Source organism: Mucilaginibacter calamicampi (assembly GCF_042676765.1).
GTDB classification, from domain to species: Bacteria; Bacteroidota; Bacteroidia; order Sphingobacteriales; family Sphingobacteriaceae; genus Mucilaginibacter; species Mucilaginibacter calamicampi.
Genome location: NZ_JBHTHU010000002.1, coordinates 171123 through 228793, shown reverse-complemented (window position 1 = coordinate 228793; position 57671 = coordinate 171123). Strand labels below are relative to the sequence as shown.

The following is a 57671-nucleotide window of genomic DNA, read 5'->3' as shown; positions in this document are numbered from 1 at the left end:
CAGCAATGGAACGCTTTGCCGCACGACTATAAATACGGATTGATGAAGGGAATAACAGCTTTTGAAATTGTTGTTGATGACCTGCAAGCCAAGAAGAAATTAAGCCAAAACCGAAGCGACAAGGAACGCCGCAGTATTATTGAAGAATTAGGAAAAAGTAACGATACTACCGCAAAAGACATTGCAGATAGGATGCAGTCCTAATTATTCTTCTTTTTCTACCGATGCATTGATCACCCTGTTCAAGGTCAATCCCTGTACAATTACGGAGAATATTACGATAAAATAAGCGCCGGCCAGTATGGTGTTTTTGTAAGGGCCGTGGGGCAAAGTTAATGCCAGCGCTATAGATATACCGCCTCTAAGGCCGGCCCAGGTTAAAATATTGATGTTTTTATAGCTGACGTCCAACGTGCGTTTTAAAAACGTTAACGGCAGCATTATGCTTAGCCACCGCGAAGCTAATATTACAATTATGCCCACGCCCCCGGCTAGCCAGTACTTATCTAAAAACGGCAGATTGAGCATCTGCAGGCCAATCATCACAAATAAAATGGTATTCAGCATTTCGTCTATCAGCTCCCAGAATTTTTCGAGAGATTGATGAGAACGGTCTGTACTATCAATGTTTATGGATCGCGTCCCTGCAAACAAACCTGCTGACACCGCTGCCAGCGGGATGGAAAACTCCAGATACGATGCGCTTACAGATATACTCATCACCAACGCTAAAGACACCAATACGATGGTTTGGAAATCGTCAATTGATTTCATCAGCCTGAATGCGATAAAGCCCATAGCCAAACCAAGAAAGATACCACCGAAAACTGATTTAATAAAATGGAAGGCAGCCTCGCCCAGATCGATCTCGTCGGCACCTGTGCGGGTTACCTGTAGTAAGGTTACAAATAATACCAAACCTATACCATCATTAAATAAAGACTCCCCGGTAATAATGGTCTCCAACTTTGCCGGTAATTTTGAGTTTCTCACTATGGCGCTTACCGCAACCGGATCAGTAGGAGATATGAGCGCGCCAAACAGGAAGCAATAAATGAGTGGAATATCAAAATGAAACAAACGTGTTATACCAAAGAATAATAACCCGAAAATTGCGCAGGAAAATATAACGCCTATAGTGCTTAAAAGGAATACCGGCCGCATCTCGCGTTTCAGGCGTTTGGCGTTAAGGGTGAATGATCCTGAAAACAGCAGGAAAGCCAGCATAATATATAATACCGTTTCAGAGAAATCAATATCGCGCGCCAGGTTAGTAAGCGATCTTGCCGTATCCGGATAAAATTTATTGAATACTATGGTGAGAATAGAGCCTATAATAGCAATACTGACCACGCCGATAGTGCCGGGTAATTTTATAAACCTGGCGTTGATATACGAATAGAAGGCGCTTACAATAACCAGAAAGGTAATTAATAAAAATATCTCCATAGATGAGCCTAATAATTAGTATTCATGGTCAACAGTACGCGTTTGGGTATTAAAGGGACGTAGTATTAGACGATTATCGCTGTTTTTGGTCATGTAATTAATCACCCATTCCATAAATACTGAAGCTTTGTTAGAGAATCCTGCCAGTGACATGATATGCACAAAGCCCCACAATATCCATGCAATAAAACCGGTAAGATGCAAGTTACCAATATCGGCCAATGCTTTGTTACGCCCAACCGTGGCTAAAGTGCCTTTATCATTGTATTTGAAAGCTTCGGTAGGCTCGCCTTTAATCAGGTGCTGCAGGTTTTTAGCCAGCCATATTCCCTGTTGTATAGCCACAGGTGCCACGCCCGGGTGGCCGTTCGGCAACTCATCCGTAACAACGGCGGATACATCGCCTATGGCAAAAATATTCTGATAGCCCACCACACGGTTTATCTCGTCGGTTTGTATGCGCGTGCCACGCGCTATTGTGGCTCCAGATAAACCCTCGGGTACTTCGCCTTTTACACCGGCCGCCCAAAAAACGTTATGGGTTTTTATAACCTGTCCGTTGTTAATGGTCAATTCTAAGCCATCATAACTTTGTACCCGCACACCGTTATATACCGTTACCTTATCGTTAATTAAATACTCCTTAGCTTTGGTTGATGCTTTTTCAGACATGGCAGCCAGCAATCGCTCTTTACTCTCAATAAGATAAACGCTCATGTGCTGCTCTTTTAAATACCTGTAATCTTTACTCAATATCAAACGCCGCATCTCTGCCAAAGCTCCTGATAGTTCTACGCCTGTAGGCCCGCCGCCAACAACCACAAAGGTCATTAGCGCTTCCCGATCAACAGGGTCAGTGCTAATTAAAGCTTTCTCTAAATTTTGTAATACCAATACGCGAATGTTCAATGCCTCGGGCACGTTTTTCATTGGCATGGCAAAACGCGCTATCTGGTCGTTACCCAAAAAATTAGTGTTTGATCCGGTAGCTATCACCAGGTAATCATAATGTATATCGCCTATGCTGGTAGTAACGGTATTGCTTTCGGGGTTTATCTGTTTAACGTTAGCCAGGTTAAAGTTAAAATTGTTTTGATAGGTAAAGATCCTGCGGATGGGGAAGGCGATAGAATCAGCAGGTAACGCCCCAACCGCAACCTGGTATAAAAGGGGCTGAAAAGTATGATAGTTGTGTTTATCCAGCATCAGTATCTCAACCGGGGCGTCTTTTAATTTTTTAGCTAACTGTATACCGGCAAAGCCTGCTCCAATAATAACTACACGTGGTTTTTGGTTGTTGTGCTGATCAATGTATGTCATTTGCAATAAACTTACCTATTTGCCTGTAATAAAGGCTGCTTGTATTTAAATAAAAATGCGCAATGGTTATATTGCGAACAAATTGAAGAACATGAAAAACCTGATACTGTTTTTATTGGCAATTATATTGAGCGGCGCGGTACATGCGCAGGTTAAAACTGTAGACAGCCAGACCGATGGTAAATACGTTAACGTTAACGGTGCTAAGTTATGGGTGGTTACAGTAGGCCAGGGCGACCCGGTGATCTTTATTTCGGGCGGCCCGGGTGGGGCGCATCCGGGTTTAAGGAGTTTTGATCCGTTGGCCGAAAAACGCCATCAGCTGATATACTTTGACGGCTTTGGCAGAGGTAAATCTGATACCGCCAAAAACGTAACGGAATACACCATTGCCCGTGATGTGGAGGATATTGAAGGCCTGCGTAAGGCTTTAAACTTAAATAAAATATCAGTGCTGGGGCATTCATACGGTGGGGTAGTGGCGCAGGGGTATGCTATAAAGTATCCACAGAATGTTAGTCATTTAATTTTGGCTGATACCTTTCACAGCTTTATTATGTGGCAGGAGAACGACGATAATTCCAACCACGAGATAAGAGTAGGCTACCCCGAAGTATGGGATGAATTGATGAAGATAAGGGAGAAGGGTGCCGTATCAAGTGATAAGCAGCACCAGGATATTTATGGTAGGGTGCCTTACGGATTTATGTACGCTTATAATCCTGATAAATTTGCTGCCCGCGGAGGCAAGCCTTATCCTAACTCGTTCAACAGTAAATTGTATTACCAGATGGTGGGTAAAGATGGTGACTTTATCGTTGGTAATGATATTGGTACGTTTGATTTTCGCAAGCAATTAAAAGACCTGAAAATGCCGATACTGATTGTAACCGGCAGGTATGATCGTGTTGCCGTACCATGGATGGCTGTTAAGTATAAAGAGTACGCTCCGCAGGCGCAATTTGTAATGTTTGAAAAATCAGGACATAACCCGCAGGTGGAGGAGCCCGAGAAGGAGTTTCAGATCATTAACGATTTTTTAGCGAAGTAGTAATTTGTAGTATAAAAGAAAAGGCCTGCATAACATGCAGGCCTTTTCTGTATAATATTTATTCGTGAACTATCTTTTGTCCAGCTCAACATAATCCAGGTTTACAGCACCGGTATAGATCTGGCGCGGGCGACCGATAGGTTCTTTATTCTCTTTCATCTCTTTCCATTGCGCAATCCATCCCGGTAGGCGGCCTAACGCGAACAATACAGTAAACATATCTGTTGGGAAACCTAAGGCACGATAAATAATACCTGAGTAAAAGTCTACGTTTGGATATAATTTACGCTCAACAAAGTAAGGGTCTTTCAATGCTACTTCTTCTAAACGTTTAGCAATCTCCAACACCTCGTCATTAATACCTAACTTTTCTAATATGTCGTCGCAGGCTTTTTTAATGATCTTGGCGCGTGGGTCAAAGTTTTTGTAAACACGGTGACCAAAACCCATTAAACGGAACGGGTCATTTTTATCTTTTGCTTTGGCAATCCATTTATCGGTGTCGCCGCCGTCTTCTTTAATCTGTTCCAGCATTTCAATAACGGCCTGGTTAGCGCCGCCGTGCAATGGGCCCCACAACGCAGATATACCTGCTGATACTGAAGCGTAGATATTTGATTCAGAAGAACCTACTATACGCACCGTAGAGGTAGAGCAGTTTTGCTCGTGGTCTGCATGCAGAATAAGCAGGGTGTTCATCGCACTTACTACTACCGGATGTATCTCCACTTCCTCAGTACGCTGACCAAAGGTCATGTTGAGGAAATTGGTAACATAATCATATTTGTTTTGCGGGTAAATTACCGGGTGACCCAATGTTTTTTTGTAGATCCATGATACCAAAGTGGCCATTTTAGCCAGCATTTTAATAATGCTCTGATTTTGCTCTGCCGGTGTTTGGTTAGGTTTAAGCGACTCAGGATAGAAAGCCGACAATGCCCCCACCAACGACGACAACTGCCCCATAGGATGAGATTTTGACGGAAAGCCATCAAAAAACTTCTTCATGTCCTCATGCAATAGGGTATGGTGGGTCAATTCATTTTGAAAGGCCTTTAATTGATCAACAGTTGGCAGGTTGCCATATATTAATAAATAAGCAACTTCAATAAATGATGCTTTCTCGGCCAACTGCTCAATTGGATAACCTCTGTATTTAAGTATACCAAGCTCTCCATCTAAAAAGGTAATAGCACTTTTGGTTGCACCGGTATTTTTGTAACCTATATCAAGGGTTACGTATCCGCTAAGATCTCTTAATTTAGAAATATCGATCGCCTTCTCACCTTCCGAACCCTCTATAATCGGGAGGTCATATGTTTTATCACCAAGTTGTAATTGTGCTTTGCCAGACATAGAAAAGAATGTTTAATAAGCAGCAAATATATAAAATGAAAGCGTAAAAAAGACACTGACGCTTCTGTCAATTGTAAAAAAGCTGTCCCGAAAACGTTATTTTTTGTACTTGATTACCACCATGATATGTGATGGTTAATTTGATATTAATTACTACATTAATTGCATAATTTAGCGCAAACGTTATCGCCTTTTAAATGAGTTTTAGCCTCTACCTTTTATTTGCATTTCTGGGCACCGTAAGCCTTAGCGCAGTTGTTATAATACTGATGCGTTTATGGGTTAAAAAGGCGGATAAAAAACTGGCCAATCAGCTAAAAACCAGCGAAAATCTAAACGCCCTGCTTAACTCGCTTAACGATGTAATATTTGAGTTTAACGAAGATAAAGTTTGCGTAAACGTATGGTTCAATGAGCAGGTTGAGCGGGTTGTTGATCCGCGGGTTTGTTTAAACAAAAAGCTGGAAGAGATAATTGGCTATGAAAAAGCGCTTAAGTTTAATAACGCGCTTGATTATGTTATAGAACACAGACGACCCACTTCGCTGCAATATATCTCTGATCATGGCACCGGCGCGTGGTTAATGGCTAAGGCTACACCTGTATTTGATGAGTCTGGTAATTACCTAAAACGCATATCGGCATCAGTAACAGACATATCCGAGCAAAAAAAATATGAGGACGCGTTAAAAGAGAAAGAACTGCTTTTACTGGAAGCACAGCACGTAGCTAAAATAGGCAACTGGCTTTATGATAGTAAGGGCGAAATTGTTTATTTATCAGACAGTTTTTTAAATATTCTTGGCGTTGAAACGGCCCCGGGCGGCTTGCAAACATTTGAGTTTTATATGAGCCTGGTTCATCCGGACGATCAGGAAGAATGCAGGAACTTTTTAATCACCATCGCCACATCAAATCTTAAGCAGTATGAGCACCGCTTAATAACCCCTGCCGGCGAACTTAAATACATCAAGATAGTTATTGGGGATAAATTACTTAATGATGAGGGGGTTTTACAAAGAATATTCGGTATTATACAGGATATAACCGATATAAAACTGTCTGAAAAAATTATTAAGCGCAGCCGCGCAGAATTAATAGAAGCACAGACCATAGCTAAAATAGGTAACTGGAGCTGGCGGCCGTCATCAAACAAATTAACTTACTCAGACGAGTTGCTGAATATTTTTGAAGTTGATCCAAATCAGCTTATTCAAATGGCACCGTTTAAGCTGTTATTGAAAAACACGCACGAGAATGACAGAACCATTATTCGCGAATTATGTAAAAAAGGAACAGTTGTTTCAGGGCATACCTGTGTTTTTAGAATTACCACGCCGCAAAAGAAGCTAAAGTACATAAGCGTTATTATAGGAAAAATATTACGTAATGAAAAAGGCGAGCTGCATAAAGTAATAGGAACCCTGCAGGATGTAACCGAACAAAAGCAGGCCGAACTTGACTACGAGCGTACAGAAAATAAATACAAACGCGTTTTAGAAAAGGTTAAGCTGGCAGCTATTACCATAGACCGCCTGGGCAATGTTATTTTTTGCAATCAATACCTGGCTAATTTATTGGGGTATGAGCAAAGCGAGATGCTGGAGATAAATTGGTTTGAACATTTTATTCCGGCTGATATACGGCAGCACGTAAGCGGCATGATTGCCGGTGATGCCTTACCTAATAAGTATACCAACGCAATAATATGCCGCGATGGCAGCGAGCGATTGATAACCTGGCAAAACACCATGACCCGGGACGAGAATGGCGATATTGACGAAATTACCGGCATTGGCGAGGATATTACTGAACAGCAACGGGCTACGCAGGAGCTTATATCAGCTAAGGAAATCGCTGAGCGTTCTTCCAGGTTCAAGTCTGAGTTTCTGTCTACCATGAGCCATGAGATACGCACGCCGATGAATGCTGTGATAGGCACCACCAATTTGTTGTTAAACGATAGCCCCAAGCCCGAGCAGTTGGAATACCTTAACATCCTTAAATTTTCTGGCGAGAACCTGCTGGCTATTATTAATGATATTTTAGATTATAATAAGATCGAGGCCGGAAAGCTTGAGCTTAACCAGATAAAATTTGACCTGCCCCAGCTGGCGCAAAAAACCAGGCAAGCTTTCAGCGCGCGGGCCGCCGAGAAAAATTTGCATCTGGACCTGCTGGTGGATGACGGTATCCCGCCAGTTTTGTTGGGCGACCAGGTGCGGTTGAGCCAGATACTAAATAACCTGATAAGTAATGCTATAAAGTTTACTGAAAAAGGAAAGATAACCTTACGCCTACAGGTGCTTAGAGCCAGTGAAAAAGAGATAACAGTGAAATTTATTGTTACGGATACAGGCATTGGAATATCCCCGGAAAACCAATCTTTAATATTTGATCCCTTTGTTCAGGACCCGGTGGTTAATCAGCCGGCCAACACCGGTACGGGCCTGGGGCTTGCCATAACCAAGCGATTAATTAATTTGCATAAAAGCGATATTTCTGTAATTAGCGAAGAGGGGAAAGGATCGCAGTTTGTTTTTGTAATTACGTTTGTTTTGCCAGAAGCCTCGCATCCGCAGCCGGAAAAAACGGTTGAAACTAATAATATTCTGAGTATGGATGGAATGGAGGTGCTTATTGTTGATGATAATAAAATGAACCTCCTTATCGCCTCAAAGTTTTTAAAAAGGTGGCAGGTGAATGTTGATGAAGCCATTAATGGCGAACAGGCGGTTCAAATTGTAGCAAAAAAACGCTATGACCTTATCATAATGGATTTACAAATGCCTGTAATGAACGGTTTTGAAGCTACCCAAAAAATAAGAGAGTTTAACACCGAGGTACCCATAATAGCGCTTACAGCCGATGCTATGCCCGAAACTTATGATAAAGCCATTGCCTGCGGTATGAATGATTATTTAACAAAACCATTCGTTCCTGATGCGTTTTTTAGTATGGTATCGTCGTTTTACAAGAAGATCTGATATTAATCGTCGCTTTTGTAAAGATCACCCGCTTTTTCTGCAGAAAGCTTTATACCCTTTATCATAGCCGAGCTGAAGCCGTTGTGTTCCATTTCGTTAAGGCCGGCAATGGTACAACCTTTAGGCGATGTTACCTTGTCTATTTCCTGTTCAGGGTGTGATGCTAATTGCAGCAGCAGGTTAGCGGCACCCTTAGCAGTTTGAGCCGCCATTTTTAGCGCGTCGTGGGCATGGAAGCCAATTTCTGTACCACCTTGTGAAGCCGCGCGTACCGAGCGTAAAAAGAATGCTATGCCGCAGGCGCATAAGGCCGTGGCCGATGTCATCAGTTCCTCATTTATCTGTATGCTTACGCCCACCGTATCAAATAATGATTTAACCAGGTTAACATTTTTAACGCTGCCGTTATCAGTAGCAATGCAGGTCATGGAGTCGCCAATGGCAATTGCGGTATTCGGCATCGCCCTAACTACCTGAACGTTCATTTCAAGATAAGAGCGGATATCCTCACAACTTACGCCGGATATAACAGATACCAATAGTTGTTTCTCTGATTTTATGGCCGGCTTTATCTCGTCAAGCAGTTTGTTCAGCTGCTGCGGCAATACAGCCAAAATAACAATATCAGCACGTTTGGCGGCCTTAAGGTTATTTGAGGTTACCTGGTAGCCTAAAGCTGTGTACTCATCCAGCAGATCTAAATTTCTGCGGGTAAGTGTTATTTGCTGCGGCTCCCATTGACCCGACTTTACCAGGCCCTTTGCTAATGATAAACCAATATTTCCGCTGCCTAAAATGGCAACATGTTGTTGCGAACTCATGTGTTTCTACTTAATCGTGTACCAAATGGTTTTTTCTGTGTAATATTCCCCAGATCGTCTGAGCGGCCTATTACTACCGCTTTAACGCCACAGGCTATCGCTGTAAACGCGTTGTCAAGTTTAGGTAGCATTCCACTGTGAATGATCTGCTGTATTTTTAATTCTTCGTAACGTACCGGGTCTATATCCCTTATAACTGATTCCTCATCATCTATATCCATCAGCACGCCTTTCTTTTCAAAGCAATATATCAGCGTGGTATCAAACACGCCAGACATGGCCACCGCCAGTGCCGATGCTATAGTATCAGCATTGGTATTAAGCAACTGCCCATCCCCATCATGCGTCAAAGCGCAAAAAACGGGCGTGAAGCCTGCAGTTAAAAGGTTGCTTAGCCCTTCGGTATTTACAGACCCATCATAAATATCGCCTACAAAGCCATAATCTATAGTTTTCACCGGGCGCTTTTTGGCAGTAATTAAATTGCCATCGGCCCCCGTAAGTCCTAAGGCATTGGTGCCAAAACGCTGCAGCTGGGCAACTATATTTTTGTTTACCAACCCGCCGTACACCATGGTTACCACCCGCAGTGTTTCAACATCAGTTATCCTGCGCCCATCAACCATCCGCGATTCTATCCCAAGGCTGTCGCCTACCTGTGTGGCTATCTTTCCGCCCCCGTGCACCAATATCTTATATCCTGCTAAATCCTTAAAATCTTTCAGAAAATGGTAAAGATTTTCTGAGTTATCAATAACATTACCCCCAATTTTAATGATATACAGGCTATTCATAGACATTAATTACCTAATAATAGTCAAAATTAATTAAAAACCGTGCAATTACCTGCTAAAAAGATGTTTTTTACCTCAAAACAATGTAAAAGTTATAAAAACGTATAAAAACGTTATATAACTGAAAAAATAGTTTGATAACTGAAAAATTAGTTTTAAGTTTGATTTATGGAAGAGTTAACCAAAACCGAAGAGCGCGTAATGCAGATAATATGGAAGCTGAAACGCTGCTTTGTTAAAGACGTTATAGATGCCCTGCCTGATGACCCTAAACCGCCTTATAACACCATATCGTCTGTAGTGCGGCTGCTGGAGAAGAAAGGCTATCTGGATTATAAGGCCTATGGTAAAACCTATGAGTATTTTCCGGCTATAACCAAGGCGGAGTATCGTAAGCAATTTTTTAAGAAAATGATATCCGGTTATTTTGATGATTCGGTAGGGAGCCTGGTATCATTTATGGTGAAAGAGGAACAGTTGAGCAAAGAGGATATGGATAAAATAAGAGATATCATCAATAAAAACAAATAGGGTATGAACGCCATAGTTTATCTTCTTCAGGTGAGTGCGTGTGTGGGTATATTTTACCTGTTTTATTACCTGCTGCTTAGCAGATACACCTTTTTTACTATTAACAGATGGTATTTAGTTATCACGCTGGCTATATGTTTTATTATTCCGTTGCTTACCATAACGGTTCATCAGCAGGAAAGCTATCCGCAGGTTATACAGCAGGTGGTATACATCAACAAAATGCAGGTGCCGCAGGATGTGGTCATAACTAACGATGCACGTCAAAATGTTGAGATCAACTGGGCGGCGCTGGTAAGTTTGATCTACACCGTATCGGTAGGAGCATTATTGCTAAGGCTGTTGTTGGTGGTGGTAAAGTTTTTAACGCGGGTTAGCAATAAAAAGAAAATGAAAATTGCCGGTGTGCATATAGTAAAAGGAGATAAGCATTTAAGCAATGGCTCGTTTTTTAATTACATTTTTTTGAATGATAACGAGCTGAGCAGCGATGAACTGGAGCAAATTATAGCGCACGAAATGCTGCATGTTAAACTATACCACTCTGCCGACAGGATATTAGTAAAAATTGCCCAGGTGTTTTTATGGTTTAACCCATTTGTTTACCTATATGCCAGTGCCATTGAAGAGAACCATGAGTTTGAGGTGGACCGCGCGATAAGCAACTCAACCGACAGAACCCAATACGCCGAGCTGCTGTTTCATTTATCAGTAGCAAGGCAGGGTACGCTTTACCATAATTTTAGTATGGTACCCTTAAAGAAACGTATTACAATGTTATTTACTAAACCAACCAATCGCATGAGAAAAGTTATCTACCTGCTTGTTATACCCGTGGTATTAATAAGCTGCCTGGCCTTTGCCAAACTGGAAAACGAAGAGCCGGATGTTAAAAAAACAAATGTGTCTGATGTTGCGGATACCACGAAAGTAAAGTACCGGCAAAAAACAAAACGTACAGCAGCGCAGGTAAAAGCAGACGATGAAGGCAAGGCAAAGATGTTGGCGTACATGCAATCGCCGGAAGGTAAAGAAAAAATGGAATTGTCTAAATCGCTGGGTTCAAAAGTGATAGCTGTAACTGTTTTGGATGATTATACCAATAAGCAAGGCAGGTTTACAGGCAAAATAGTTAAAGAAAAAACCAGTGGCAATGAGTTTTTGCTGCTTAGCTGGTACGGACAGGGAAAACAGCTTAATAACCAATTAAGCAAGGGCGATGAACTTAGTATAAAAGTTTTTGGTGCAGGCGCAGGCCCGGATCTGCCGGTTACAATAACGCCCGCTTATGTTGTTAAAAACGGTAAGGAAATATTCCGGCTGGTTGAGGCGGATAAAATACCCGTTTCCCCGTTTTTATATGAAGCCAACAAAGTACGCTTTGCCGATGGACAAATAACTAACATTACCAAATATGCAAACGGGAAATGGAAAACGGCTGTTTTTGAAAGAGTAAATGGTTACAAATTTAATTTAAGCTTTAAGCCTGGCGCACCCGATCTGAATAGTATAAAAGATGGCGACCATGTAAGGTTGCGTTTTATACACGAGGCTAAAACCGGTGCAAAAACCTATAAGGTAAACGACTGGGTTGCGTTATCTGCTGATATAAGCGATTACGGAATAAAAAACCCCGACTGGTTCTATAAGTTTTATGAGCCTGTTAAAATTGATGCAGGTAAAGTGGGTGTTATTAACGGCATTAAAAAACCTGACGCCAAAGCAGCCGCAGAAATGGCAAAGGCGGCTAAAGATACCGTTGGTAATGGCAAGAAGACTTTTAACGAAATGGTTGCCAATTTATCGGGGTTTGAAACAAGAGCTGATGGCTCCCGGTGGTTTAATGGCAAAAAAGTGAATAAAATAATGCTTAATGGTAAGGAATTCATACCCGATGCCACGCAAACCCCTAAGCCTGTAACAGACGTAAACGGTGATCTTAAAAAAACGATGAAAATTATAGTTGACGGTAAAGAATTCATTCCCGATGCCACGCAAACACCTAAGCCTATACCAGACGTAAACGGTGAGCTTAAAAAAAAGGTAAAAATTATGGTTGACGGTAAAGAATTCATTCCCGATGCTGATAAACCTGCAGATAAAAAATCCGGAAATATTGATGTTACTATAAAAAAAGACTTGATAAACAGTGTTCCTGCTCCGAAGTCAGCCAACAAAAATCTAAATGATTCACTTGTAGCAGCCCGGTTTTCAGGGAAGGTGGTAACTGTTAAAGAAATTATGGGTACCACCTATCTTATAATAGTAAAAAACGGCGAATATTTTGCTGCCTACTCAAATCTTAAAAATGTGAACGTGTCTAACGGGCAGGAAATTAAAGACGGGCAGGTATTAGGTGTTGCTGCGGCATTTAATCCGGATGAGAATAAAGTTGCTGCACACTTTGAGTTATACAGGAACCAGAATATTATAAAAAACAAGGAAGAACAGGAAGTGATCATCCGCGATTTAGGACAGCAACGATTGAATATGCGCCTTAAATCGGGCGCGGTTTATGCTTTTAAACCTTAACGCCAGTACCTTACCAATTCTAATAAGTCGTTGTGATATTAACGGCTTAATCTACTTTTGAACGCTACCTAAACTTTATCATGAAACAATTTATTTCAATTTTGATATTGACAATATCTTCACTATGTGTTAATGCGCAAAAACTACCCAGCAAACAGGAGGTAAGTTTAAATGCGCCTTCTAATGTTAAAATTGATGGCAAATTAATCGACTCTGGAACTGACACTGTACGCCTCAGCGCTATTGATGGCATTGAACGCTTAGGCCAAAATCCCTTGGTGTTAATTGATGGCGTTCAGTATGATAAAGAAATACTGTATAAAATCAGCACCAAATGTATACGAGGCAATATGTTAGTGTATGCTAACAATGGCGATACAGAATATGGTGAAAAAGGAAAAGACGGCATTGTTGAAATAAAAACGCACAACAAGCAAATAACCTATCTTACAGCTAACGAAAAGCAATATTTGTTAAAAAAAGAAGAGGTAAAAGGGCTGTTCTTTTCGCGTTTTACTTACACTGACAATGACGGGAGGTTGCGTGATGAGGCAAGAATAAGACGCGCAAACGGAGGTGGATCTTCCGGAGACCTGGCACCCGGTGGCAAAATAGCCTTTGTTATTAAAGACAAGGTTTATAATGAGGCGGAATTTAAACGATTATTTCCGGTTGACAATGCCGAATACGGAACAGGCATACGTATCGGAAGCAGCGCCGGCAGAGCCAAAGAGCGCGGCCTTAACCTGGAAGGTTATGATTTGGTTTTTGACTTTAATAGTCAGGCTGAATTTTAGTCCCCAAAAAGCTAATTACAAAGTTTTAAGCATCGCTAACCCAAAATAGCACATGAAACAATTTACACTAACCTTTTTTGCAGTAGTTGCCGCTATAACCGTACAGGCGCAAAAATTACCCAATAAACAGGAGATAAGTTTAAAAGCGCCGGTCAACATTAAAATAGATGGTAAGGCAACAGAGTGGGGCAGTTTTAAAGCTTACAACAGCGCTACCGGTTTATTATATTCAATAGCCAACGATAGCCAAAACCTTTACCTGGTTACACAAACCAAAATTTCGGGAATAAGAGATAAGGTATGGTCTGGGGGAATAAGTCTGATTTTTACTAAGACCTCCGGTACAGAGAAAAATGCTGTAAGTAGTTTAACCTATTCGGCAATGCCCAAAGACAGGCAGGCCATTATTACAAATTTAATGAAAGACACATCGGCGGACGTAAAAGAGATAAATAGCGCTATTGCCGGTTCGCTTAAAACCATCGCCATAAAGAATTTTGATGGTTTTAATGAGGATGTTATTTCAATTTACAATGATTATGGAATAACCGCGGCAGGTTATATGACAGATAAAAATACATACGGCTGCGAAATAGCTATCCCATTGAAGTACCTTAAATCTGCTGTAAGTTCTAAGTCAGTTATCAAATACACCTTACAGGCTAACGGAATGTCATTCGGTACTGTCACAGTAAATATGAATGGAAAAGAAGTAGATGGAAATAGCGTCTCGTTTCAATTGAAGGAATTAATAAATAATTCCAATCCAACCACTGACCCCGGTGTTATACCATTAAAGGAGCTAATTAACGACACCAACGTATCAGGTGAGTATACTTTAGCTAAGTAATGGTTTTTGCTGTTGCAGGTGCAACAGTTTTTGAAGTAGATTTTGGCGTTTTTTAATTATCTAATAATCAGTAATTTATTTAAACTTTGAAGCTAATTTTACTGACGAATAAGTGTGTTGCAAAGTGTTGCATGTTTAAACGTGTAATAGTTATAAAAAACTGATAATCAACTACATGAAAAAAATACTGTTGCAAGTGTTGCAAACTGTTGCCTATATCTCTGCAACAGTTACCGTTTAAATTAATCGCTGTTATCGCTGGTAAACTGGTAAGTCTCGGTATTATTTACCGGGAGCACTATACCGCTGCCATGGCCTTGCTGCCACCAAAAGTTCATACGCAGTTTATTGCCGCTTCCGGTCTCGTTCATAGTTTCAGCGTCATAAAGCCTGCCGTTCACCATAACATATTTAATATTATCACTGTTACGGATATCGTCCAGCGGGTTTTGGTTGAGGATAACCAGGTCGGCCAGTTTGCCTTTCTCTAATGATCCTATCTCTTTATCCATACCCAAATAAGCCGCGCCGTTTATGGTGGCGCTACGCAGCACCTGCATGGGCGACATACCGCCTTGAGCCAGCATCCACAACTCCCAATGCGCGCCAAGCCCCTGCAATTGCCCATGTGAGCCTAAGTTAATTTTAGTGCCGCCATCGCTTATCTGTTTTACGTATTTAGATACCTCAATATGCCCGTAATCGCCATACTCAGCAGTACCGCGCCTCCGCGAACGCGCATCGACAATAGAAGGGGGGACATTGTTAAGCAGCCTGTCGTTCTTCCAAACTTCAGTACGGTCATACCAATAGTTCTCTCCAAACTGGGTGCCGTAGGCCACAATCAGCGTAGGGGTGTAACCGGTTTTGCTGGCGTTCCAAAGGCTTTTAACATCCTTGTAAACAGGCCAAACAGGTATGTTGTGTTCAATACCCGTATGCCCATCCAATATCATGTTCATGTTGGTAAAATAGGTTGAGCCGCCTTCGGGCACTACTTCCAGCTGCAGCAAGCGGGCGGCCTCAATTACCTGTTGCCGCTGCTCGCGGCGGGGCTGGTTATAGCTCTTTACTGAAAAAGCGCCCACCGCCTTTAACCTGCGCAGGTGAGATAGGGCATCATCTAAGCTGTTTATCACCGCTTTAAAATCGCCATCGGCACCGTACAATATTGTGCCGGTTGTGTAAACCCTCGGGCCCACCATAGCACCCGCTTTTAACATTTCAGACTGGCTCAGCGCCATTTCGGTACTGCTTGATGGGTCATGGGCGGTAGTTACACCGTAAGCCAGGTTAGAATAGTAGTTCCAGTCTTGCTGCGGACTTACACCATCAGGGCTGGGGTTTAAATGCGCGTGTACATCAACCATGCCTGGGATGATGGTTTTACCCGCCACGTCGTATACCTTCGCGTCAGCAGGTACCTCTATATCAGCAGATTTGCCTATGGCGGTTATTTTATTCTGATCTACCACGATAGTACCTTTCTCTATTACTTCATCACCCTTCATGGAAACAATACGCGCGTTGGTGAACGCTATCTTACCTTGAGGCAGGTCGGTTTTAAGTTTTAAGCCTATATCAACACCAATAGTATCAATAGGAGGGGTTTTGTCAGCACCCCCTTCGGCAAAGGGGAAGGCATTGCGGATATCGCGTGTAAAATACTTTGGCCCAAGGGTCCACATCAGCTTTTGACTGTCCTTACTCCAATGGATATAGGTGCCTGCATCGCGCGTAAGTTTATTGAGTGGCAAAGCCTTGTTATTGGCAGAGAGTTCCTGCGGGCTGCCGGTATTAACCATTGGCGTTAAATAGCAGTTAAACAACTCTGTAAAAGCCATCCACTTACCGTCAGGGCTTGGCGCGAATTGGGTGGCGTATTTTGATGTGTACAGCGTTTGTATGTGAGCCCCGGTAATGTCCATGACCTTAAAAACCTTGTTGTCGTTCTCGCTGGTCTGGTAGTAGATCTTGCTGTCATCAGCAGAGAACTGAACGTTGATCCCCACTTTGCTGATTAGCTGCGGTTGCCCGCCCGTGGCAGGAATGATGTAAACACCAGGATTAGTGCCAAAGGCATAACCCAATACATTATTGCCCTCGCCTTTGCGATAGATAATTTTATCGCCTTTATTAGAAAAGCGGGGTGTGTAGTAAAAACCTTTTTCGGTAGTGATGCGGGTAACCTGTTTGGTGGCAAGATCTATGCTGTTTATAGCTCCCTTAAGTTCATCGCTCCATGCTACATACACAAGCGATTTACCATCAGGGCTAAAAGCGGGGTCATATTGAAAATACTTTAATGTATCAATCCTAACAGGGTCTCCCTTAGGTAATTCTTTTATATAAAGGTAGCCGGCGGCGTTAAATGCCACAAATTTACCATCTGGCGAGGTGGTAAGCTCTCTTATCATTTTGGGGGTGAATTCTTCCTGGTAAACCTTTTGCTGAAAATGCAGCGCGTCTGTAATGGTCTGTGCTGATGTTACCTCAAAAGGTATTTGCGTAGTGGTAGCAGCCTCTATATCTAGATTCCTTATTTTCCCTTTTGCATAAAATATGATGTGTTTTCCGTCGGGCGTCCAGTTAAAATTGGGGTAAGTTCCAAATATCGCCCATGTTTCCTGCTGGTCGTGCGACAGGTCATCGTATACCGGCCACTCCTCTGCAGTTTCCAGGTTACGCAGGTACAACACCGATTTCAACCTGGAGCGCTTTACAAAAGCCATCAGTTTCCCGTCAGGTGATAGCTGTGGCCGGCATGCGCCGCCTGCACCACCGGTTACGGTTTCAATTTCTCCGGTTTTTCTGTCCAGGCGCTTTATAGCATAAATACCCGCGTAAGGATCCTTGTTATATTGAAAAGTAGGACCGGGGGTTACATCCTCGCTCCAATAAATGTAGTTACCATCGGGCGAAGCAATGGGTTCGCCAGCGTCTTGTTGGTCGTTTTTACGTTTGGTAAGCTGAACGCCTTCACCGCCCGTTTTGTGATAAAGCCACATTTCGCCGGCACCTAACGAGCGCGTACCTGTAAAATGTTTACGTGCTACCAGATACTGCCCGTCTGGTGTCCACGATGCATTATTTAATAGCCTGAAGGTTTCTTTTGTAATCGCATGCCTGCTGCCGCCATCGGCATTCATTATCCAGATATTATCGCCGCCGTCCCTGTCGCTGGTAAAGGAGATCAATTTTCCATCCGGGCTAAAACGCGGCTGCACCTCCCATGACTTGCCGCCGGAAAGGAGGGTTGCCTTGCCGCCGTTTACAGGCATAGTGTAAATATCGCCCAGCAAGTCAAAAACAATAGTCTTACCATCTGGACTAACATCCACATTCATCCAGGTACCCTCATCGGTAGCTATAGTAACTTTTTTTGACGTACCCGGTGGGTTTTCTACGTTCCATTTGGTTTGAGCCAAAGCGGGTAACGAAATAGCAAACAGAAGAGAACATATGTATAGTAGCTTCATCATTTCATCTTTATAACGGCTAAGTTAAAACTATTGATACATTTTAATAGTTTTGAAAGCGCCACAAATAACATGACCATCCACGAAATCCTAAAAAACTATTGGAACCACGATACTTTCCGGCCGATGCAGGAAGATATTATTCAGTCGGTTTTATTGGGTTATGATACCTTGGCGCTGTTACCTACCGGCGGCGGCAAATCTGTTTGTTTCCAGGTGCCTGCCATGGCCAAAGAGGGGATATGCATAGTGGTTTCTCCGCTAATAGCGCTGATGAAGGATCAGGTAGAGAATCTGAAAGCTAAAGGGATCGAGGCCATTGCCATCGTATCCGGAATGGGCAAGCGCGAGGTTGATATAGCGTTAGACAATTGTATATATGGTGGTGTAAAGTTTTTGTATCTGTCGCCTGAGCGTTTGCTTTCTGAACTGGTGCGGGAACGCATTAAATACATGAACGTTAATCTGTTTGCGGTTGACGAGGCGCATTGTATATCACAATGGGGGTATGATTTCAGGCCGCCCTATTTGCATATTGCCGATCTGCGCGAACTGCACCCGCAAGTACCGGTTTTGGCTTTAACGGCTACAGCAACGCTGGATGTAAGGGAAGATATTCAACAAAAACTTAATTTTAAGAATCCCGCTGTATTCACCAAAAGTTTTGAGCGTAAAAACATTGCCTATGTAGTACGGCACGAAGAGGACAAATTACGCAAGCTGCTTGAAGTTGTAAATAATGTAAAAGGCAGCGGAATTGTATATGTTCAAACCCGCAGGGAATGTGCCGAATTGGCCAGATTTCTGACCGATAACCGCGTTAAAGCTGATATATACCATGCCGGCCTTACACCGGATGAACGGGCTAAAAAACAGGAAAGCTGGAAAAATAATCAAACCCGTGTTGTTGTAGCTACCAACGCTTTTGGCATGGGCATAGATAAGCCCGATGTTAGATTTGTTATACATAAAGATGTACCCCAAAGTTTAGAAGCCTATTACCAGGAAGCAGGCAGGGCAGGGCGCGATGAGTTTAAGGCCTACGCCGTTTTGCTATATAACGAGGCTGACAGGTTTAAAATGCTGAAGAAGTTTGAGTTGAGTTTTCCGTCAGTTGATGAAATTAAGAAAGTATACAATCATTTAGGCAGTTACTACCACATAGCTTTTAACGCGGGTGCCGGAGTAAGCTTTGATTTGGATCTGGGCGATTTTTGCTCACGTTTTAAGCTGGATGTTATAAAAACGCTTAACGCTTTAAAATTTTTAGAGAAAGACGAATACATCAGCTTTAATGAAAGCGCGTTTTTGCCCTCACGTTTCCGTTTTGATGTGGATCACGAAACGCTGTACAATTTCCAGATACAAAATCAGGGTTGGGATGCTTTTATAAAATCGATATTGCGATCATACGGCGGAGCATTTGAAAGTTACGTAAGTTTAAGGGAGTTTGATATCTCGCGCAGAAGCGGCCTCAGCGTTCAGCAGGTTATTGAAGGGCTTAAACAATTGCAGGAATACGGATTGCTCAATTACTTTCCGCAAAACGATCAGCCGCAGTTAACGTTTATAAAGCCGCGTCAGCAACAACTATACATCAATAAAGCTTATATTGAAGAACGTAAAGCTTTATACCTGCGTAAAATGGAAGCCGTTTTTGCGTACGCGTCGCATAAGCAATGCCGCAGTCAGCTATTACTGAATTATTTTGATGAGTACGGCGCAGGGAAATGTGGCGTTTGCGATGTTTGCCTGGAAGAGAAAAGAAAGTATAACGCTGCCGACATAAGGGATGAAATAACAAATAGTATAGCTCAATTACTTGCCGATACTCCGGTAGATCTGGACACACTGGTAAGTTCAATAAAAAATGGTAGCGAAAAGGAGATACTGGATACCATCAGGCTTTTGCTTGATGCCGGTAAGATCAGGTTCAATGGCGAGAAATATTATCTGTAGCAAGCGATAGATCCTCCCGGAAATCAGCTTAAATACATTCCTTCTTAAAAAATTTCGCCGACGCTAAACCGCCGTTTACCGACAAAAACCCGCACGTTGTCTAATATACACTATCTGGCTGTAACCTTTCCCGCCTGACGTCGTCATATTGGCGTATTTAAAAAGGAAAAACATTTACAACGATAAAATATTAAGACAATGAAAACAAAATTTTTAACCCTGATAACTTTAGCTACTTTAAGTATAGCTACCACAAGCGCAACTTTTGCCAACACAAAAACCAACAATACCGTTACGGTTTTAGAGAATGTTAAACCAATTACAAGTATTGAAGCCCACGGCAACGTTGAGATCTACGTTACCAACGGTAATAAAGACGGCGTAAAAGTATTTGACAGCTATTATAACCAAAACGCCATGGTACAAAATGAAAACGGCGTTTTACGTGTAGCATCTTACAAAACTGATAAGGTGGTGATAGAGGTAACCGTTACCGACCTGCGTTCTATATCTGCATCTGACAATGCTGTGATCAAATCGTTCGGCAGATTTTCATCAGTTGACCTTGACGTTGTGTTGAACGATAATGCCGCTGCGCAAATTAACGTTGATGCTTTTACAGCTAAGTTTACAGTAAATAACCGTGCAAAAGCTGACATCAGCGGAGCAATTGAAGATTATCAGCTGAATTACAGTCGCTCAGCAACCGTAAACAGAACCTACCTGGCAGCAACAAACCGTGTAGAAAACATAACTACGCCGCCGTCTGCGCCAAAAAAAACTGCTGATACTGCCAACCTGGCCAGCTTGTAATTAAGCACACTTTTGCAAAAGTTCTATATAGATTCTACCAAAAGCTACCCGGTAACGGATAGCTTTTTTTACCCATAAAATGTTGCTGGCTACGTTAATATAGATATCTTTATACTAACATATACCTACAGCAATTTTGAAACATTAGGCTTTAACAAACGTTGGCACATAAAGCAAACAACACATCCATATGAAAGCATTTTACAATTTTATCGGCATAGCATCAGTATCATTTTTATTAATGGCAACCCAATCCTGCAAAAATAATTGCTTGGAAGGCTCCGGAAAGGAGGCTACTGATAAACGCCAGGTAAGCGCTTTTACTAAATTGGATATAGCAGGCAGCTTTAATGTTACACTTGTGCAAGACAGTTCTAATGCTATCACCATCAATGCGGACGATAATATCCTGAGCATTATAAAAACAGATGTGAGTGGAGATAAGCTGAAAATATCAACAGACAATAAAAACATCTGCAACTCAAAAGAGATCAGCATCACCATTGGTGTGCGCAATCTAAAATCAATAGCAGCATCAGGAGCAGTTGAAATAACGTCAAACGGCAGGCTTAATTTGGGCGATCTGGATCTGCATTTATCGGGAGCTACAAAAATAGATATTGACGTTGCCGCGTCTAATATTGAGACGGAGGGAAGTGGTGTGAGTGAAATCACTTTAAAGGGGCAAGCCCGTTCTCACGCTATTGAATTAAGCGGCAGCGGAAATGTACACGCTTTTGATCTGGTGGTGGGCAACTATTCAATAGAAACCTCGGGCCAAAGCGATTGCGAGATAAATGTATTGAACGAACTAAATATACATAGTACCGGGGCAAGCGATATTAAATACAAAGGCAGCCCCGCAACTATCAACAAAAGCAAAACAGGCGCGTTATCGCTTACTAAAGTAGAATAACACAAAACAGACAATAAATTATCACAATTCCTTCAACCTAAAACAATGAAAAAAGTAGTTAAAATTATTGCCTACACTGCAATAGTATTGGTAGTGCTCGTATTATGCGCAGTTACCTATGTAACCACGGCCTTACCCAATGTAGGCGAACCTGAAGATCTTAAAGTAGAAATAACACCTGCACGGATAGAACGAGGCAAATATCTGGCTATACATGTTGCCGTTTGTGTTGACTGTCACTCACCGCACGATTGGACTAAATTGGGCGGCCCTATGGATACCACACGATTGGGCGCCGGTGGCGAAAAGTTTGATGCTGGTGTAGGTTTCCCCGGCAATGTTGTTGTGCCTAACATTACGCCATATAACTTAAAGAACTGGACGGACGGAGAGATAAAGCGCGCCATAACAACAGGTGTAAGAAAAGATGGCTCTGCTATTTTTCCGCTGATGCCGTGGAAGGGGTACTCCAAAATGGATAACGAAGATGTCAACTCAATTATAGCTTATATCCGCTCGTTAAAACCTGTAGAAACTACACATCCTAAAGCAAGCCTCGATTTTCCGCTGAATATATTGGTACACACCATGCCCCAAAAGGCACAGCCGGGTAAACTGCCGGATCTGAAAGACTCGGTGAAATATGGTGGTTATATTGTAAGTTCGGCGGGCTGCATGGATTGCCATTCGCAGGATAACCAGGGAGAGTATTTACCGGGCTTAGAGTTTGCCGGCGGCAAGCCGTTTAAAGTAGGAGCAGCCACAGTACAGTCGGCTAATATTACACCTGATGCTGCAACAGGGATAGGTAAATGGACAAAAGAGCAATTTGTGGCTCGCTTTAAGGCTTACACAGATCAGCGCTCCGCGCCAACTGTAAAGGCAGGCGAATTTCAAACCATTATGCCTTGGTGGAACTATGGTGGGATGACGGATACCGACTTGCAATCAGTTTATGCGTACTTACGAACTGTTAAGCCGGTAAAAAATCAGGTAGTTAAATTTACTGCTCAATAGTATACAAGTGTAGATGTAAAATCTTCGAAATAAATTCATATTTTTGCGCCTCGAAATTTTGACTGATGCAATGCATTGGGCAAGATTTCGGGGCGTTTAATTTAAAAATACCACACATGAATATTTCACAGGAAAAGATCGATAACCTGAATGCAGTTTTAAAAATTAACATTGACCCTGCCGATTATCAGCAGCGTGTTGACAAATCAATAAAAGACCAGGCTAAGAAGGCCAAATTGCCGGGCTTCCGTCCGGGAATGGTGCCACCTGCTCACATAAAAAAAATGTACGGCAAAAGCATTCTGGTTGATGAGATCAATAACCTGTTATCTGACACCCTGAATAATTATATCACTGAACAAAACTTAGAAGTTTTAGGTCAGCCACTACCAAAGGTTGATGAAGCAAAAGAATATAACTGGGATTTTAACGATCAGTTTGAGTTTAACTATGAGATTGGTTTAGCTCCAGAGTTTAATTTAGATTTTACTTCAAAAGATAAATTAACACAATACGTAATTAAGGTTGATGAGGAGACTTTAGCTTCACGTATCAAAAATATTCGCCGTAGCTATGGCAAGATGACAAATCCTGACGTATCGGCAGATGATGACGTGCTTTACGCGCAATTAACACAGCTTTCTCCGGATGGTTCTGTTTTTGATGAGGGTATTGTGAACACAACATCTGTACGTTTAGACCAGGTAAAAGATGAAGCTATTAAAGCTTCATTAATCGGTTTAAAAAAGGATGATGAGTTAACCTTTGACATTCAGAAAGCTTATGATAACGACGCGGTAAAAATCGCTGCTATTTTAGGTATTGATGAAGAAGAACGGGAGCAGGTTAAATCAAACTTCAAGCTAACAGTTAAAAACATTAACCGTTTAGAGGAAGGTGATCTGAACCAGGAGTTCTTTGACAAATTATTTGGTGCAGGTACCGTTACAGACGAGGCCGGTTTCAGAGCGAAAATAACTGAAGAGCTGGAAGGCATGATGCAGCAGGATGCTGAGCGTAAATTGCAGAACGACATATACAACTACAGCCTTGAGAAAGTGAACTTTGAATTACCCGACGATTTTTTAAAGCGTTGGTTAAAAGCAACTAACGAGAAATTAACTGAAGAAGAACTTCAAGGTGGTTACGCCGATTTTGCTAAAAACCTTAAATGGACCTTAATAGAAAACAGGATCATTAAAGACAACAAGATCGAGATAAAATACGAAGAGGTTTTCGCCGCCGCAAAAGCAAGTCTTGATGCGCAGTTCAGAATGTATAGCCCACAAGCCCTTACAGAGGAGCAATTAGGACAATATGCTGTGCAGTACCTGCAAAATAAAGAGAATGCCAATAAAGTATTTGAAGAAGTAAAAGCGCTTAAAACTATTGATTACATAAAAAGCGTTATCACTTTAGATAACAAAGAGATTGCTTACGATGCGTTTAAAGAATTAGCGCAATAAGAAGTAATTCTAAATAAATATTTTAAGCAAAGGCATCTCAAAAGGATGCCTTTTGTTGTTTATTGTCTTTTGTCTGAACCATGATTCTTAGGATTAACGGATTATTAGATTTCTTTACAAGGCGCTAATCAATCCTACAATCTGTCTAATCCTATAAATCCTAGTCTAATTTTTACTTTTAGCAAACTTTATCATTAAAATAATATTCAACTAAAAACTATATTTATCGCGGCATCGCCGTAAACCCAAACAATAAATACATATACACATGAACAGTAATCCAGATAGAAACGAATTCAGAAAATATGCTGTAAAACATCATCGTATCAGCAGCACTTACGTAGATAAATTTATAGGTAACGTAAACCGTACGCCATCAGGTATAGTTACCGTACCACCGGTTACCGGGATGACGCCGTATATTCTTGAAGAGCGCCAGCTTAATGTTCAGGCTATGGACGTTTTCTCAAGGTTAATGATGGACCGTATCATCTTTTTAGGCGATGCTATCTATGATCAAAATGCCAATATAATACAGGCACAGTTGTTATTCTTACAATCGGCAGATGCTAAACGCGATATTCAGATCTATATTAACTCTCCGGGCGGGTCTGTATATGCCGGTTTAGGTATCTATGATACTATGCAGCTAATATCAAATGATGTGGCCACAATTTGTACAGGTATGGCAGCATCTATGGGTGCCGTATTGCTATGCGCAGGTGCAGAAGGCAAACGTGCCGCGTTGCCGCATTCAAGAGTAATGATACACCAGCCATCGGGTGGAGCGCAAGGCCAGCAATCTGATATTGAGATATCCTACCATGAAATCACTAAGCTTAAAAAGGAATTATACCAGATAATTGCCGACCACAGCGGTGCATCGTATGAGAAAGTACACGATGCATCTGACCGTGATTACTGGATGACATCTGAAGAAGCCAAAGAATTCGGTATGATAGATGAAATTTTAAAGGGCGCTAAAACAAAATCAAAGTAATTTGATTTAATAGTGAACGGCTTATCGTGTTGGTTAGGTGGATGGTTAAAGCAACCGTTCACCTGATCGGCCTGATCAACTACTCACGCCGCAATTGCTTTATAAAAACCAATTGTTTAACTTTGTTTACATTTAAATCACAATGAATAAAAACAGCAAAGAAATAAGGTGTTCATTTTGCGGCGCAGGCAAGCAGGATTCCCTTATGCTGATAGCGGGGCTTGATGCACATATATGTGATAAATGTGTTAACCAGGCTAACGAGATACTTGCCGAAGAGTTGAAGGTACGTAAGGTGAAAACCTCAACGGCTACCCCTGCTGCTTTAAAACCGGCCGAGATAAAATCGCACCTTGATCAATATGTTATAGGTCAGGATGATGCCAAGAAAATTTTAGCAGTTGCTACCTATAATCACTACAAAAGGCTTAATCAACGCATTGATAAAGACGAGGTAGAGATAGAGAAATCAAACATCATTATGGTGGGCGAGACCGGTACCGGCAAAACCTTACTGGCCAAAACTTTGGCTAAAGTGCTTAACGTACCGTTTTGTATCTGCGATGCCACAGTTTTAACCGAAGCAGGCTATGTTGGCGAGGATGTGGAAAGCATCTTAACCCGGCTATTGCAATCTGCTGATTACGATGTTGCACAAGCAGAGCGTGGTATTGTATACATTGACGAGGTTGATAAAATAGCACGTAAAAGCGATAATGCTTCTATAACACGTGATGTATCAGGCGAGGGCGTGCAACAGGCCTTGTTGAAGATATTGGAAGGAACGATGGTTAACGTACCACCTCAGGGCGGCCGTAAACATCCCGACCAAAAAATGATAACTGTAAATACCAGCAATATCTTGTTTATATGCGGTGGTGCTTTTGATGGCATTGACCGTAAAATTGCTAACCGCTTGCGTACGCAGACCGTTGGCTATAAACTAAAAGGTAATGAGGGCGAATTGGATCTTAAAAACCTTTACAAGTATATTACTCCTCAGGATCTGAAATCATTTGGTTTGATACCTGAGTTGATAGGCCGTTTACCGGTATTAACTTACCTTAACCCGCTTGACAGAGAGGCATTGTTCAATATACTCACCGAGCCAAAGAACTCGTTATTAAAGCAATACAAGAAATTGTTTGAATACGAAGGAGTGAAGCTGGAGTTTGACGATGAAGTACTTGAGTTTATTGTTGATAAAGCAATGGAATTTAAGTTAGGCGCACGTGGTTTACGCTCTATTTGCGAGGCAATTATGATAGATGCCATGTTTGAGTTCCCATCAAAAAAGGATATTAAGAAATTAAATATTACCGTTGATTACGCACTTGAAAAATTTGAAAAGTCTGACCTTAAAAAGTTAAAGGTGGCTTAACAAAGCGTAAATAGCCCGCGGCTATATTTGTATGGATACTTAATAAACCCTGGCTTAGCCGGGGTTTGTTGTTAAAAAAGAGATGTTATGAACGAGGAATTAGACGTAAAAAAGGCCGGTACTCAGCCTAAAGTAAAAGAAGTGCAAACCCCCGTAAGAGCCGGGTTGAAAACCAAAGAAGCAATTGTGACTAACTGGCTGCCGCGTTACACGGGGCGCCCGTTGGAAGAGTTTGGGGATTACATCATATTAACCAATTTTTCAAAGTACATTCAACTTTTTTCTGAATGGAATGATAACGCGCCGATAATGGGCTTGGAGAAGCCGATGCAAAGCGTTACTGCAAACGGTATAACTATCATCAATTTTGGTATGGGGAGCTCTGTTGCTGCAACTGTAATGGATCTGCTTACCGCGATACACCCTAAGGCTGTTATATTTTTAGGTAAATGCGGAGGGTTAAAACGCAAGAACAATGTAGGTGATCTGATATTGCCTATAGCCGCTATAAGGGGAGAGGGAACGTCAAACGACTATTTACCTGCAGAAGTGCCGGCGCTGCCGTCATTTGCCTTACAAAAGGCGATATCAACCACCATCCGCGATTTTTCATTAGATTATTGGACAGGTACCTGTTATACCACTAACCGCCGGGTTTGGGAGCACGATAAAAAGTTTAAAAGCTATCTCAAATCGCTGCGCGCTATGGCCGTGGATATGGAAACCGCTACCATTTTTACAACAGGCTTTGCTAACAAGATACCTACCGGAGCATTGTTGTTAGTATCTGATCAGCCTATGATACCCGAAGGTGTAAAAACCAGTGAAAGCGACTCGAAAGTTACCGGAAATTACGTTGAAACGCATTTGAAGATAGGTATAGAATCGTTAAAGCAATTGATTAATGGTGGCTTAACGGTGAAGCACTTACGGTTTTAATCTAATTGCTTACTGTAACTTTTTTCATTCCTTCGCGCCCGTAAAATACTGGGAAATACATCATTTCGGCTTTTGCCGGATTCAGGTTGTACTTCCCGTTGTAACGCGGCATAAGGTTGATGCTGAATGTATATTTACCTTGTTTTAGTTTACGACAGAAAATACTAACCCTGTCTTTAAAATATTCGCGGTGTACTTCATTGTTAAGCCATGACTGTTCTTTACTTTCATAAGAGCAGCCTGCCGGGATGGGGATGTTGATCATTACATAATCAGCATCGCCTTTAACCGTTATTTCGGCTTTTAGCAAAACGGCTTTACCGCCCTGCAGTACTGTTTGCCTGTCGCTGTTTTTTTCAAACCAGGTATCTACCGTAAACTCGCGACTTTCCTTTTTTGGCTCTGCATTCCAGAATTGCTGATAACCGGTTATGTAAACCGGGAGCGTACCGGTTTTGCGAACTGTAACATTGCCCGGTGTAAAGATTTCGGAATAGGGGAAACTGCTTATTGTTGCCACCTTAGCACCGCTAAGGGTGATTGTTTGGGGTGTAAGCGGTTTTTCTGCTGTTAATACCTCAGGTAAAATAGTTTCCAGTATCAAAGCGCTCTCGTAAGTATTGCGCCATTCTGCCTGCCCGCGCTGTTCTAAAAAATAACCTCGTATTTTAGTAAGCAGTTCCGGGTGCTTGCCTTCTGCTTTAAATATCTTATAGGCCAAAACGGTTAACTGAATGGAATTATCAAAAAACTGGTAACTGCTTTCACCCCAATAAACATTACCTAATAAGGTGCGTTTCATGCTGTTAAGCAAACCATCTGTTTTAACTGTTGCGCCGGTATTTAGCTGCAAAAGCATAAGGCGATATATGTCATAGTTGGAAGGCTGCTTTTGCGAGTTCAAATCTTTTTGCAGCGCGTCCGTGTATTGCTGATAATTAACTTTCGCATCCAGATTGCGTAGGGTCTGAACACACAAGATCTTGTCTAAACCCTTGTAGCTGTTAACTTGATAGACCAGGTAATCAGTTAGCTTGTTAATGTCCAACTTTACTGCGTATCCCATTTTCTTAGCCTCTGTAAGGGCTTCAATGGCATGCAAGCTTATCCATAACTCTTCATCCGTATCTTTCCACCATCCCCAAAGACCAGCGCCTTTCCTGTTCTCGTCCAGCTTTTTAATTACTTCTGCAATATTCTTGTCCCATTTAAACGGCTCGCCTAAATAAGTACTTATGCGTTTTTCTGCCAACAGGCCTTTTAATTTTGATGCCAGTTGCTCGTTACATAAATACCTGTACTCGCGTAAGCGGCGAGCTTCTTCAGCAAGAGTAGGCAACACCGAAGCCTCTGCCCTAAAGGTAACCGGCCCCAATGCCGCATCAAACTTTAATGTTACTGTAGTATCCGTATTTAATGCTTCAAATACTCCTTTGGTTTCGGTTACGCCTTGCTGCACAAGCGGGATCTTGCGCTGCTCGCCGTCATAATATCCACTTTCTTTTTTAATGGTATACTCAAAAGTGAGGCTGTCTTTACCTGCAGCAACTACGTTAAAGGTGTCAATAAGCGAGTTTGCCACCTCCATTTCGTTTTGCTTGCGCAATTGGTTGTTGTATTTAAAAACACGGTTAATTTTTGCCGGGGTAGTGGTATAGTTAAGCACCTTGCCCAATACGCTCATTTCATCGCCGGTAACAGCAAATAGCGGGCTAACCAGGTTAGCGCTTAGCTGTTTGAAAGATTTGATCTGCGACTCGGCCGATCCACTTTGCTTTTGCGGACCTATACCCGCTACAAATGTGCGCCAATTGGTTATATCATCCGGGAAAGTGGATTTAAAACTTGCCTTTCCCTGCGCATCTGTCACCAATTTTGGCTGCCAGTAAGCATAGTCTGAAAAATTCTTACGAAGGGTACCCTCGCTTTCCGGTTGAGTAGGATCTGTGCCTGTTGGCGCTTTCTTTTTTGTAGTTATTACAATAACCCCGTTTGCTGCTCTTGCGCCATAGATACCTGTAGCCGCCCCGGGTTGTAACACATTAGTTTCTAAAATACTATCGGCTGCTATACCATCCATGCTCTCTGCCGGCACCCCATCAATAATTATTAAAGGTTTGCCACCTGCACTGTTTCCATTTCCCCGTATAGATATTCCCGCGACTTTTCCCTGTAAGAACGATACCGCTCCCGTAACCTCACTGCGCTTTTGTGTGCCATATCCTACCACAACAACTTCGTTAAGCATCGCAAGTTCTTCATAAAGCACAATATTGACCAAGGTACCCGGCCGTATGTCAACTTCCTTCGTTCCAAAACCAACATATCTTATAGTCAGCGTGCCCGATCTGGGCACTTTTATGGTAAACTGTCCGCCGCCGTCTGTTACCGCAGCACCCTTAGTTGTTCCTTTAACAAACACATAAACACCCGTGATTGGTTCACCGTTACGATCTGTAACCCTGCCTGACATGCTTTCTGTTAGCGATGCGATATCCAGGTACTTCTCATTAAATGTTTCCTTCATCCTTTGAATGTCACTTGTTAAAGTGCTGCTGCTGTTCTCCGTTCTTACACTTCTGTCAAGGATGATATCATCTAATTGCTTGCTTACCTCGTCTGCGGGTTGTGCTATAAGATTTATATTATAATAGTTTACTCCATTTGCTTTTACTGATATATTATCGGCTATGTAATAAGCATTATTTGCCAGCAAGAAGTAAAAACGGTAATCATCTCCCGCTGCAAGCATGCCAATATATTTTGTGTTTCCCGGGTAAACACGCATGTAGTCGGGGTTATTTTTACGATAGATAATTATGTTTTTAACAAAAAGAGCCGGGTTGTTCTTGTCGTCAGCCTGGATGATAACATTGCCTACTAATTTGTCTGTGATCTGCGAATTACTGAAGAAAGATGTGGTATGACTACGCAGGTCCAGATACCGCAGCCATATCGCGTCAATTTCTTTTTGGGTTAGTGGATAATCAGTAAAGTGAGTGCTATTACCCGATGGTAAATTAAAGGTTGAAAAAGGATAACGCAACGTAATGCTTTTTTGCTTAAGCAGGCCCGGTTCAAACAAATACGAATAGTGCGGCTCAATAGTAAAGGATCGCCACGGTTGAGTTTTTACACTCAGAAAAGCTGTATTAGGCAATAAAGGGCCAATCAGTATCTGTCCGTTGTAATTTCGGCCGGTTGGCGACTGATTTATTAAATAATGCGTATTGTCTTGCTCTATGGTGGTCATTTTTGCGCCAAAGTTGTCTGTCACCATAATCATGTATTTATCAATACTGTCAGCTTCGTAGTTATCAAGTTCAAACTGCGCCTTGGTAATATTAACGCGTGGATTGCCAATTGTATCCTTTACACTAAATATTAGTTTTATGCCTTTTTTTACAAATACCGTATCAACAACTATATTCTCGTCAGCCGTTCTGAACTTAAAGCTGTGTTTTCCAGGTGTAACCCTAAAGCTGTAGCGCTGCATTTGCTGCGCCTGATCAAAATATACGGGTACCGCGTCAATATAAAGTATATTGACAGGTCGTATTTCACCATTCCTGATAACGAAAGGCGCAACCTGCGTTATACTATCCGGCGCGGTTTCCTCCATTTTATAGATGTTATCAGGATGCGTAAAACGATAATATTCTATGGTATCAAGTTTCAGTTGCTTACGCCATTTTTCCCATTTGAGGGCGGTATCGGCAAAATTGCTGTTTTTGCGTACCACAGGGTAGCGATTTATTTTAGTGGCCCCCGGTATTTTACCCAGATACGGTACGTAGGGGATATTGTAGTTAGCGAACTTGCGAGTTAGCGACCAAGCTGTAAGGTCCGCGTTTGCAACCGGCTTGCCGTCAGCGTTTGTTACAGTGATTTCAGTGTTTATCTGCTGACCTGGATAAACCGCGAGGGGCTGTTTCACATCAATGTTCAGCATTTTGTCTGCATAAACGACATCAATAAACTTGTATTGGGTTTTACCTGCCCATATATAACTTACAGAAAATCTGATCGTACCAGCCGTTTTGAGCTTCATTTTGTAAAATGGAGCACTGTTGTTACCGGCATCGTAAAGGTGAGCGTTGTTACTTATCCAATACCAAAACGATATTTTATGCGGGTTGGTAACCTGCATAAAAAGAGAATCGGCTGTACGATACCCGGACAAACTGATCTCCGGTTTAATATCGTTCATGTCTATAACACACTTTATGCTATCGGTTTCAATGTGGTACGCGCTCACATTGGGATTTACGGTAAATGCGGCAGGCAACTTCAAAAGCGTTTTACTAATGGTATCCACATCTTCGCCTGTGGCATACATTTTTGCCTGCATGGCATTCTGCCGGCCTTTTATATAAGCTGTTATTTTGAGGGTGTCTGTAAGCAGTTCATGCCTTATGGTGTAATTGTTATAATTAAAATTAACGGTTTTAACGGCGCTTTGATGCTCATTGTTCGAGTTGAGGAAATCAGCGCGAACATTGTAAGTGATATCGGCCTTCGGAAATATCGAATTCGGAACCATTACTTTCGTCTCGCCAATCGGTTCCAATTGTACGTTTTTTGTCCATAATGTATCAGGTACAAATACACTTGCAGCTTTAAACTGCTGGTTGGTGCGTATCAAGGTTAACTCAACCCGCCCATCCTGTACTGGTAGATCATTCTCATCAACAGCTTTCAGGTATACAGATAAGGGTGTACCTGGCTCGTGCGTGGTTTTATCAGTGCGGATAGAAAAATTGGTAGATTCTAGTTCATACTCTTCAAAACGGAATTTACCCGCAGCAAACACCTTTCGTTTGGCCAGGTACGCCTCATCCTCCAAATCGCCATCATAATTATCAGCACTATATTTAATACTGGATGGATCTTCTAATGAAATAAAGTATTCTTCATCAAGGTCCAGATCAAGGCTGTCTGTTAATACAAAATTGCTCTCAAAGCCACCCTTACGATAGCTATTAACATAACCTAAAACTTTGCCATCATCTCCGGAATCGTTCTGAATGCGTAACAGCAAGCGGCTGGTATTAATGGGTTTACCATGTTTATCTAATATAAACGCCTTAAATTTGACGGTGTCTCTGGGTTTGTACAGTGGCTTATTAAATACAATGAACGACCGGTAATCAGTTATAACCTGTAGCCGCTGCCGGTATTGCCAGTTATTATTTTTTTGCGAGGCAAAAATGCGTTTTATTCTATACCACTTATTACTGAACCATCGCTTAGTAAATAACGCGGGTGTGTACCCCCGGTTAATCTGGTTGCGTCCCAAGATAAAGTAGTTGCTTACGCCTGCATAGTCAGCCCGTACCCAGGTATGCTCTTTAACAGATGCATGATAGGTGCCTGTTGTTTCATCAAAAGCAACGTTGCTATTATTTATCCTAACGGTGATATTATTGAGCTGTTTTCCGTTTACATCCGTTATAATAAAACGCGTATCAACATTATTTTGTAAGACCTTTAACCACGCCGAGTGGTTTTCTACTAATTCATATTTTAATTTATTTCCGGCCGCAAATACCAGAAAGTAATTACCTGGCGGCAGTGTATTATTCCATTTACTGTCAGTTTTAAAAGAGTCGATGGGGTTTTTAAACCAATTATCATTAATAATTTTATTGTTCAGTTTAAAAGTGCGTAAAACCCCCTCGTCTGCACATTTGTATATATACGTAAACAAACTGCTTCGCCTGCTGCTGCTTAATGGTTTTTGCGCAGCGCATATAGAAAAAATAAGAATGCCGAAAATAGTAAGCGCGGTGGTTTTTCTCATGGTTCAGGCCGGAGGTACAGGTTTTATTGCCGAAAATAAATATAACAATTTAAAAGTAAATACATTTTTAAACCATAATTAATGCCGGGGTTAAGCGGGATAAAAGCTAATTTTGAAGAAAGACGCTTATACGTCTAAACATTTATTTATGTGGTACAATAACATACTCCAAACCATTGGTAATACACCGCTGGTTAAACTCAATAAAATAGCTAAGGATATTCCTGCTACTGTTTTAGCCAAGATAGAGACTACCAATCCGGGCAATTCTATTAAAGACCGCATGGCCCTTAAAATGATTGAGGATGCAGAGAAAAGCGGCAAGCTTAAACCCGGCGGTACCATTATAGAAGGTACATCCGGCAACACAGGTATGGGCCTGGCTATTGCTGCTGTTATAAAGGGCTATAAATGCATTTTTACCAGTACCGATAAGCAGTCAAAAGAGAAATTTGACGCCCTGCGCGCCTTTGGTGCCGAAGTTATTGTTTGCCCTACCAATGTAGACCCGGAAGACCCGCGCTCTTATTATTCAGTTTCATCACGTTTAGAGCGGGAAACACCTAATTCGTGGAAACCCAACCAATATGATAACCTGTCTAACACGCAGGCGCATTATGAATCAACCGGGCCCGAGATATGGGAACAAACCGAGGGAAAAGTAACGCATGTTATAGCAGGTGTGGGCACCGGTGGAACCTTATCTGGTATAGCTAAATACCTGAAGGAGAAAAATCCCGCTATACAGATCTTAGGTATTGATACTTACGGCTCGGTATTTAAAAAGTACAAAGAGACTGGTGTTTTTGATAAAAACGAGATCTACCCATACATAACCGAAGGCATAGGCGAAGATTTTCTGCCGGCCAATGTTGATTTTAACCTGATAGATCACTTTGAAAAGGTAACAGACAAGGATGCCGCTTTGATGACGCGCGAGATAGCCCGCAAGGAGGGAATTTTCGCAGGCAACTCAACCGGCTCTGCAGTAGCTGGTTTATTGCAGATGAAGGATAGATTTAAAGCAGGCGATGTTGTAGTGATCATCTTCCCAGACCACGGCACACGTTACCTGGGTAAAATGTATAATGACGACTGGCTTCGCGATAGAGGATTTTTAAAAGATGAAAAGCTGACTGCACGCGATATCATCCGCAAAAAAGAAAGTGCCGAGATAGTCACCATTGATATTGAAAAGACCGTTTTAGAAGCTATAAACACCATTAAATCGCTTAACATATCGCAAATACCGGTTACGCAGCAGGGAATGGTGATTGGCAAAATAACAGAAAGCGATATCCTGAATGCGTTGCTGGAAAATCCGGCTTTAAAATCTCAATCGGTTAAAAACATAACTACAGCACCATTCCCGTTTGTTGATCTGAATGCTTCTATTGATAAAATATCGGGCATGATCAATAAAGATAATATCGCGGTTCTGGTGGAGGATGAGAGCGGCGATATTGAGATCATTACGCAATATGATATTATTAATGCGATATCTTTGTAGAGGTAAAAGGTAAAAAGCTGAAAGGTAAAAGGCTTTTGAAAACTCAAATTCAACCTTTAACCTTTAACCTTTAACCTTTAACCTTTAGCCTTTCAGCTTTTACCTTCAACTCACCACTTCTTAAATATCACAAAAACCGCCAATACAATCAGGCCGAAACCCACTAAATGGTTCCAGGCGAATTTTTCTGTTTTGAAAAAGATGATCGAGAATATCATGAATATGGTAAGCGTTATAGCTTCCTGAATGGTCTTCAGCTGCACCAGGGTGTAGGGGCCGCCGTCGCCTTTAAAGCCAAGACGGTTGGCAGGTACCTGGAAAACATATTCAAAAAAAGCCAGTCCCCAACTGATGAAGATGATGGATATAAGCCCCAGGTTTTTACCCCAATCGTAATCCTTAAACTTTAAATGCCCATACCATGCAAACGTCATAAAGGTGTTTGATATGATCAGAAAGATAATGGTTTTTAGTCCCCGCATAATGCGCTAAAATAAAAAATCATCTGCACATCTGCATATCTGCAAATTTGCACATCACTACCATTTTTTTGCTTTGATAAAACGCTCGTGGTAACGCTGGTAAAACTCTGGTTTGGGTTCCAGTAAGTAAATATCAGTGCCTTTCTCGCGTGCGTAAGTGTTAGTTACGCTATCCAGCTTTACGTTCGCTTTTAGCATGGCTTTGTAGTAGATCATATCTTCATCGCCTGTATCGCTTACATATATTACATATTTGGCATTGATCTGCGGTGGTGCCCATAACGAAAAACTGCTGGCTAAACTAACCGGTTGCGGTAAATTGTACTGCTTGCCTAAGTGACGTAAAGCGCCGGCCTCGCCATAGTTGGTTGCGTAAATAATAGTTTGGTACTGCTTATCGCGACTAAAGATGTTGTAATTATCTGCTACCTTTTTTGTCATTTCGTCCCAGCCCAGCATATCGGCATAATCCTGTGTGGTAGCATGGTGCTGCTGATCTTCCCATACAGTTACAGATCTAAGTACCTCAGTATGCTTGTTAATATAATTAAAGAAACTTAGCGTTTGCTTAAACGACAATACAGGCAAAACTATAGGTAGCAATATCAAATTGGGTAGTATAAAAGCAATTAATATAGCTATACGCAAAGGGAAAATGGTTTTTACCCATCGGTCAAAACCAAAGCCCCCGGCGGCAAACAGCATAGGGTAGGCCCCAAGCATATAATAGCTTTTGCCATTCATCTCCATTAAAAATAAAAAGATGAGCAGATAGGCAAATGCCAGGAACTGAAACTTGCGCAGTTTAAAGGAAAAAAGTAAAAAGAAAAAGCCGGTAAGCCATAAAATTACAGCAATACCATGCGACATGAGTTGCTGTTTGATAAAATCAAGCGGGTTAATAAAGTTCAGCTGCGTTTTCTTAAGTTCGTCCATATGGCCAAATACCGGCCAGTTGTGATGATTTTGCCATAAAAGGTTAGGCAAAAATAAAATTAAGGCAAGCAAGGCCCCGCCTATAACGTGTTTGTTCCACAAAAGGCGGCGTTGTTTGGTAAATATAAGGCTCAAAACAAGCGATCCGCCGAAAAAGGCCATGGTGTACTTGGTAAGCAGGCCAATACCAATTACCAGCCCTATAAAATATAGATACTTAGGCGAAGAGTCATTATTTACATACTTCACCATTAACCAAACCATCAACACCCACCACAATTGGTCAAACACTACAGGTTGAAATAGATAGCCTGTTGCAGCAAAGGATGGCGAAAATATCATAGCACTGCAGGCCAGTGCTATTGCAAATTTTTTACCGCCCATTTCAACAGTGAGTTTGCCCGTTAACCAAACTATTAATGCGGCGCATATAGTGGTAATTACCCGTGCACCAAAAAGCGAATCGCCAAAGGCCAGGTGTGTTATTTTAGCAACAAAAGCTATAAATGGCGGCACTTCTTTATACCCCCAATCCATATGATCTGCAAGTGCAAGGTGTAAAAGCTCATCGCGATGGAAACCGAAGCGTGAGATAGCCAGGAGGTTAAGGATCACTTTAAGAAATACAAAAATCAGTATAAAGTTATTATAGCTGGCTCTTCTGTTCTTGTAGGGCATGCTTGGGATGTCGGTTTTGATAAAGATATGTTTTTGAGATGAAAGGTAAAAGGCGAAAGGTAAAAGGTTTTGCATTGAATAAATTAATTTTGGGGTAACGGCATGTATATCGGGTTACCGTAATAAAAAAAGGCGAAAAGCATCTTTTGCCTTTCGCCTTTTACCTTTTACCCCTTTACATTTAAATTCTCTTTATATCAGCTCCTAACGCTTTCAATCGCTTGTCAATATGCTGATAACCGCGCTCTATTTGTTCAATATTGTAAATGGTTGATTTACCCTGTGCAGAAAGTGCTGCTATTAATAACGACACGCCTGCACGTATATCCGGTGATGTCATAGAAATTCCACGAAGCTGAACTTGTTTGTCCAACCCGATCACTGTTGCACGATGCGGATCGCAAAGGATGATCTGCGCGCCCATATCCAGCAGCTTATCTACAAAGAATAACCTGCTTTCAAACATTTTCTGATGGATCAATACAGAACCTTTGGCTTGTATGGCTACAACCAATACAATGCTCAGCAAATCAGGCGTAAAGCCGGGCCACGGTGCATCGGCAATGGTCATAATGGAGCCGTCAATAAAAGTATCTATCTCGTAGTGGTCTTGCGCCGGGATGAAAATATCATCGCCACGCAGCTCTAATTTTATACCCAGGCGCCTAAATACGTCGGGTATCATACCTAACTCTTTATACTGCACATCTTTTATGGTTATCTCTGAGCCTGTCATGGCTGCCAAACCGATAAAAGATCCTATCTCAATCATATCCGGCAGCATGCGGTGTTCTGTGCCGTGCAACTCGGTAACGCCCTCAACGGTAAGCAGGTTTGAGCCGATGCCGCTTATTTTAGCACCCATACGGTTAAGCATTTTACAAAGCTGCTGCAGGTAAGGTTCGCAGGCTGCGTTGTAAATAGTGGTAGTGCCTTTGGCTAATACGGCTGCCATTACAACGTTAGCCGTACCTGTTACTGACGCTTCATCTAACAGGATATAAGTTCCCTGCAGGTTTGATGCATCAACATTGAAAAAACCATCTTCGGGGTTATAGTCAAACTTGGCTCCTAATTTTTCAAATCCTAAAAAGTGCGTATCCAAACGCCTTCTGCCAATTTTATCACCGCCTGGTTTAGGTATTGATGCTTTGCCAAAACGTGCCAGCAGCGGGCCAACTATCATAATAGAACCGCGTAAGCTGCCGCCTTTTGCTTTAAAAGCAGCCGACTGGAAAAAGTTCTGATCGATGTTTTTAGCCTCAAAGGTATAGGTGTCGGGTTTTTGGCGCTCTACTTTTACGCCCATATCGCCCAACAGTTCAATCAACTTGTTTACATCCTTTATATCGGGTATGTTGCTTATGGTAACCTTTTCGCTGGTAAGCAAAACTGCCGATAGAATCTGCAATGCTTCATTTTTAGCACCCTGCGGCGTTATTTCGCCTTTTAGGGGTTTACCCCCAATTATTTCGAAAGCGTCTTTCATTGTTGTAGGTTTTTAGTCTATTTGACTATTGGCGATGGTTTATGTTAGTGTTTTTTTTGGCCGCCGTTGTTACGGTTGCGGTTTTGGTTATTATTATTGTTGTTATTGTTCCGTCCGCGGTTTTGATTGTTGTTGCTGCCACCACCACCGCGATTTTGTGTATTGTTGTTCCGTCCGCGGTTGTTTTGTGCCTGTACAGGTGGGCGGTACTCAACTTTACTCAGGCTGATGTTCTCATCAACCTTTAATTCTCCTTTAGATAGGGCCACAAGGTCGGCCAATATACTCTCGTCAGAAACCGAGTCTTTGTTCCATTGCACGTATGCCATTTTCATAAAGTTGGCTATGGCCTGCACCATATGGCGCCTGCGGTCAGGCTCTTCAATACTCTTAGCCTTTTCGATCATCAGCTCAATGGTTTTGCCATAGTGTTTATAACGAATACGCTGATTAGGATACCTTAACGGCTCAGGTTTAATATGTATCGCGTCAATCTCTGGTTTAGGATAGGGCGAATCCACATCAATTTTAAAGTCGGATATAATGTGAAGGTGATCCCAAAGCTTGTGTTTAAAATCGGCCACATCACGCAAATGCGGGTTTAAAAAACCCATAAGGTCTATTACAACCTGCGCGTAACGGTTGCGTTCTTCTTTGGTGGGTAACGCAACAATATATTTAACCATATTTTGTACGTTACGACCGTATTCTGACAGGATAAGTTTATTCCTGGTTGAATTATAATCAAATTCAGGCATAGTATTTTGAGCCATGTTATGTTGTTTTTTTATAAGAAAGTTTTAAGTTAGCCAGGCAAGTTTCCTGTTAAAAAGGCAACGTAGGCTAAAATTGAATTGTATTTTGAAGTAGTACCGCAAATATAACGTAATTGTTTTTAAATAAGCAAGGCGCTTGATTTCAGATTTCGGATGTTCGATTTCGGATTTTAATGCACGGCTAGGGAAAAATTTAAAATCCTGTTTTGTCATCCTTGAGCAATAGCGATGGACACTATAAATTGATAGAAAAAGCGTATTTCTTTTGTTAGATAGATAGGGGAAAAGATATTTTGGCTGTCAAGCCATGCCTCGAATATTTATTACTCTTAAATCCGAAATCGAAAATCCGAAATCCGATATTCCAACAACCGAAATTCTTAACTTTACTACAATGAAGATCACCCACATCGATATATACCGCTTCAGCATCCCCATGCAGCCGTTTACCATAGCTACCGGCACTATGGATTATGCACAGAATGTTTTTATACGCGTGCATACGGATGCCGGCTTTTATGGCGTAGGGGAGTGCTCTGCCTTCCCGATGATAGTGGGCGAAACACAGGAGACTTGCCTGGCTATGGCCCGTGAATTTGCACGGCTGTGGAAAGGGCAGGATGCCTTGGATATACCCGCGCGCCTGCAACAACTGCATGATTTTACTGCCGGCAACACCACCATAAAAAGTGCTTTTGATATGGCATTGTATGATATTGCCGCCAAAAATGCGCAACTGCCGCTTTACAAGTTTTTAGGGGGACAGAAACGCACTGTAGAAACCGATATAACCATAGGACTGGGCACACCCGACGATATGGCTGCAAAAGCATTGGCGTTTAAACGCAGCGGCGCAACTATTATTAAAGTAAAGCTGGGTAAAAAGGCAACAGAAGATGTAGAGCGGATTCGTATGATTAGGCTTACCCTTGGTAAAGATATTAGGATAAGGGTTGATGCTAACCAGGGCTGGAGCTTTGATGCAGCAGTATATGCCTTGCAGGCAATAGGGGAGTACAATATAGAGTTTTGCGAACAGCCCATGCGCACCTGGCATAATGATCGCCTGCCCGAGTTGATGCAACTATCTCCCGTTAAAATAATGGCCGATGAGAGTGTGTATAACCACCATGACGCCCGCATGCAGATCAATAGTGGATCATGCCAATATATCAATATCAAAATGTCAAAATCGGGCGGAATATTTGAAGCGAAGCAGATACATGATACTGCTGCCGAAAAGCACATCCCCTGTATGATGGGTGGCATGTTAGAGAGCCGTATTGCCCTAAGCGCCAAGCTGCACTTTGTGTACGCCAGTCCCAATATTAAGTTTTATGATATGGATACCTGCATGATAGGCCATTTGCAGGACCCCTGCGTTGGCGGCGTTAGGTATGATGGCTACTTTTTAGATATTGATAACGCACCGGGTGTAGGTGCCGATGCTGATGAAGAATTTTTGCAAGGGTGTGAGCGATGGAGTGTTTAACTGCAACGCGTCAGAGGCAGATTGGAAGCTAAATTGCGCCCTAAAAAGTGTTGCAGAGACCAGTAAAAAAATACGATAAGAAAATATTTTATAACTACCTAACTAACAATGTATTAACACAAATTATGTGAAAATAGTATCATAAAATGTGAAGATATTGGTGTTGCAAAGTGTTGCATGTTTAAACTTATAATAATCACAATCCATTATTAGTCAAATAGTTGCAAAAAATGCTGTTGCAAGTGTTGCAAAGTGTTGCCTGTTTTTCTGCAACAGCAAGCACTCACTATTCCCCACTCAACTCCGCAAAATACTTATGGAAAAGCGGTATGGTTTCAATGCCTTTGTAGTAGTTAAAAATATCATACTTCTCATTAGGCGAGTGCAGTGCATCGCTATCTAAACCAAAGCCCATCAGCACGGTTTTTATGCCCAATTCAGCTTCAAACAAAGCAACAATAGGTATACTGCCGCCACCACGGGTAGGTATAGGCGCTTTACCAAATGATTCAGTTATAGCTTTCTGCGCAGCACGATAGGCAACGCTATCAGTAGGCGTAACCACCGGCTCACCACCATGATGCGGCGTAACCTTAACTTTTACATAAGGCGGCGCTATTTTGTTAAAATGCTCTGTAAATAATTGTGTTATCTTCTCTGAGCTTTGGTTAGGCACCAACCGCATTGATATTTTCGCACTCGCTTTTGATGGCAGAACGGTTTTTGCACCTTCGCCAATATAACCACCCCAAATGCCATTAACCTCAAGGGTAGGGCGGGTACCGGTGCGTTCAAAGGTACTGTAACCTTTTTCGCCCCATAGCTCCACAACGTCCAGGTCCTTTTTATATTCCTGCTCGTCATAAGGAGCAGCGTTTAGTTCTGCGCGCTCAGTATCCGTCAATTCTAAAACATCATCATAAAAGCCTGGTATGTTCACCTTATTATTATCATCATGTAAGGATGCTATCATTTTAGCCAATATAGTTGCCGGGTTAGCCACAGCACCGCCATATACGCCGGAGTGCAGATCACGGTTAGGCCCGGTAACTTCAACCTCCAGATAAGCCAGACCACGTAAACCGGTCTCCAACGATGGGTGCTCCATGCTGATCATTGAGGTATCAGATATCAGCACTACATCAGCCGCAAGGCGCTCTTTATTTGCTTTAACAAAAATGCTCAGGTTGGCAGATCCTACTTCTTCCTCGCCCTCAATCATAAATTTTATATTGCAAGGCAGGGTATCGGTTTGCATCATCAGCTCAAAGGCTTTCACATGCATATAAAACTGGCCTTTATCATCGCAGGCACCGCGGGCGTATATTTTACCATCACGCACAGTAGGCTCAAAAGGTGGCGTTTTCCAAAGGTCTAACGGGTCAGCAGGCTGAACGTCATAGTGTCCATAAACCAAAACTGTTGGCTTGGCCGGGTCAATCAGTTTTTCGCCATAAACTATTGGGTAACCTGCTGTCGGGCAAACTTCAACATTATCAGCACCTGCCTGGCGTAGCTTTTCTGCCACATAATCGGCAGTTTTTAACACATCAGCCTTAAAAGCAGGGTCGGCACTAACAGATGGAAAACGAAGCAGGTCAAACAGCTCATTCAGCATGCGCTCTTTATTTTGCTCAACATATTGCTTAATAGTTTGCATAGGGTATTAAATTTGAACAAATATAGCAGGTATTTTAATGTTAAAGTAAATCTTCGCCTTAATTGTGGCAAGGCTGTTGTACTAATAGTAAAAAGCCGCAATGCTTTTATATCTTTGTTTATAACCGATTTTTATTATTGATTAAATGGATTATCGAAAGATAATTTACTGTTGTATTTTATTTTGCTTTGTTAATTTAACAGCATACGCACAGCTACCCAGTTGTAGCGCCGCTGCTCGTTTTTATTCAAAGGATAGTATTAATGTTACTACGTTTGGCGCCAGCACTGTTAATGGCGTTGGTGGCTTTTCTTTTCAAAATTTTTTAAAAAACAATATACAATCTTGCTACACTGGTGTTATAGTTACTGTAACTAAGGATGCTATCCCCGGCGAAACTTCAACGCAGGGTTTAAAAAGATTTCCGGGCGCAATTGCCGGTAAAACAGGTTTTGTTTTAATATTAATAGGTGCTAATGATGCACTGGCTTTGGCCAACAAAACAATGACCATAGGTGAAACTGAAGCCAATATGCGATACTATATTGAAACGTCGCTAAAAAATAACCTTATACCGATAGTAGGATCAATACAATTTTTTAATGACAAGAACAGCCAAAGCCTTAAAACAGCAAATTTATATGTAGGCCAAATTAACGGACTGTATAGAAGGTTGGCTAGAGACTATAAGGTGTATTTTGCAGATATAAACAGGGCCCTGGGGCGCGACTTTAATTTATATCAGGATTTTGTGCACCCTAATGAGGCGGGATATAAACTAATTAGTTTTGTGTGGTTTGATGCCATTAACCAGGCTATTGATGATAAGTTGTTGTTGATCGGTTTAAATCAGAATTATCCTAATCCTGCTTCCACACGTACCCGTATCGGGTTTAGTTTATCTCAAGCTGGCAGGGTAGTGATTAACCTTTACAGCGTACAAGGCAAATTTGTAAAAAATTTATTTGATGCATACCAAAATGCCGGTTATCAGGAAACAGTTGCTGTGCTTAATGGAATTCCACCTGGCGTGTATATTTACAGCATGCAGGTAGGGGGGCAGGTGCTAAGTAAAAAAATGATAATTATTCAAAGTTACTGATCAATCGGCAGTCGCCAATACGCTAGCTGTAGCAACAGTCTGGCTTTTTTCCGCAAGCGTTGTTTTTTGCAATTTCACATCCAATTGTTCGCTTTTACGGCTTATTGATAAAGCTGTTAACGCTGTAGAAAGTAATAAAACGGCTATTATCGCTATCTTTTTCATGTTATAATTCCCGGTAGATTAAAATCTGTCAGCAGTACCCAGGTTTGGTTTGTCAAACCTGTCTGCAGTGCCTAAGTTTGGTTTATCAGTTCTGTCAGCAGTACCTAAGTTTGGTTTATCAGTTCTATCAGCAGTGCCCAGGTTTGGTTTGTCAGTTCTATCAGCAGTGCCTAAGTTTGGTTTGTCAGTTCTATCAGCAGTACCTAAGTTCGGTTTGTCAGTAGTAGTATTTGCAAATGAAGCGATGCTTGTTGTAAGTAAAAGTGCTGCTATTATGATAGTTTTTTTCATGATTTCTATATTTAAAATTTTGGTGGTAAGGTTAAGTGTATATGTTGATATTGGTTGAGATATTAAAATCTGTCGGCAGTACCCAGGTTTGGTTTATCGGTTCTATCGGCAGTACCTAAGTTTGGTTTATCAGTTCTATCAGCAGTACCCAGGTTTGGTTTATCAGTTCTATCGGCAGTACCTAAGTTTGGTTTGTCAGTTTTGTCTGCAGTACCCAAATTTGGTTTATCGGTTCTATCAGCAGTGCCTAAGTTTGGTTTGTCAGTAGTAGTGTTTGCGAATGAAGCGATGCTTGTAGTAAGTAGAAGTGCTGCTATTATGATAGTTTTTTTCATGATTTCTATATATAAATTGTTGGTATTAAGTGTATGTGTTGATGTTATTGAAATATTAAAATCTATCGGCAGTACCTAAATTTGGTTTGTCAGTGTTTCTGTCGGCAGTACCCAAGTTTGGTTTATCAGTTCTATCGGCAGTACCTAAGTTTGGTTTATCAGTTCTGTCAGCAGTACCCAGGTTTGGTTTATCAGCGTTTCTATCAGCAGTACCTAAGTTTGGTTTATCAGCATTTCTGTCAGCAGTACCCAAGTTTGGTTTATCAGTAGTTGTGTTTGCAAATGATGAAGAGATACCTGTTGTTAATACGATTGCTACTGCGATAATAAATTTTTTCATGATTATAAGTATTGTTAAATGTTGTATATGTCTGTTAATGAGTTATTTGCTTTTTAATAAGTTAAAATGAAATTAATCTGCGGTTGCCAGAATGTTGTGAGCGTTCCCCGCCAACATTACAGACTTAGCTAATCCCTGATCACATTTTTTGCAATCTGAATTGTTAAAAAACGAAAGTGTTCCTAGTGCAAAGGCTATAACAGCGGCCAGCGTTAATTTTTTCATTTTAATTAAGATTTGTATTAGTTATCAATTGAATTTTACTGTAAACAATACTTAATCAGCGGTAGCTAAAACGTTTTTTACTGAATAAGAACTTGCAGAAAAGTCGGTAGCATTTGCATGCACGGTAGTTGTTTTTGACCGTGATGATACAGTGCCAGATAAGATTATTGCAATTGTTAAAATTATTAACTTTTTCATATTGTGAAATTTAATATTGTTTTATTATAAAAAATATTCTATAAATTATTCGTGTTAATTATAAGTTAATTAATGGTCCAAATTTCCACGCTCGGTCGGTTTTGTCTTTTTAAACCTTTCCCGAAAAATTTTTTACATTTTTAATTTTTGTTTAATATGAGCTTTAATTTTCTTTTTTTTAAGCCATCATAGATATCTGGTTTTCAAATAGTTAACAATTGCAAATATATATAGGTTTTATTAATTGCAAAGAAAAATTAAAAAAAAATTTAGTACTCATAATTACATTTTTTATATAAACAGTAATATATTTATGTAATATTTATAACTTTCACCATAATTAACCGCAAAGGTGCTTTAATGAAGAAAATTTACGCCTTATTTATTTTTATAATCTTTACAACTACTGTATACGGCTATAATAATAAGGAAGTTACATCAAAAGATACCAGTGAAGTTATTGCACTAAACAAAAGCGGCTATGCTAATCGCTTTACAAATCCCCGCGAAACAGTTATCGATGCTGATAGAGCGCTTAAGATAGCCTTGAATCTTAAGTATACCGCAGGTGTTGCCGAATCTTATCGGATAAAAGGGATAGGGCAATATTATCTGAATAAACCCGATAGCGCGTATAATTCTTATTTCAGCGCCTTAGAAGCGTTTAAGAAAATTAACGACGAGCGCGGAATTGCCAAAGTATATAATAATATAGGCAACCTGTATCAAACTGTTGATTATGATAATGCATTGAAGTTTTTTAACCAGGCAGAAGCTATTGCTACCAAGTATGGCGATAAAAAGCTGATAGCTTCTTTACAGTTAAATAAAGGTAATATCTATAACCGGCAAAACCGCTACAGTAACGCGCTAGCATCATACAATAAAAGCTCTGAACTTTTTAAACAGCTTAAAGATTCTGTTAACCTTATACAGTGCCTTGAAAATCTGGGCGATATCTATTACAAACTACGTAATTACAATAAGGCAGAGGAATTATTGCTGGAGGCTAATGCAAAAGCAAAGCGCATGGACATGAATGCTTCTATAGTTGCTATTAACATGACGCTCACAGATATTTACATCGCGCAGAATAAGTTTGCCAATGCCGAGAAATATATTGACGAGGGCGAAACTTACTCGATGTTGATAGACAGCGCTAAGAATAATAAAAATATTTATGAGTACAAGCACTCCAGATATGAGCTTGAACGAAAGCGAAAGAATTATGAAAAAGCGCTTAGCCAGCTTATAGAAATATACCAGCGGGATAGCGTTAATTATAAAGCTATAGAGTCAACCCGCTTAAATTTATTGCAAACCGAGCAGGAACGTACAAATCAAGCGGCGCAGGTTCAGGCCAACGAAGAGAAATCACGGATAAAGTTTTGGTCTGTTACATTAGTAGCAGCACTTTTATTGATCGTAGTTGGTTTGTTGGTTACCAACGTAAGACGCAAAGCCGTTACCAATTTAAAACTCCAGGAGCTGAATGAAGAGGTATCCAGACAAAAGGATAACCTTGACCGGATAAATCACCATTTGGAAGAGATAATTGATGAAAGAACTAAAGATCTCCAGGCCAAAAACAGAAAGCTCTCAGAATACTCATCTTATCTATCACATCAGATACGTGGCCCCATTGCTACGCTTAAAGGCCTTATGAACCTGGAAAACGAAGGATTGGTTGATAAGTCGGAATGTATAGACCTGATGGGAAAGTGCGTATCTGAAATTGACGATAAGATTATTGAAATGAGTGATATGCTACATGACACTGACCATGGCGCCGTTTAAAGGTTAAATTATTAGTTTGGGAATTTAGGATGTATGGTAGCAATTTCCACCCACCCTGCGTAGGCACAATACCAAGATATCATATGTAAAATAAGATCGTGCCTGTGCCGGCGATAACCGCGTGTTTCAAATGCTATTCTCTCATCGCCGGCTGTCACAAAAAACCTTACCTCGCCCTTACTGGGTGTGAATACAGAATTCAGCAAGTTTATTGCCTTAACCTTTAATTTGGTTTCAGCATCGTGTATGGTGTCTGCACTCGCTGCGTCGTTTGCCTTTGTTGATATTAGATAACTAGCCATATCTTGCTGTATTAAATTTATTCCACAAACTATGTCAAATACTAACATGCTAAAACAAAGCCAAATTAATGCAGCAACATGGGCAGCATAATAAGCCGGACAATAAGTTTTAGTTGGGAAGAACTTATAATATTTGTACTATGAAGTTATTTTGCTGTTACGCAGTTCTTCATACAATAAAATAACCTTACGTTGCAGGTTTACAATTTCTGATTCGCGGTCAAGCAGCTTTTTTTGAACGATACTTAAATTTGAAGGCTGCTGTTCAATAGGCTGCTCGGCGTCCATTGATAATATCTGTACAACGTTCACGTCGTAAATATTGGCAATCTGTTCAAGGCGCGAAAGATTAATATCAGTTACACCTGTTTCTATTTTTGAAAAAGCGGGGATAGATATGCCAAGTTTATTAGCCACATCTTCCTGGCTCCAGCCATTTTGATGGCGAAATGCGCGAATGTTTTTGCCTACAGTTTTGTTGGTTTTCTTCTTCAAATTTTCGTTCATGGTCGTATTTTTTTAATTGTGAAAAAAATTGGGTTATTAATACGAAACCAAAACGTATGCCATTTTAATTATAAGGCATATTAAAGCCGAAAAGTAACAAACTTTGTAGCTGGGGTTTAAAATTGGGGAATTGCTTCTACAAAAGTTGGGTAATTGATTAATTATTGGTTACAATTGCTAGCTTGGCAAACTTTAAAAGCAATTGCTTTTGCCCAATTTCTTTAAAGAAAATAGTAGCCTTTATATCGGGCTTGTTGCCCTCCAAACTAATCACTTTGCCAAAGCCAAAGCGTTCATGTTCTACTTCCATACCTACTTGCAGGTTTGACGTATCTGATGGCTTAAAATTAGCCGATGGCACATGCGCCTTTGCCAGTATTGATGTGGTTTTAACAGGCGCGCTCGTTGTAGTTTTGGGTTTAGGTTTTGAAAAAGCATCACTGCGCCCCCATGCCGTACGCTCATCATCATAATCTGATTTGCTATTGGCGGCTGGCTTAGCTGTAAAATCAAGCTCCAGGTATTGCGCGTCTATCTCATCCAAAAAACGACTTGGTTCGCAGCTTATCAATGTGCCAAATTTAAAGCGTGATGTGGCGTAGCTAATCGATAGTTTTGTTTCTGCCCGGGTAATAGCTACATAGAAAAGCCGGCGTTCTTCCTCCAGATCACTGCGGGAGTTAAGCGACATCTGCGACGGAAATAAATTCTCTTCTAAACCAACCACATATACCTGTGGAAATTCCAAACCTTTTGATGAGTGTATTGTCATCAAAGATACTGTATCAGCATCTTTGTTCTTGTCGTTGTCATCGTTGGTAAGCAGGGCTATATCCTGCATAAAAACGTCAAGTCCTTTCTCCTCCAGATCCTCGCGCTCGCTGAATTCTTTTATACCGTTCAACAATTCCTGAATGTTCTCGTAACGGTTAAGCCCTTCAACAGATTTATCCTCGTAAAGGTCTTTTAACAGCCCGGAGTGCTGCGCAATATACAAAGCTGCCTCATAAGCCGACTGTGTTTTAGTTAGCACCTGAAAGCTTTGTATCATGGTAGCAAACGCCATTAGCTGTGCGGGTGCTTTTTCTAGGTAGCGTGGGGCTTCCAGTATAATTTCAAAGGGACTAAGCTGATGTTTATCTGCCGCTACAATGATCCTGTCTACCGTAGTATCACCTATACCACGTTTAGGGTAGTTAATAACACGCTTTAACGCTTCCTCATCGTTAGGATTGAAAGTTAACCTGAAGTAAGCTATCAGATCCTTTATCTCCTTACGCTGATAGAAGGAGAGGCCCCCATATATTTTATAAGGGATGCCCAACTTTCGCAGGGCCTCCTCCATAGAGCGCGATTGCGCGTTGGTGCGGTATAGTATGGCAAAATCATGCCATTTAAGGCCTTTGGTGCTGCGTTCCTGCATAATGCCTTCAGCAACTATCTTACCTTCTTCGTTATCGCTGAATGCACGCATAACCTTAATACGGTCGCCTGTTTCTTTTTCAGAAAAAACGTTCTTTTTAAGCTGCTCCTTGTTATTGGCTATGATGCTGTTGGCAACATTTACAATATTTTGGGTAGAGCGGTAATTCTGTTCCAGCTTAAATATCTTCAGGTCTGGATAATCCTTCTCAAAGTTGAGTATGTTTTGGATATTGGCACCACGGAAGGCGTAGATACTCTGCGCATCATCGCCCACTACACAAATATTCTCGTTAACGGCCGCAAGTTTCTTTACGATAAGGTATTGCGAAAAGTTGGTATCCTGATACTCATCCACCATAAGGTATTTAAACTTATGCTGATATTTGTTAAGCGTTTCGGGAAATAGCTTCAGCAGTTCGTTGGTTTTAAAAAGCAGGTCGTCAAAATCCATGGCGCCGGCGCGGAAGCAGCGGTTAACATAGGTCTCGTAGATCTTACCCAGCATGCCGCGACCGCTGGAGAAATCGTCGGCCTGGATCTGCTCATTGTTTTGATATTCCTGCCACGATACCAGGTTGTTTTTTGCTGCTGATACCCTGTTCAATACAAAATTTACACTGTACAGCTTGTCGTCAAGGTTCATTTCTTTTAAAATAGCACGCAATACGCTCTTGCTATCATCGGTATCATATATGGTAAAATTGTTTGGGTAACCAATTTTGTCAGCCTCTACACGTAATAGTTTGGCAAAAACCGAGTGAAAGGTGCCCATCCAGATGTTCTTAGCTTCAGGGCCCACCAAATGCATTATACGCTCGCGCATTTCGCGCGCGGCCTTGTTGGTAAAGGTTAGCACCAGTATATTAAACGGATCAACTCCGCTGGCAATAAGGTGTGCCACCCGGTAAGTAATAACCCTTGTTTTGCCCGAACCGGCGCCGGCAATAATCATTACCGGCCCGTGTATTTGCTGTACCGCTGCCCGTTGTTCGGTATTCAATCCCGCTAAGTAATCCAATGCTGTCTCCCTTTTTTATAAGGCTGCTAAATTAGCGATTAGTGCGTAGAGATTAAAGATTAGTTAACAAAGATTGAGTGGTATATTTAAGTAAAACTTACGCGATAGGTGTTGCAAAGATATAGGCAACACTTTGCAACACTTGCAACAGCGTTTTTTGCATGTAATTGATTATTAGTTATTTAGAAGTATTGTAAGTTTAAACATGCAACACTTTGCAACACACATATTCGTCAGGAAATTTAAGTATAAATTTGCTGTAAATTCCTTATTATCAACTAATTGAAAAATGGCGAAAATACCCGAAAAAAGTGTTGCAGCTGCAACAGCATTTTACTTTGTGCCCGAAGGCTTTTGCATAGCAACGCCGTCTTTTAATGGTATGCCAAAATTGGGTGTTCCGTCTTTGTTCCAAGTGAATTTTTGGGCTCGTGGCGCACGTTTACCTCCGCAGCCGTCCCCCGGATTGGCGTTAGCATGGTACAAGATCCAGTCTTCCTTGCCATCCGGCGATTTAAAGAACGAATTATGGCCGGGCGCGTAGATCTTATTTTCAGGGTTTTGCGAAAACAGGGGCTGAGGTGATTTTTTCCATGAGAGACTATCCAGCAGATCAGCATTTACAGAAGCGCTCAACATCCCTAAAGCATAAAAATCCGTCCAGCAACCGCTTGCTGAGTAAATAAGGAATATTTTATTGTCATGCTTTATTATCTCCGGACCCTCATTTACCAATACGCCTATACCGCTGTTATTTTCCCAACTGTAGGTAGGGCTGGAGAGGCGTACCCGCTTGCTGCTTATCGTCCAGGGATTGCTCATTTGCGCAATGTAGATACTCTGCATGCCATTTTTGTCGCCTTCCCAGCCAGACCACAACATAAACATTTTGCCTTTCTGCTCCAATATGGTGGCATCAATGGCCCATTTATTTGTGGCATCGCTTACAGCGCCTTTAAATGTCCAGGCACCCTGGGTAGGGTCGGCCGACGGATTTTCAATTACATACATGCGGTGATGATCGTTAACGCCATCATCGGCGGCAAAATACATATACCATTTGCCCTGTAAAAAGTGCAGCTCGGGTGCCCAAAGTTCTTTACTATAACTAGTACCTGCAGGCGGCGTCCATACCACAGTTTTCTGCGCTGATCCTAATTCGGTCAGATCTTTAGTTTTCCAAATGGTTAGGTTACGCCCGGTTGTTTGGGTATAATAGTAGTAGCCATCTTTATAAATATTCCAGGGATCGGCGCCCGATGGCATGAGCGGGTTGGTGAATGTTTGGGCATGGACGTGGGTAACGATGATATGGAGCAGTAGAAGGGCTATTATTTTCTTCATAAGTGAAAATTGTCAATGTGAAAAGGCTAAGATATTATAATCCTCGCAACAAAGCGCGGGGAGGGGTAAGCCCTTACACCTCAACCAAAACTATTTTAACATTAAAACCACCTGAAATTTGGCCTGCTTATCAACGGCGAAAACGACCAGGGGATGGAACTGAGAATAACCAGCAGCGCTATGGTAAACCAAACAGCCATGGTTTTAAATTTCTCTTTATCGGTTTTTAGTCGTTTTGCCTTACCTGAGCCAACGGTGATAATGCCTACTGCTATAATCATCATGGTAACGTGTTCCATCCCAAAAAAACGTATTACGCGCTCGTGTACTGCCGTACCAAAATTATGCAGAAAGTAGGATACTATAGGGCTAATAAAGTAAAGGCATAGGCCCAGCACAAACTGTATATGCGCAAAACTGGTGGCAATCGTTCTAACCCGGTCATCAAATGTGGTAAACTCTTTGTTTAACAACCAACCCCTGTAGGCCCAAAATAGGGCAAATAGCAAGCTGCCTAAAACCGGCCAGCGGGTTAGTGAGTGTAAAGTTAGTAAGGTTGAATACATATTGATGTAGACGAATATCGACGCAAAACATTTTAAATGTTTACAATTTAACCAGGACAATGGATAAATAATCACTTACTCAAAACTTTTTCTGAAATTAGCCGCCGATGAAAACCGAATTGTTTATTCCCTGCTTTATAGATCAGCTTTTTCCGGATACTGCATTTAATACTGTTAAATTATTGGAGAAGGCGGGTTGCGAAGTGCATTATAACCCAGAGCAAACCTGTTGCGGTCAGCCTGCATTTAACGCGGGTTTTTGGGACGAAGCCAAAACCGTAGGGCGCAAATTTTTAGATGGTTTTTCAGAAGACAGCGTGATAGTTACGCCATCTGCATCATGCACCGGCATGGTCAAAAATTATTATAACGATCTGTTTACCAACACCACCGTGCATAACCATTGCCGAGCAGTACAGGGTAATATTTTTGAACTGTCAGACTTTTTGGTGAATATAATTCATTACGACAGCTTCGGCGCTGAGCTGGAGGGCAGGGCTGTTTATCATGACAGTTGCTCCGCGCTACGCGAGTGCAAGATCAAAGAAGAGCCGAGGCAACTTTTATCAAAAGTACTGGGTTTAGAATTGGTTGAACTACAACAAGGTGAAACCTGTTGTGGCTTCGGCGGTACCTTCGCGGTTAAATTTGATGCCATATCAGCCGCCATGGCCCAGCAAAAGGTTGATTTTGCTATAGAGGCGGGTGCCGATTACATTATTTCTACTGATGCATCATGCCTGATGCACTTGCAAAGCTATATCGATAAAAACAGCCTTTCTATTAAAACTATGCACCTGGCAGATGTACTGGCGCATGGATGGGGGAATGTTTAGCTGATTGCGGATTTTCAGTTAATAGTATTCGAGAAATTTGTTATCATCAAAACTCCTTCCTTGGGGAAGGGTGCGGCTGCTTGTGAATTGGCGGGAAGGGGTTAACAAATTGGCAAAACCCCTTCCTCCTCCTTCCCCGGGGAAGGAATCGCACGGCCCATTGCTTTTTTTCAATCTTCCAACATCATTAATTTTTAATTCCGGATTTATTTATTGGCAATCAATTTGCTGATTGTTTTATATGCAACGCTATCAATCAGCAGAAAAAAACACAGGGGTAATAGCTTATCAAATTATGCCCGATGAAATAATTGTAAAATTTCGCGATGGCTCGGTTTACCTGTATACTGCTGCAAGTACAGGCAAAAAACACATCGCCCAAATGCAAACCTTAGCCAAAAAAGGAGAGGGGCTTACTACCTACATTAACCAGCACGTACGCGAAAATTATAAGGAGAAGCTGGCTTAATTGGTTTGTAAAATTATTCCTTATAGTGATAATTTAAAATGGGGGCATGATGCTTGCATTAAAATTTACACATAAGAACAGGGAGCTATGGAAAATTGGATGTATTATACAGTGGCAATTTTTGTAATTGTGATGATCTACCTATTAGCGTTTGGCGGAGCAGCAATGGTTGGCGGTAAGTTTGATAACTGGAAAAGCCGGGTTAGGCAAAAGCGCTTTTGGAGCTTCAGATGGAAAAGGAAAAGGCTTGAGCGTTATTGATCGTTTGTTAAAAGCGATTGGTACAACCGGTAATTCTCATCATCAAAACACACAAAAATTACTTTTTTTACCTGTTGGTTGGCATTTAAAAAATATTTAACCGTAGCCACGGCAATTACCGCTGCTTCGGATTTTGGAAAGTGATAGATGCCTGTGCTTATATTGGGGAAGGCAATAGTTTCAACACCATTTTCAACTGCTACTTTTAAACTGTTGCTGTAAGCATTGGCCAGTAAATGCCGGGCCTTTTGGTCATTACTTTTGCTCCACACCGGGCCAACGGTATGTATAACATATTTGGCGGGCAAATTGCCGCCTGTGGTAATTACGGCTTCGCCGGTTTTGCAGCCGCCCTGCCTTTCGCGTATCTTGTAGCAATCCTCTAAAATGCCTTTACCACCCGCCCGGTGAATAGCCCCGTCAACACCGCCACCGCCAAGCAGACTGGTATTTGCCGCATTTACAATCGCATCGGCTTTTACTTTTGTAATGTCTCCTTGAATAACTTCAATTTTGCTCCCCATAAAGGTAATACATATTGCGGGGGTAACTGGTTTTAATACTTTAAAGGATATTTAATGTGTACTTGCCGGGGTTTTAACTAAGTACATTTTAAACTGATTGTTACCCTTGGTTCCCACCCATTGCATGTGTTGTTTGTCTTTTTTAATGATCATCACCGCCATGGAATCCACAGCTTTACTTTTTCCAAAAATGGTGAGGTTTAATTTGTGTGCCTTCTCATCATATTTATACATGGCGCGTTGAGCTCGTGCCGGTTCAAAAACGTACGGGTTTGGCGATAAAGCTATCCCGCCATGTTCCTCTATGTAAATGCATTTCCAGGCGGTACTATCGGTAACCCAGGCATTTTCATTAACAAATTGCCCGTTTCGCTCCAGTTTTTCAACCTTCCATTTTCCAACAAAATCAATTGGCTTTTCGTACATAATATACCTGTATATAGTAAAAAAGGATAATGCTATGACGACTACTCTTATCACCCATTTGAAAAAAGAGAATTGCAGCGCCGGTAAATTATTGGCGGTATTAAAAAATAGGCGAATAATTGGCTCGCGGTTGAGTACAAGTAAGTAGGTTAACGCGGCGGTAAGTATTACAGACACTAAAAACGCGCCTACCGCTATGCTGTAAAATGCATTAATAAGCACAATGTTTAGCATTACAGGCATAAGCACAAACAAACCCAGTAAGGTAGTGCGCCTAAACAGCAATAATATGGCGCCACCAATTTGCAATACCGCTAAAATTATAGCCAGTTTATACGAATAGCCAAAGTAATTCCAGGTGAGTTCAAAACCGCTGAGGCTGCCTACGGGGGTATCATTACGCGAGTACATTACGGCAAACTGCGTTTTTAATATTTTAGCAAAACCATAAGTTGCTACGGTATAAGCTACGCTATAACGTATTACGCCAACCAACCAGGCGTGAAGAACTGCATACGGAAAATCCTCGTTGTCGGCATGATAGTTCCATGCAATTAATAATATTATGGCCGCTGCTATTACAATTATGCCCAACACAAGCGCCGCGTTAGGCGGAATAGAGCCATTAAGAAAATATAGCATTAGTAAAAGGCCTGCGCAGCTAAAAAAGCAATCGCATACTTTAACACCAAGGTTTATTTGCTTTTTTGTAATGAGTGGGTTGGTCATAAGGGTTTATATGTAATGCAATATAAGTGATATTGCCTTAATACGACAATATCAACACTTCACCTTATCAAAAAAATTCCTAAATTCGCATCATAAAATTAAGATCGCATTAGTAGGCGATCGACTAAAAAAGTAAAGTTTTAAACCGGGTGGTTTTAAAAAGCCTTTCCCTTCCGGGGAGAGGTTGGAGAGGGGCTGCCCAAATCATGTTTGTAGATGATCAAGATTACACTACCCGACGGTTCCGTTCGTGAGTACGAACAGGGAACTACTTCTATGCAGATAGCGCTGTCTATCTCTGAAGGTTTAGCACGAAACGTATTAGCAGCCGAAGTTGATGGCGAGGTTTGGGATGCCAGCCGCGCTATTGAAAAAGACTCGCAGGTTAAATTATTAACGTGGAACGATGTTAAAGGCAAATCAACCTTTTGGCATTCATCCGCCCACTTAATGGCCGAAGCTTTGGAGGCTTTGTATCCGGGTACCAAATTCGGTATCGGCCCCGCAATTGAGACCGGCTTTTACTATGATGTAGATTTTGGCGACAAGGTTTTCTCATCAGAAGAGTTTAAAAAGATAGAAGATAAAATATTGGAGTTGGCTAAGGCTAAGGAGGAGTTTACCCGAAAACCCGTTAGCAAAGCCGATGCGATAGCTTATTTTACAGAAAAAGGGGATGAGTACAAGCTGGATCTGATTAAAGACCTGCCCGATGGTGCCATCACTTTTTATACACAAGGTAACTTTACTGACCTGTGCCGCGGGCCGCACATTCCCAACACAGGCTTTGTAAAGGCGGTTAAACTGATGAGTGTTGCAGGTGCCTACTGGCGCGGCGACGAGAGCAGAAAGCAGCTTACCCGTATCTACGGTGTTACTTTCCCTAAAGCAAGCGAACTGACTGAATATCTGCGTGTTTTAGAGGAAGCCAAAAAGCGTGATCACCGTAAATTAGGTAAGGAGTTGGAGCTGTTTGCCTTCTCAGAAAAGGTGGGCATGGGTTTACCGTTGTGGTTACCAAAAGGCACTGCCTTGCGCGAACGGTTGACTAACTTTTTGCAAAAAGCACAGATTAAGGCAGGGTATGAGCAGGTAATTACACCGCACATCGGTCATAAAAATCTGTATGTAACCTCGGGCCACTATGAAAAATATGGTGCCGATTCGTTTCAGCCCATAAAAACCCCGCAGGAGGGGGAGGAGTTCTTTTTAAAACCGATGAACTGCCCGCACCACTGCGAGATCTATAAAACAAAACCGCGCTCTTACAAAGATCTTCCCGTTAGGTTGGCAGAGTTTGGTACCGTTTACCGTTACGAGCAAAGCGGCGAGCTGCATGGTTTAACCCGTGTGCGTGGCTTTACGCAGGATGACGCGCACTTATTCTGTCGCCCTGACCAGGTTAAGGATGAATTTAAAAAAGTTATCGACCTGGTATTGTATGTGTTTGGTGCCTTAGGGTTTGAAGACTATACTGCTCAGATCTCATTACGCGATCCTGAAAATAAAGCTAAATACATAGGTAGTGATGAAAACTGGGCCCTGGCAGAATCCGCTATTATTGAAGCTGCAGAGGAGAAAGGTTTAAAAACTGTAGTTGAGTTAGGCGAGGCTGCATTCTATGGCCCCAAGCTTGATTTTATGGTAAAGGATGCCATTGGCCGTAAATGGCAATTGGGCACCATCCAGGTAGATTATAACCTGCCCGAGCGCTTCGAGTTGGAGTATACAGGCAGCGATAATCAGAAGCATCGCCCGGTAATGATCCACCGTGCGCCGTTTGGCTCTATGGAGCGCTTTGTTGCAGTATTGATTGAGCATTGCGCAGGTAATTTCCCGCTGTGGTTGTCGCCGGAGCAGTTTATTATATTGCCTATCTCAGAAAAGTATGAAGATTATGCAAAAAAACTTTCAGATGAGTTAAAAGATTCCGATATTTGCGGGCTAATTGACTTTAGGGATGAAAAGATAGGTCGCAAAATACGCGATGCTGAAGTCAAAAAGATCCCATATATGCTGATAGTTGGTGAAAAAGAGGCCGAGCAAGGTGAGGTTTCTGTTCGCAGACATGGACAAGGCGATCTGGGAAGTATGAGTGTAGAAGATTTAAAAAAACAAATAATAAAAGAAATAACCGTATAACTTGGCATTAAACAAACCATTCAACAGAGGACCAAGGCTTCCTTTCAAGAAGAAAGAAGCTGAACACAACATTAATCAATTTATCAGAGCTGCCGAAGTTCGTTTGGTAGGCGATAATGTAGAAACGGGTGTTTATGCGTTAAAAGACGCTTTAGCGATAGCTGAAGAGCAAGAGTTGGATCTGGTTGAGATATCTCCAAACGCTGTTCCGCCGGTTTGTAAAGTAACAGACTATAATAAGTTTATTTACGAGCAGAAGAAGAAGCTTAAAGAGATAAAAAGCAACGCCAAACAAACGGTTATTAAAGAAATACGCTTCGGGCCGAACACGGATGACCATGACTTTGATTTTAAATTGAAGCATGCAACCAAGTTTTTAGAAGCA

General features: G+C 41.5%; 49 protein-coding genes (2 of these 49 cut by a window edge). 24 read left to right on the top strand and 25 right to left on the bottom strand.

Annotated features, from left to right (window positions below; genetic code table 11):
• A protein-coding gene (locus ACFQZS_RS05235; RefSeq protein WP_377097988.1) for an FMN-binding negative transcriptional regulator crosses the window boundary here: on the top strand, positions 1-204 show its 3' portion. Its footprint begins 399 nt before the window's first position; only the last 204 of its 603 coding nucleotides appear in the window; its start codon lies beyond the left edge, outside the window; the stop codon is at positions 202-204.
• On the opposite strand, the gene ACFQZS_RS05230 is transcribed toward ACFQZS_RS05235, so the two are convergent.
• Complete coding sequence (locus ACFQZS_RS05230) at positions 205-1449, bottom strand: cation:proton antiporter (RefSeq protein WP_377097987.1); 1245 nt, start codon at positions 1447-1449, stop codon at positions 205-207.
• 15 nt (positions 1450-1464) lie between these two features.
• Positions 1465-2769, bottom strand: coding sequence for an NAD(P)/FAD-dependent oxidoreductase (locus ACFQZS_RS05225; RefSeq protein WP_377097984.1), 1305 nt, complete (start codon positions 2767-2769; stop codon positions 1465-1467).
• Between the two features lie 91 nt (positions 2770-2860).
• On the opposite strand from ACFQZS_RS05225, the gene ACFQZS_RS05220 reads away from it, so the two are divergent.
• Positions 2861-3820 (top strand): alpha/beta fold hydrolase, encoded by a 960-nt coding sequence (locus ACFQZS_RS05220; protein ID WP_377097982.1) that lies wholly within the window; start codon positions 2861-2863, stop codon positions 3818-3820.
• A gap of 69 nt (positions 3821-3889) precedes the next feature.
• Here ACFQZS_RS05220 and ACFQZS_RS05215 read toward each other — a convergent pair whose 3' ends face one another.
• Positions 3890-5176 (bottom strand): citrate synthase, encoded by a 1287-nt coding sequence (locus tag ACFQZS_RS05215; protein WP_377097980.1) that lies wholly within the window; start codon positions 5174-5176, stop codon positions 3890-3892.
• A gap of 197 nt (positions 5177-5373) precedes the next feature.
• Here ACFQZS_RS05215 and ACFQZS_RS05210 point away from each other — a divergent pair, with 197 nt between their 5' ends.
• Positions 5374-8163, top strand: a complete 2790-nt coding sequence (locus ACFQZS_RS05210; RefSeq protein WP_377097978.1) for a PAS domain-containing hybrid sensor histidine kinase/response regulator — start codon at positions 5374-5376, stop codon at positions 8161-8163.
• A 2-nt stretch (positions 8164-8165) separates the two neighbouring features.
• On the opposite strand, the gene proC is transcribed toward ACFQZS_RS05210, so the two are convergent.
• Both proC and argB read right to left on the bottom strand, forming a co-directional pair.
• Entirely contained in the window at positions 8166-8984 is an 819-nt protein-coding gene (gene proC / locus ACFQZS_RS05205; RefSeq protein WP_377097976.1) for a pyrroline-5-carboxylate reductase, read from the bottom strand.
• Positions 8981-9778: an acetylglutamate kinase gene (gene argB, locus ACFQZS_RS05200; RefSeq protein ID WP_377097975.1), complete on the bottom strand. Its 798-nt coding sequence runs from the start codon at positions 9776-9778 to the stop codon at positions 8981-8983. Before argB ends, proC begins: the two co-directional genes overlap by 4 nt.
• A 168-nt stretch (positions 9779-9946) precedes the next feature.
• On the opposite strand from argB, the gene ACFQZS_RS05195 reads away from it, so the two are divergent.
• From ACFQZS_RS05195 to ACFQZS_RS05180, 4 genes are all read left to right on the top strand, one after another.
• A complete protein-coding gene (locus ACFQZS_RS05195) occupies positions 9947-10309 on the top strand; it encodes a BlaI/MecI/CopY family transcriptional regulator (protein ID WP_377097973.1) in 363 nt (120 codons plus the stop codon).
• 3 nt (positions 10310-10312) lie between these two features.
• Positions 10313-12841 (top strand): M56 family metallopeptidase, encoded by a 2529-nt coding sequence (locus ACFQZS_RS05190; RefSeq protein ID WP_377097971.1) that lies wholly within the window; start codon positions 10313-10315, stop codon positions 12839-12841.
• An 80-nt stretch (positions 12842-12921) separates the two neighbouring features.
• Entirely contained in the window at positions 12922-13638 is a 717-nt protein-coding gene (locus ACFQZS_RS05185; RefSeq protein ID WP_377097969.1) for a hypothetical protein, read from the top strand.
• Positions 13639-13690: 52 nt separating this feature from the next.
• Positions 13691-14488: a hypothetical protein gene (locus tag ACFQZS_RS05180; RefSeq protein ID WP_377097967.1), complete on the top strand. Its 798-nt coding sequence runs from the start codon at positions 13691-13693 to the stop codon at positions 14486-14488.
• Positions 14489-14730: 242 nt separating this feature from the next.
• Here ACFQZS_RS05180 and ACFQZS_RS05175 read toward each other — a convergent pair whose 3' ends face one another.
• On the bottom strand, positions 14731-17970 hold the full coding sequence (locus ACFQZS_RS05175; RefSeq protein WP_377097965.1) for an amidohydrolase family protein: 3240 nt from the start codon (positions 17968-17970) through the stop codon (positions 14731-14733).
• 69 nt (positions 17971-18039) lie between these two features.
• On the opposite strand from ACFQZS_RS05175, the gene ACFQZS_RS05170 reads away from it, so the two are divergent.
• The 8 genes from ACFQZS_RS05170 (at position 18040) to ACFQZS_RS05135 (ending at position 27458) form a co-directional block, all read left to right on the top strand.
• Positions 18040-19926, top strand: a complete 1887-nt coding sequence (locus ACFQZS_RS05170) for a RecQ family ATP-dependent DNA helicase (protein WP_377097963.1) — start codon at positions 18040-18042, stop codon at positions 19924-19926.
• Positions 19927-20124: 198 nt separating this feature from the next.
• Positions 20125-20739, top strand: coding sequence for a GIN domain-containing protein (locus ACFQZS_RS05165; protein WP_377097961.1), 615 nt, complete (start codon positions 20125-20127; stop codon positions 20737-20739).
• A 190-nt stretch (positions 20740-20929) separates the two neighbouring features.
• Positions 20930-21655, top strand: a complete 726-nt coding sequence (locus ACFQZS_RS05160; RefSeq protein ID WP_377097959.1) for a head GIN domain-containing protein — start codon at positions 20930-20932, stop codon at positions 21653-21655.
• 45 nt (positions 21656-21700) lie between these two features.
• On the top strand, positions 21701-22672 hold the full coding sequence (locus ACFQZS_RS05155) for a c-type cytochrome (RefSeq protein ID WP_377097957.1): 972 nt from the start codon (positions 21701-21703) through the stop codon (positions 22670-22672).
• 116 nt (positions 22673-22788) lie between these two features.
• Positions 22789-24138, top strand: coding sequence for a trigger factor (gene tig / locus ACFQZS_RS05150; RefSeq protein WP_377097955.1), 1350 nt, complete (start codon positions 22789-22791; stop codon positions 24136-24138).
• A gap of 268 nt (positions 24139-24406) precedes the next feature.
• Positions 24407-25138, top strand: coding sequence for an ATP-dependent Clp protease proteolytic subunit (locus ACFQZS_RS05145; RefSeq protein ID WP_377097953.1), 732 nt, complete (start codon positions 24407-24409; stop codon positions 25136-25138).
• 142 nt (positions 25139-25280) lie between these two features.
• Entirely contained in the window at positions 25281-26519 is a 1239-nt protein-coding gene (gene clpX / locus ACFQZS_RS05140; RefSeq protein ID WP_377097951.1) for an ATP-dependent Clp protease ATP-binding subunit ClpX, read from the top strand.
• Positions 26520-26606: 87 nt separating this feature from the next.
• Positions 26607-27458, top strand: coding sequence for an AMP nucleosidase (locus tag ACFQZS_RS05135; protein WP_377097948.1), 852 nt, complete (start codon positions 26607-26609; stop codon positions 27456-27458).
• A gap of 1 nt (position 27459) precedes the next feature.
• Here the strand turns inward: ACFQZS_RS05135 and ACFQZS_RS05130 are convergent, their stop codons facing one another.
• On the bottom strand, positions 27460-33261 hold the full coding sequence (locus ACFQZS_RS05130; protein WP_377097946.1) for an alpha-2-macroglobulin family protein: 5802 nt from the start codon (positions 33259-33261) through the stop codon (positions 27460-27462).
• A gap of 148 nt (positions 33262-33409) precedes the next feature.
• On the opposite strand from ACFQZS_RS05130, the gene ACFQZS_RS05125 reads away from it, so the two are divergent.
• Positions 33410-34771, top strand: a complete 1362-nt coding sequence (locus ACFQZS_RS05125; protein WP_377097944.1) for a pyridoxal-phosphate dependent enzyme — start codon at positions 33410-33412, stop codon at positions 34769-34771.
• Positions 34772-34881: 110 nt separating this feature from the next.
• Here the strand turns inward: ACFQZS_RS05125 and ACFQZS_RS05120 are convergent, their stop codons facing one another.
• The 4 genes from ACFQZS_RS05120 to ACFQZS_RS05105 all read right to left on the bottom strand — a co-directional run bounded on the left by ACFQZS_RS05120 (position 34882) and on the right by ACFQZS_RS05105 (position 39129).
• On the bottom strand, positions 34882-35253 hold the full coding sequence (locus ACFQZS_RS05120) for a DMT family protein (RefSeq protein ID WP_377097942.1): 372 nt from the start codon (positions 35251-35253) through the stop codon (positions 34882-34884).
• A gap of 57 nt (positions 35254-35310) precedes the next feature.
• Entirely contained in the window at positions 35311-36942 is a 1632-nt protein-coding gene (locus ACFQZS_RS05115; protein ID WP_377097940.1) for an ArnT family glycosyltransferase, read from the bottom strand.
• Positions 36943-37048: 106 nt separating this feature from the next.
• Positions 37049-38356 carry a UDP-N-acetylglucosamine 1-carboxyvinyltransferase gene (gene murA, locus ACFQZS_RS05110; protein WP_377097938.1) on the bottom strand — a complete coding sequence of 436 codons (1308 nt, stop codon included), beginning with the start codon at positions 38354-38356 and terminating at the stop codon, positions 37049-37051.
• A gap of 44 nt (positions 38357-38400) precedes the next feature.
• Positions 38401-39129: a DUF4290 domain-containing protein gene (locus tag ACFQZS_RS05105; RefSeq protein ID WP_377097936.1), complete on the bottom strand. Its 729-nt coding sequence runs from the start codon at positions 39127-39129 to the stop codon at positions 38401-38403.
• A gap of 397 nt (positions 39130-39526) precedes the next feature.
• Here ACFQZS_RS05105 and ACFQZS_RS05100 point away from each other — a divergent pair, with 397 nt between their 5' ends.
• Positions 39527-40624: a mandelate racemase/muconate lactonizing enzyme family protein gene (locus ACFQZS_RS05100; protein WP_377097934.1), complete on the top strand. Its 1098-nt coding sequence runs from the start codon at positions 39527-39529 to the stop codon at positions 40622-40624.
• A gap of 286 nt (positions 40625-40910) precedes the next feature.
• Here the strand turns inward: ACFQZS_RS05100 and ACFQZS_RS05095 are convergent, their stop codons facing one another.
• Positions 40911-42284: a dipeptidase gene (locus ACFQZS_RS05095; protein WP_377097932.1), complete on the bottom strand. Its 1374-nt coding sequence runs from the start codon at positions 42282-42284 to the stop codon at positions 40911-40913.
• Between the two features lie 145 nt (positions 42285-42429).
• Here ACFQZS_RS05095 and ACFQZS_RS05090 point away from each other — a divergent pair, with 145 nt between their 5' ends.
• Positions 42430-43386 (top strand): GDSL-type esterase/lipase family protein, encoded by a 957-nt coding sequence (locus ACFQZS_RS05090; RefSeq protein WP_377097929.1) that lies wholly within the window; start codon positions 42430-42432, stop codon positions 43384-43386.
• Here the strand turns inward: ACFQZS_RS05090 and ACFQZS_RS05085 are convergent, their stop codons facing one another.
• From ACFQZS_RS05085 to ACFQZS_RS05060, 6 genes are all read right to left on the bottom strand, one after another.
• Complete coding sequence (locus ACFQZS_RS05085) at positions 43387-43551, bottom strand: hypothetical protein (RefSeq protein ID WP_377097927.1); 165 nt, start codon at positions 43549-43551, stop codon at positions 43387-43389.
• Between the two features lie 18 nt (positions 43552-43569).
• Positions 43570-43842 carry a hypothetical protein gene (locus ACFQZS_RS05080; protein WP_377097925.1) on the bottom strand — a complete coding sequence of 91 codons (273 nt, stop codon included), beginning with the start codon at positions 43840-43842 and terminating at the stop codon, positions 43570-43572.
• 62 nt (positions 43843-43904) lie between these two features.
• Positions 43905-44177: a hypothetical protein gene (locus tag ACFQZS_RS05075; protein ID WP_377097923.1), complete on the bottom strand. Its 273-nt coding sequence runs from the start codon at positions 44175-44177 to the stop codon at positions 43905-43907.
• A 55-nt stretch (positions 44178-44232) separates the two neighbouring features.
• Positions 44233-44517 carry a hypothetical protein gene (locus ACFQZS_RS05070; protein WP_377097921.1) on the bottom strand — a complete coding sequence of 95 codons (285 nt, stop codon included), beginning with the start codon at positions 44515-44517 and terminating at the stop codon, positions 44233-44235.
• Between the two features lie 72 nt (positions 44518-44589).
• Positions 44590-44742: a hypothetical protein gene (locus ACFQZS_RS05065; RefSeq protein ID WP_377097920.1), complete on the bottom strand. Its 153-nt coding sequence runs from the start codon at positions 44740-44742 to the stop codon at positions 44590-44592.
• Between the two features lie 51 nt (positions 44743-44793).
• A complete protein-coding gene (locus tag ACFQZS_RS05060; RefSeq protein ID WP_377097918.1) occupies positions 44794-44940 on the bottom strand; it encodes a hypothetical protein in 147 nt (48 codons plus the stop codon).
• Positions 44941-45300: 360 nt separating this feature from the next.
• Between ACFQZS_RS05060 and ACFQZS_RS05055 the strand changes: the two genes are divergently transcribed.
• The gene (locus tag ACFQZS_RS05055; protein ID WP_377097916.1) at positions 45301-46737 is read left to right on the top strand and encodes a tetratricopeptide repeat protein; all 1437 of its coding nucleotides are present in this window, start codon (positions 45301-45303) and stop codon (positions 46735-46737) included.
• A gap of 11 nt (positions 46738-46748) precedes the next feature.
• Here the strand turns inward: ACFQZS_RS05055 and ACFQZS_RS05050 are convergent, their stop codons facing one another.
• The 5 genes from ACFQZS_RS05050 to ACFQZS_RS05030 all read right to left on the bottom strand — a co-directional run bounded on the left by ACFQZS_RS05050 (position 46749) and on the right by ACFQZS_RS05030 (position 51899).
• Complete coding sequence (locus ACFQZS_RS05050) at positions 46749-47039, bottom strand: hypothetical protein (RefSeq protein WP_377097914.1); 291 nt, start codon at positions 47037-47039, stop codon at positions 46749-46751.
• A gap of 138 nt (positions 47040-47177) precedes the next feature.
• Positions 47178-47546: a helix-turn-helix domain-containing protein gene (locus ACFQZS_RS05045; RefSeq protein WP_377097913.1), complete on the bottom strand. Its 369-nt coding sequence runs from the start codon at positions 47544-47546 to the stop codon at positions 47178-47180.
• A 157-nt stretch (positions 47547-47703) separates the two neighbouring features.
• Complete coding sequence (locus tag ACFQZS_RS05040; protein ID WP_377097911.1) at positions 47704-49989, bottom strand: ATP-dependent helicase; 2286 nt, start codon at positions 49987-49989, stop codon at positions 47704-47706.
• 333 nt (positions 49990-50322) lie between these two features.
• A complete protein-coding gene (locus ACFQZS_RS05035; protein ID WP_377097909.1) occupies positions 50323-51333 on the bottom strand; it encodes a glycoside hydrolase family 43 protein in 1011 nt (336 codons plus the stop codon).
• A 101-nt stretch (positions 51334-51434) separates the two neighbouring features.
• Positions 51435-51899, bottom strand: coding sequence for a hypothetical protein (locus ACFQZS_RS05030; RefSeq protein ID WP_377097907.1), 465 nt, complete (start codon positions 51897-51899; stop codon positions 51435-51437).
• A gap of 107 nt (positions 51900-52006) precedes the next feature.
• On the opposite strand from ACFQZS_RS05030, the gene ACFQZS_RS05025 reads away from it, so the two are divergent.
• The 3 genes from ACFQZS_RS05025 (at position 52007) to ACFQZS_RS05015 (ending at position 53465) form a co-directional block, all read left to right on the top strand.
• Positions 52007-52735: a (Fe-S)-binding protein gene (locus ACFQZS_RS05025; protein WP_377097905.1), complete on the top strand. Its 729-nt coding sequence runs from the start codon at positions 52007-52009 to the stop codon at positions 52733-52735.
• Between the two features lie 241 nt (positions 52736-52976).
• On the top strand, positions 52977-53204 hold the full coding sequence (locus ACFQZS_RS05020) for a hypothetical protein (RefSeq protein ID WP_377097903.1): 228 nt from the start codon (positions 52977-52979) through the stop codon (positions 53202-53204).
• An 87-nt stretch (positions 53205-53291) separates the two neighbouring features.
• Positions 53292-53465 (top strand): hypothetical protein, encoded by a 174-nt coding sequence (locus ACFQZS_RS05015; RefSeq protein WP_377097901.1) that lies wholly within the window; start codon positions 53292-53294, stop codon positions 53463-53465.
• On the opposite strand, the gene ACFQZS_RS05010 is transcribed toward ACFQZS_RS05015, so the two are convergent.
• The gene (locus ACFQZS_RS05010) at positions 53459-53989 is read right to left on the bottom strand and encodes an O-acetyl-ADP-ribose deacetylase (protein ID WP_377097899.1); all 531 of its coding nucleotides are present in this window, start codon (positions 53987-53989) and stop codon (positions 53459-53461) included. The two genes, ACFQZS_RS05015 and ACFQZS_RS05010, sit on opposite strands and share 7 nt — an antisense overlap.
• A 51-nt stretch (positions 53990-54040) precedes the next feature.
• Positions 54041-55144 (bottom strand): hypothetical protein, encoded by a 1104-nt coding sequence (locus tag ACFQZS_RS05005; protein ID WP_377097897.1) that lies wholly within the window; start codon positions 55142-55144, stop codon positions 54041-54043.
• Between the two features lie 216 nt (positions 55145-55360).
• On the opposite strand from ACFQZS_RS05005, the gene thrS reads away from it, so the two are divergent.
• Positions 55361-57286 (top strand): threonine--tRNA ligase, encoded by a 1926-nt coding sequence (gene thrS / locus ACFQZS_RS05000; RefSeq protein WP_377097895.1) that lies wholly within the window; start codon positions 55361-55363, stop codon positions 57284-57286.
• A 1-nt stretch (position 57287) separates the two neighbouring features.
• Positions 57288-57671, top strand: partial view of a translation initiation factor IF-3 gene (gene infC / locus ACFQZS_RS04995; protein ID WP_377097893.1) — the 5' portion only. It continues 183 nt past the right edge of the window; the window shows 384 of its 567 coding nt (coding positions 1-384); it begins with the start codon at positions 57288-57290; its stop codon lies off the right edge, out of view.

Excerpts from the sequence above, each read along its gene's own strand:
- ACFQZS_RS05195 (WP_377097973.1), top strand. The coding sequence starts at position 9,947 with ATGGAAGAGTTAACCAAAACCGAAGAGCGCGTAATGCAGATAATATGG.
- ACFQZS_RS05070 (WP_377097921.1), bottom strand. The coding sequence starts at position 44,517 with ATGAAAAAATTTATTATCGCAGTAGCAATCGTATTAACAACAGGTATC.
- ACFQZS_RS05190 (WP_377097971.1), top strand. The coding sequence starts at position 10,313 with ATGAACGCCATAGTTTATCTTCTTCAGGTGAGTGCGTGTGTGGGTATA.
- ACFQZS_RS05095 (WP_377097932.1), bottom strand. The coding sequence starts at position 42,284 with ATGCAAACTATTAAGCAATATGTTGAGCAAAATAAAGAGCGCATGCTG.
- ACFQZS_RS05135 (WP_377097948.1), top strand. The coding sequence starts at position 26,607 with ATGAACGAGGAATTAGACGTAAAAAAGGCCGGTACTCAGCCTAAAGTA.
- ACFQZS_RS05125 (WP_377097944.1), top strand. The coding sequence starts at position 33,410 with ATGTGGTACAATAACATACTCCAAACCATTGGTAATACACCGCTGGTT.
- ACFQZS_RS05025 (WP_377097905.1), top strand. The coding sequence starts at position 52,007 with ATGAAAACCGAATTGTTTATTCCCTGCTTTATAGATCAGCTTTTTCCG.
- ACFQZS_RS05180 (WP_377097967.1), top strand. The coding sequence starts at position 13,691 with ATGAAACAATTTACACTAACCTTTTTTGCAGTAGTTGCCGCTATAACC.
- clpX (WP_377097951.1), top strand. The coding sequence starts at position 25,281 with ATGAATAAAAACAGCAAAGAAATAAGGTGTTCATTTTGCGGCGCAGGC.
- ACFQZS_RS05085 (WP_377097927.1), bottom strand. The coding sequence starts at position 43,551 with ATGAAAAAGATAGCGATAATAGCCGTTTTATTACTTTCTACAGCGTTA.
- ACFQZS_RS05050 (WP_377097914.1), bottom strand. The coding sequence starts at position 47,039 with ATGGCTAGTTATCTAATATCAACAAAGGCAAACGACGCAGCGAGTGCA.
- ACFQZS_RS05080 (WP_377097925.1), bottom strand. The coding sequence starts at position 43,842 with ATGAAAAAAACTATCATAATAGCAGCACTTTTACTTACAACAAGCATC.
- ACFQZS_RS05100 (WP_377097934.1), top strand. The coding sequence starts at position 39,527 with ATGAAGATCACCCACATCGATATATACCGCTTCAGCATCCCCATGCAG.
- ACFQZS_RS05170 (WP_377097963.1), top strand. The coding sequence starts at position 18,040 with ATGACCATCCACGAAATCCTAAAAAACTATTGGAACCACGATACTTTC.
- ACFQZS_RS05035 (WP_377097909.1), bottom strand. The coding sequence starts at position 51,333 with ATGAAGAAAATAATAGCCCTTCTACTGCTCCATATCATCGTTACCCAC.
- ACFQZS_RS05060 (WP_377097918.1), bottom strand. The coding sequence starts at position 44,940 with ATGAAAAAGTTAATAATTTTAACAATTGCAATAATCTTATCTGGCACT.
- ACFQZS_RS05005 (WP_377097897.1), bottom strand. The coding sequence starts at position 55,144 with ATGACCAACCCACTCATTACAAAAAAGCAAATAAACCTTGGTGTTAAA.
- ACFQZS_RS05055 (WP_377097916.1), top strand. The coding sequence starts at position 45,301 with ATGAAGAAAATTTACGCCTTATTTATTTTTATAATCTTTACAACTACT.
- murA (WP_377097938.1), bottom strand. The coding sequence starts at position 38,356 with ATGAAAGACGCTTTCGAAATAATTGGGGGTAAACCCCTAAAAGGCGAA.
- ACFQZS_RS05160 (WP_377097959.1), top strand. The coding sequence starts at position 20,930 with ATGAAAGCATTTTACAATTTTATCGGCATAGCATCAGTATCATTTTTA.
- ACFQZS_RS05215 (WP_377097980.1), bottom strand. The coding sequence starts at position 5,176 with ATGTCTGGCAAAGCACAATTACAACTTGGTGATAAAACATATGACCTC.
- thrS (WP_377097895.1), top strand. The coding sequence starts at position 55,361 with ATGATCAAGATTACACTACCCGACGGTTCCGTTCGTGAGTACGAACAG.
- ACFQZS_RS05220 (WP_377097982.1), top strand. The coding sequence starts at position 2,861 with ATGAAAAACCTGATACTGTTTTTATTGGCAATTATATTGAGCGGCGCG.
- proC (WP_377097976.1), bottom strand. The coding sequence starts at position 8,984 with ATGAGTTCGCAACAACATGTTGCCATTTTAGGCAGCGGAAATATTGGT.
- ACFQZS_RS05225 (WP_377097984.1), bottom strand. The coding sequence starts at position 2,769 with ATGACATACATTGATCAGCACAACAACCAAAAACCACGTGTAGTTATT.
- ACFQZS_RS05165 (WP_377097961.1), top strand. The coding sequence starts at position 20,125 with ATGAAAACAAAATTTTTAACCCTGATAACTTTAGCTACTTTAAGTATA.
- ACFQZS_RS05065 (WP_377097920.1), bottom strand. The coding sequence starts at position 44,742 with ATGAAAAAATTAACGCTGGCCGCTGTTATAGCCTTTGCACTAGGAACA.
- ACFQZS_RS05030 (WP_377097907.1), bottom strand. The coding sequence starts at position 51,899 with ATGTATTCAACCTTACTAACTTTACACTCACTAACCCGCTGGCCGGTT.
- ACFQZS_RS05210 (WP_377097978.1), top strand. The coding sequence starts at position 5,374 with ATGAGTTTTAGCCTCTACCTTTTATTTGCATTTCTGGGCACCGTAAGC.
- ACFQZS_RS05045 (WP_377097913.1), bottom strand. The coding sequence starts at position 47,546 with ATGAACGAAAATTTGAAGAAGAAAACCAACAAAACTGTAGGCAAAAAC.
- tig (WP_377097955.1), top strand. The coding sequence starts at position 22,789 with ATGAATATTTCACAGGAAAAGATCGATAACCTGAATGCAGTTTTAAAA.
- ACFQZS_RS05230 (WP_377097987.1), bottom strand. The coding sequence starts at position 1,449 with ATGGAGATATTTTTATTAATTACCTTTCTGGTTATTGTAAGCGCCTTC.
- ACFQZS_RS05015 (WP_377097901.1), top strand. The coding sequence starts at position 53,292 with ATGGAAAATTGGATGTATTATACAGTGGCAATTTTTGTAATTGTGATG.
- ACFQZS_RS05185 (WP_377097969.1), top strand. The coding sequence starts at position 12,922 with ATGAAACAATTTATTTCAATTTTGATATTGACAATATCTTCACTATGT.
- ACFQZS_RS05175 (WP_377097965.1), bottom strand. The coding sequence starts at position 17,970 with ATGATGAAGCTACTATACATATGTTCTCTTCTGTTTGCTATTTCGTTA.
- ACFQZS_RS05010 (WP_377097899.1), bottom strand. The coding sequence starts at position 53,989 with ATGGGGAGCAAAATTGAAGTTATTCAAGGAGACATTACAAAAGTAAAA.
- ACFQZS_RS05090 (WP_377097929.1), top strand. The coding sequence starts at position 42,430 with ATGGATTATCGAAAGATAATTTACTGTTGTATTTTATTTTGCTTTGTT.
- ACFQZS_RS05130 (WP_377097946.1), bottom strand. The coding sequence starts at position 33,261 with ATGAGAAAAACCACCGCGCTTACTATTTTCGGCATTCTTATTTTTTCT.
- ACFQZS_RS05120 (WP_377097942.1), bottom strand. The coding sequence starts at position 35,253 with ATGCGGGGACTAAAAACCATTATCTTTCTGATCATATCAAACACCTTT.
- ACFQZS_RS05075 (WP_377097923.1), bottom strand. The coding sequence starts at position 44,177 with ATGAAAAAAACTATCATAATAGCAGCACTTCTACTTACTACAAGCATC.
- argB (WP_377097975.1), bottom strand. The coding sequence starts at position 9,778 with ATGAATAGCCTGTATATCATTAAAATTGGGGGTAATGTTATTGATAAC.
- ACFQZS_RS05145 (WP_377097953.1), top strand. The coding sequence starts at position 24,407 with ATGAACAGTAATCCAGATAGAAACGAATTCAGAAAATATGCTGTAAAA.
- ACFQZS_RS05105 (WP_377097936.1), bottom strand. The coding sequence starts at position 39,129 with ATGGCTCAAAATACTATGCCTGAATTTGATTATAATTCAACCAGGAAT.
- ACFQZS_RS05115 (WP_377097940.1), bottom strand. The coding sequence starts at position 36,942 with ATGCAAAACCTTTTACCTTTCGCCTTTTACCTTTCATCTCAAAAACAT.
- ACFQZS_RS05155 (WP_377097957.1), top strand. The coding sequence starts at position 21,701 with ATGAAAAAAGTAGTTAAAATTATTGCCTACACTGCAATAGTATTGGTA.
- ACFQZS_RS05020 (WP_377097903.1), top strand. The coding sequence starts at position 52,977 with ATGCAACGCTATCAATCAGCAGAAAAAAACACAGGGGTAATAGCTTAT.